The 55802-nt window shown below is 62.3% G+C and carries 58 protein-coding genes (2 of these 58 running past the window's edge); 19 read left to right on the forward strand and 39 right to left on the reverse strand.

Features of this window, described 5'->3' with window-relative positions:
* The 3 genes from smc to EN885_RS02065 form a co-directional block, all read right to left on the reverse strand.
* Nucleotides 1-80, reverse strand: the start of a protein-coding gene (smc, locus tag EN885_RS02055) for a chromosome segregation protein SMC (protein ID WP_128242458.1). The gene continues 3379 nt to the left of window position 1, outside the view; 80 of the gene's 3459 nt are visible here — the first part of the coding sequence; its start codon is at nt 78-80; its stop codon lies beyond the left edge, outside the window.
* A 117-nt stretch (nt 81-197) separates the two neighbouring features.
* A complete protein-coding gene (locus EN885_RS02060; RefSeq protein ID WP_128242459.1) occupies nt 198-935 on the reverse strand; it encodes a DsbA family protein in 738 nt (245 codons plus the stop codon).
* A gap of 130 nt (nt 936-1065) precedes the next feature.
* Nucleotides 1066-1566, reverse strand: a complete 501-nt coding sequence (locus EN885_RS02065; protein WP_095486155.1) for a DUF721 domain-containing protein — start codon at nt 1564-1566, stop codon at nt 1066-1068.
* A 55-nt stretch (nt 1567-1621) separates the two neighbouring features.
* Between EN885_RS02065 and mutY the strand changes: the two genes are divergently transcribed.
* Both mutY and EN885_RS02075 read left to right on the forward strand, forming a co-directional pair.
* On the forward strand, nt 1622-2782 hold the full coding sequence (mutY, locus tag EN885_RS02070; RefSeq protein ID WP_128242460.1) for an A/G-specific adenine glycosylase: 1161 nt from the start codon (nt 1622-1624) through the stop codon (nt 2780-2782).
* A 21-nt stretch (nt 2783-2803) separates the two neighbouring features.
* The gene (locus tag EN885_RS02075; protein ID WP_128242461.1) at nt 2804-3415 is read left to right on the forward strand and encodes an HAD family phosphatase; all 612 of its coding nucleotides are present in this window, start codon (nt 2804-2806) and stop codon (nt 3413-3415) included.
* 65 nt (nt 3416-3480) lie between these two features.
* Here the strand turns inward: EN885_RS02075 and EN885_RS02080 are convergent, their stop codons facing one another.
* Nucleotides 3481-4614 carry a site-specific DNA-methyltransferase gene (locus tag EN885_RS02080; RefSeq protein ID WP_127206239.1) on the reverse strand — a complete coding sequence of 378 codons (1134 nt, stop codon included), beginning with the start codon at nt 4612-4614 and terminating at the stop codon, nt 3481-3483.
* 175 nt (nt 4615-4789) lie between these two features.
* On the opposite strand from EN885_RS02080, the gene EN885_RS02085 reads away from it, so the two are divergent.
* Nucleotides 4790-5476: an HAD family phosphatase gene (locus EN885_RS02085; protein ID WP_095486159.1), complete on the forward strand. Its 687-nt coding sequence runs from the start codon at nt 4790-4792 to the stop codon at nt 5474-5476.
* A gap of 39 nt (nt 5477-5515) precedes the next feature.
* Here the strand turns inward: EN885_RS02085 and EN885_RS02090 are convergent, their stop codons facing one another.
* Nucleotides 5516-6190: a hypothetical protein gene (locus tag EN885_RS02090; RefSeq protein WP_128242462.1), complete on the reverse strand. Its 675-nt coding sequence runs from the start codon at nt 6188-6190 to the stop codon at nt 5516-5518.
* A 128-nt stretch (nt 6191-6318) separates the two neighbouring features.
* Between EN885_RS02090 and thrC the strand changes: the two genes are divergently transcribed.
* Genes thrC through EN885_RS02110 form a run of 4 tightly spaced genes read left to right on the forward strand, consistent with a single transcriptional unit; the run spans nt 6319 to nt 12527 of the window.
* A complete protein-coding gene (gene thrC, locus EN885_RS02095; protein WP_128242463.1) occupies nt 6319-7716 on the forward strand; it encodes a threonine synthase in 1398 nt (465 codons plus the stop codon).
* 14 nt (nt 7717-7730) lie between these two features.
* A complete protein-coding gene (locus tag EN885_RS02100) occupies nt 7731-9023 on the forward strand; it encodes a pitrilysin family protein (RefSeq protein WP_095486161.1) in 1293 nt (430 codons plus the stop codon).
* 15 nt (nt 9024-9038) lie between these two features.
* Entirely contained in the window at nt 9039-9635 is a 597-nt protein-coding gene (locus tag EN885_RS02105) for a GNAT family protein (protein WP_095486162.1), read from the forward strand.
* Nucleotides 9636-9638: 3 nt separating this feature from the next.
* Complete coding sequence (locus EN885_RS02110) at nt 9639-12527, forward strand: EAL domain-containing protein (protein WP_095486163.1); 2889 nt, start codon at nt 9639-9641, stop codon at nt 12525-12527.
* A 216-nt stretch (nt 12528-12743) separates the two neighbouring features.
* Here the strand turns inward: EN885_RS02110 and EN885_RS02115 are convergent, their stop codons facing one another.
* Both EN885_RS02115 and EN885_RS02120 read right to left on the reverse strand, forming a co-directional pair.
* Nucleotides 12744-13670, reverse strand: a complete 927-nt coding sequence (locus tag EN885_RS02115; RefSeq protein WP_206616795.1) for an oxygenase MpaB family protein — start codon at nt 13668-13670, stop codon at nt 12744-12746.
* 172 nt (nt 13671-13842) lie between these two features.
* Complete coding sequence (locus tag EN885_RS02120; protein ID WP_095486164.1) at nt 13843-14106, reverse strand: DUF4242 domain-containing protein; 264 nt, start codon at nt 14104-14106, stop codon at nt 13843-13845.
* Between the two features lie 150 nt (nt 14107-14256).
* Between EN885_RS02120 and EN885_RS02125 the strand changes: the two genes are divergently transcribed.
* The 3 genes from EN885_RS02125 to EN885_RS02135 all read left to right on the forward strand — a co-directional run bounded on the left by EN885_RS02125 (nt 14257) and on the right by EN885_RS02135 (nt 17424).
* Nucleotides 14257-15135 carry a LysR family transcriptional regulator gene (locus EN885_RS02125; RefSeq protein WP_158302605.1) on the forward strand — a complete coding sequence of 293 codons (879 nt, stop codon included), beginning with the start codon at nt 14257-14259 and terminating at the stop codon, nt 15133-15135.
* Nucleotides 15136-15288: 153 nt separating this feature from the next.
* Nucleotides 15289-16098, forward strand: a complete 810-nt coding sequence (locus EN885_RS02130) for a methyltransferase domain-containing protein (protein ID WP_095486166.1) — start codon at nt 15289-15291, stop codon at nt 16096-16098.
* Between the two features lie 519 nt (nt 16099-16617).
* Nucleotides 16618-17424, forward strand: a complete 807-nt coding sequence (locus tag EN885_RS02135) for a transglycosylase SLT domain-containing protein (RefSeq protein ID WP_164897761.1) — start codon at nt 16618-16620, stop codon at nt 17422-17424.
* On the opposite strand, the gene EN885_RS02140 is transcribed toward EN885_RS02135, so the two are convergent.
* Nucleotides 17421-18029, reverse strand: coding sequence for a YqgE/AlgH family protein (locus EN885_RS02140; RefSeq protein ID WP_095486169.1), 609 nt, complete (start codon nt 18027-18029; stop codon nt 17421-17423). The two genes, EN885_RS02135 and EN885_RS02140, sit on opposite strands and share 4 nt — an antisense overlap.
* 148 nt (nt 18030-18177) lie before the next feature.
* Here EN885_RS02140 and EN885_RS02145 point away from each other — a divergent pair, with 148 nt between their 5' ends.
* The 3 genes from EN885_RS02145 (at nt 18178) to EN885_RS02155 (ending at nt 20243) form a co-directional block, all read left to right on the forward strand.
* Nucleotides 18178-18984, forward strand: coding sequence for a protein-disulfide reductase DsbD domain-containing protein (locus EN885_RS02145; RefSeq protein WP_095486170.1), 807 nt, complete (start codon nt 18178-18180; stop codon nt 18982-18984).
* Between the two features lie 121 nt (nt 18985-19105).
* Entirely contained in the window at nt 19106-19606 is a 501-nt protein-coding gene (locus EN885_RS02150; protein ID WP_095486225.1) for a peroxiredoxin, read from the forward strand.
* Between the two features lie 157 nt (nt 19607-19763).
* On the forward strand, nt 19764-20243 hold the full coding sequence (locus tag EN885_RS02155; RefSeq protein ID WP_095486226.1) for a DUF2938 domain-containing protein: 480 nt from the start codon (nt 19764-19766) through the stop codon (nt 20241-20243).
* A 20-nt stretch (nt 20244-20263) separates the two neighbouring features.
* Here the strand turns inward: EN885_RS02155 and rnhA are convergent, their stop codons facing one another.
* The 11 genes from rnhA to coxB form a co-directional block, all read right to left on the reverse strand.
* Nucleotides 20264-20797, reverse strand: a complete 534-nt coding sequence (gene rnhA, locus EN885_RS02160; RefSeq protein ID WP_095486171.1) for a ribonuclease HI — start codon at nt 20795-20797, stop codon at nt 20264-20266.
* Entirely contained in the window at nt 20794-21756 is a 963-nt protein-coding gene (locus EN885_RS02165) for a homoserine kinase (protein WP_095486172.1), read from the reverse strand. Before EN885_RS02165 ends, rnhA begins: the two co-directional genes overlap by 4 nt.
* 5 nt (nt 21757-21761) lie before the next feature.
* The gene (ispH, locus tag EN885_RS02170) at nt 21762-22772 is read right to left on the reverse strand and encodes a 4-hydroxy-3-methylbut-2-enyl diphosphate reductase (protein WP_128242465.1); all 1011 of its coding nucleotides are present in this window, start codon (nt 22770-22772) and stop codon (nt 21762-21764) included.
* A gap of 94 nt (nt 22773-22866) precedes the next feature.
* Nucleotides 22867-23622, reverse strand: a complete 756-nt coding sequence (locus EN885_RS02175) for an SURF1 family protein (RefSeq protein ID WP_164547028.1) — start codon at nt 23620-23622, stop codon at nt 22867-22869.
* Entirely contained in the window at nt 23619-24005 is a 387-nt protein-coding gene (locus EN885_RS02180) for a DUF983 domain-containing protein (RefSeq protein WP_126103235.1), read from the reverse strand. Before EN885_RS02180 ends, EN885_RS02175 begins: the two co-directional genes overlap by 4 nt.
* 82 nt (nt 24006-24087) lie before the next feature.
* Complete coding sequence (locus EN885_RS02185) at nt 24088-24969, reverse strand: cytochrome c oxidase subunit 3 (RefSeq protein WP_126103236.1); 882 nt, start codon at nt 24967-24969, stop codon at nt 24088-24090.
* A gap of 1 nt (nt 24970) precedes the next feature.
* Entirely contained in the window at nt 24971-25612 is a 642-nt protein-coding gene (locus EN885_RS02190; RefSeq protein WP_126103237.1) for a cytochrome c oxidase assembly protein, read from the reverse strand.
* Between the two features lie 8 nt (nt 25613-25620).
* Entirely contained in the window at nt 25621-25782 is a 162-nt protein-coding gene (locus tag EN885_RS02195) for a hypothetical protein (RefSeq protein ID WP_077381685.1), read from the reverse strand.
* A 2-nt stretch (nt 25783-25784) separates the two neighbouring features.
* Nucleotides 25785-26729, reverse strand: coding sequence for a heme o synthase (locus tag EN885_RS02200; RefSeq protein WP_128242466.1), 945 nt, complete (start codon nt 26727-26729; stop codon nt 25785-25787).
* 76 nt (nt 26730-26805) lie between these two features.
* Nucleotides 26806-28458: a cytochrome c oxidase subunit I gene (gene ctaD / locus EN885_RS02205; RefSeq protein WP_095486177.1), complete on the reverse strand. Its 1653-nt coding sequence runs from the start codon at nt 28456-28458 to the stop codon at nt 26806-26808.
* A 37-nt stretch (nt 28459-28495) separates the two neighbouring features.
* Nucleotides 28496-29377, reverse strand: a complete 882-nt coding sequence (gene coxB, locus EN885_RS02210; protein ID WP_126103239.1) for a cytochrome c oxidase subunit II — start codon at nt 29375-29377, stop codon at nt 28496-28498.
* Between the two features lie 364 nt (nt 29378-29741).
* Between coxB and EN885_RS02215 the strand changes: the two genes are divergently transcribed.
* Together EN885_RS02215 and tldD are read left to right on the forward strand one after the other, a co-directional pair.
* Entirely contained in the window at nt 29742-30296 is a 555-nt protein-coding gene (locus EN885_RS02215; protein WP_095486179.1) for an invasion associated locus B family protein, read from the forward strand.
* A gap of 238 nt (nt 30297-30534) precedes the next feature.
* Nucleotides 30535-31947: a metalloprotease TldD gene (gene tldD / locus EN885_RS02220; RefSeq protein ID WP_127288621.1), complete on the forward strand. Its 1413-nt coding sequence runs from the start codon at nt 30535-30537 to the stop codon at nt 31945-31947.
* A gap of 39 nt (nt 31948-31986) precedes the next feature.
* Here the strand turns inward: tldD and EN885_RS02225 are convergent, their stop codons facing one another.
* The 10 genes from EN885_RS02225 to EN885_RS02270 form a co-directional block, all read right to left on the reverse strand.
* A complete protein-coding gene (locus EN885_RS02225; RefSeq protein WP_128242467.1) occupies nt 31987-32493 on the reverse strand; it encodes an RES domain-containing protein in 507 nt (168 codons plus the stop codon).
* Complete coding sequence (locus EN885_RS02230) at nt 32486-32854, reverse strand: antitoxin Xre/MbcA/ParS toxin-binding domain-containing protein (protein WP_126103242.1); 369 nt, start codon at nt 32852-32854, stop codon at nt 32486-32488. The genes EN885_RS02225 and EN885_RS02230 overlap by 8 nt, the downstream gene beginning before the upstream one ends.
* Before the next feature lie 97 nt (nt 32855-32951).
* On the reverse strand, nt 32952-34193 hold the full coding sequence (locus EN885_RS02235) for a class I SAM-dependent RNA methyltransferase (protein ID WP_128242468.1): 1242 nt from the start codon (nt 34191-34193) through the stop codon (nt 32952-32954).
* Nucleotides 34190-34984, reverse strand: coding sequence for a TlyA family RNA methyltransferase (locus tag EN885_RS02240; protein WP_127288618.1), 795 nt, complete (start codon nt 34982-34984; stop codon nt 34190-34192). Before EN885_RS02240 ends, EN885_RS02235 begins: the two co-directional genes overlap by 4 nt.
* 261 nt (nt 34985-35245) lie before the next feature.
* Complete coding sequence (gene dxs, locus EN885_RS02245; RefSeq protein WP_206616796.1) at nt 35246-37186, reverse strand: 1-deoxy-D-xylulose-5-phosphate synthase; 1941 nt, start codon at nt 37184-37186, stop codon at nt 35246-35248.
* A 106-nt stretch (nt 37187-37292) separates the two neighbouring features.
* Nucleotides 37293-38213, reverse strand: a complete 921-nt coding sequence (locus EN885_RS02250; protein ID WP_095486186.1) for a pirin family protein — start codon at nt 38211-38213, stop codon at nt 37293-37295.
* Nucleotides 38214-38222: 9 nt separating this feature from the next.
* Nucleotides 38223-38489, reverse strand: a complete 267-nt coding sequence (locus EN885_RS02255) for a DUF2277 domain-containing protein (RefSeq protein ID WP_128242470.1) — start codon at nt 38487-38489, stop codon at nt 38223-38225.
* 110 nt (nt 38490-38599) lie between these two features.
* Nucleotides 38600-38851 carry an exodeoxyribonuclease VII small subunit gene (locus EN885_RS02260; protein WP_128242471.1) on the reverse strand — a complete coding sequence of 84 codons (252 nt, stop codon included), beginning with the start codon at nt 38849-38851 and terminating at the stop codon, nt 38600-38602.
* Between the two features lie 3 nt (nt 38852-38854).
* Complete coding sequence (locus EN885_RS02265) at nt 38855-39781, reverse strand: histone deacetylase family protein (protein ID WP_128242472.1); 927 nt, start codon at nt 39779-39781, stop codon at nt 38855-38857.
* A gap of 131 nt (nt 39782-39912) precedes the next feature.
* Complete coding sequence (locus EN885_RS02270) at nt 39913-40560, reverse strand: TetR/AcrR family transcriptional regulator (protein ID WP_128242473.1); 648 nt, start codon at nt 40558-40560, stop codon at nt 39913-39915.
* A 119-nt stretch (nt 40561-40679) separates the two neighbouring features.
* On the opposite strand from EN885_RS02270, the gene EN885_RS02275 reads away from it, so the two are divergent.
* Nucleotides 40680-41903, forward strand: coding sequence for an MFS transporter (locus EN885_RS02275; RefSeq protein ID WP_095486191.1), 1224 nt, complete (start codon nt 40680-40682; stop codon nt 41901-41903).
* A gap of 101 nt (nt 41904-42004) precedes the next feature.
* Here EN885_RS02275 and EN885_RS02280 read toward each other — a convergent pair whose 3' ends face one another.
* The 6 genes from EN885_RS02280 to aroC form a co-directional block, all read right to left on the reverse strand.
* Entirely contained in the window at nt 42005-43225 is a 1221-nt protein-coding gene (locus EN885_RS02280; RefSeq protein ID WP_128242475.1) for a carboxymuconolactone decarboxylase family protein, read from the reverse strand.
* Between the two features lie 149 nt (nt 43226-43374).
* Nucleotides 43375-45570, reverse strand: coding sequence for an aldehyde oxidoreductase molybdenum-binding subunit PaoC (paoC, locus tag EN885_RS02285; RefSeq protein ID WP_128335156.1), 2196 nt, complete (start codon nt 45568-45570; stop codon nt 43375-43377).
* A gap of 3 nt (nt 45571-45573) precedes the next feature.
* Nucleotides 45574-46521 (reverse strand): xanthine dehydrogenase family protein subunit M, encoded by a 948-nt coding sequence (locus tag EN885_RS02290; protein WP_128242477.1) that lies wholly within the window; start codon nt 46519-46521, stop codon nt 45574-45576.
* Nucleotides 46518-47171: an aldehyde dehydrogenase iron-sulfur subunit PaoA gene (gene paoA, locus EN885_RS02295; protein WP_128242478.1), complete on the reverse strand. Its 654-nt coding sequence runs from the start codon at nt 47169-47171 to the stop codon at nt 46518-46520. Before paoA ends, EN885_RS02290 begins: the two co-directional genes overlap by 4 nt.
* Before the next feature lie 494 nt (nt 47172-47665).
* A complete protein-coding gene (gene ribB / locus EN885_RS02300; protein WP_126103254.1) occupies nt 47666-48766 on the reverse strand; it encodes a 3,4-dihydroxy-2-butanone-4-phosphate synthase in 1101 nt (366 codons plus the stop codon).
* Nucleotides 48767-48889: 123 nt separating this feature from the next.
* Entirely contained in the window at nt 48890-49990 is a 1101-nt protein-coding gene (aroC, locus tag EN885_RS02305) for a chorismate synthase (protein ID WP_128242479.1), read from the reverse strand.
* Between the two features lie 282 nt (nt 49991-50272).
* Here aroC and EN885_RS02310 point away from each other — a divergent pair, with 282 nt between their 5' ends.
* Both EN885_RS02310 and EN885_RS02315 read left to right on the forward strand, forming a co-directional pair.
* A complete protein-coding gene (locus tag EN885_RS02310) occupies nt 50273-50536 on the forward strand; it encodes a DUF1344 domain-containing protein (protein ID WP_128242504.1) in 264 nt (87 codons plus the stop codon).
* A 525-nt stretch (nt 50537-51061) separates the two neighbouring features.
* Complete coding sequence (locus EN885_RS02315) at nt 51062-52051, forward strand: MBL fold metallo-hydrolase (protein WP_128242480.1); 990 nt, start codon at nt 51062-51064, stop codon at nt 52049-52051.
* Nucleotides 52052-52088: 37 nt separating this feature from the next.
* On the opposite strand, the gene EN885_RS02320 is transcribed toward EN885_RS02315, so the two are convergent.
* From EN885_RS02320 to EN885_RS02325, 3 genes are all read right to left on the reverse strand, one after another.
* The gene (locus EN885_RS02320; protein WP_245492984.1) at nt 52089-53009 is read right to left on the reverse strand and encodes a LysR family transcriptional regulator; all 921 of its coding nucleotides are present in this window, start codon (nt 53007-53009) and stop codon (nt 52089-52091) included.
* A gap of 117 nt (nt 53010-53126) precedes the next feature.
* Entirely contained in the window at nt 53127-53261 is a 135-nt protein-coding gene (locus EN885_RS34630) for a hypothetical protein (RefSeq protein WP_281033155.1), read from the reverse strand.
* Nucleotides 53262-53365: 104 nt separating this feature from the next.
* Complete coding sequence (locus tag EN885_RS02325; protein WP_128242481.1) at nt 53366-54472, reverse strand: helix-turn-helix transcriptional regulator; 1107 nt, start codon at nt 54470-54472, stop codon at nt 53366-53368.
* A gap of 205 nt (nt 54473-54677) precedes the next feature.
* On the opposite strand from EN885_RS02325, the gene EN885_RS02330 reads away from it, so the two are divergent.
* The gene (locus EN885_RS02330; RefSeq protein ID WP_164897762.1) at nt 54678-55592 is read left to right on the forward strand and encodes a DUF1194 domain-containing protein; all 915 of its coding nucleotides are present in this window, start codon (nt 54678-54680) and stop codon (nt 55590-55592) included.
* A gap of 208 nt (nt 55593-55800) precedes the next feature.
* Here EN885_RS02330 and EN885_RS02335 read toward each other — a convergent pair whose 3' ends face one another.
* Nucleotides 55801-55802, reverse strand: a 2-nt sliver of a protein-coding gene (locus EN885_RS02335) for a histidine phosphatase family protein (RefSeq protein ID WP_128242483.1). 586 nt of this gene lie beyond the right edge of the window; just 2 of its 588 coding nucleotides fall inside the window; the start codon falls outside the window, past its right edge; its stop codon straddles the right edge of the window (only 2 of its three bases are visible, at nt 55801-55802).

Raw genomic sequence — 55802 nt, forward strand, 5'->3', positions numbered from 1 at the left:
GTCAGGCCGCGTTCGATGACGAACTCACCGGGTTCGACGAAGGACTTGAACCCGAGCAGGCGAAGGCGCGAGAACTTCATTCGCGCCGTCCCATAGCCAAGTTCCGCAAAAGTGTTCCGCGGTTTTGCGAAGAGAACCCGCGGCGCAGCAAAAAGCCGCGCACGCCGAAGCGCGGCCGCTTCAGCGCTGCCGAAACGTCAGAGCAGAGGGTCGATGATGGCCGATATTTCCTCAATCGACAGCGCCCCCTTGTAGGTCTTTCCGTTGATAAAGAAGGTCGGCGTCGAGTCGACCTTGAATTCATCGGCGCCGCGCTTCTGGACCGACCTCACATCGTCCAGAAGTTTCTGGTCCGTCAAGCAGGCCTCGAAGGACTCCTGTGTAAAACCGGCCATCTTGGAGATTTGCAGCAGGGCATCCTTGGTATTGGCAACACCTGCCCAGTTCGCCTGCTGCTTGAACAGAACGTCTACCATCGGGAAATAATTGTCCTTGGAGCAGCGCGCCAGCATGAAACCGGCCTCGGCGCTGGGGTCGAACGGAAATTCGCGCAAGATAAGGCGGGCCTTGCCGGTGTCGATATATTTCGTCTTCAGCTCCGGGAGGGTGGTTTCGTGGAAATGCGCGCAGTGCGGGCAGGTCATCGAGGCATATTCGACGATGGTGACCTTCGCGTCGTCCTTGCCCAATTGCGCGTCGGGCAGCGCGCCTGGCTTCAGCAAGGCTGCCATGTCCACCGTGCCCTGGGCCTCAGGCGCCTTGACCGCGGCCGGGGTTGCCGGCTTCGCCGGATCGGCCGGCTTCATCGCATCGGCGGGAGCCGCATCCTGCGCCACGGCCTTCTCGCCCGAGTCGCTGCAGGCGGCGAGCAGAGCCACCGCCGGAATGGCGACCAGCGACGACAGGAGGTTTCTGCGGGACAAAGGACGGGTCATACGAATCACCTGACAATGGTTGGATTTTGCAATGCAAAGGCTAGAAAAGGCGAGAGTTGGCGCGAATTAAGGCATCGCCGTCCCCATTCCAATCGCCAAATCTCGTGTACACGATCACGAAAGCGCGAGATTATACCTTCTTTTGACCGAGAATGGTGGCGCCGAGCCGCTCCAGCGAAGCGCGCAGCCCGTCATCCTCGATCATTCCGACGGTGCCCGACAACTTCACCTTCTCGGCCGCAGTCAGCGGCCGGAAGCTTGGTTTAGGCCGTCCTTTGTCCGCCGTCACCGGCTTTTGCACGATTCTGATCCGGCCGATAGCGTTGAAGCCGAGGAAGGCGTTGACCCTGTTGATGATCTCGCCGGTTTCGTGCTGCAGATGGAGCGCGGCCATCCCTTCGCAGGCGATGACCAGCACTGCCGGCTCGAACGGATCATCTTCATGCATGCGGCGCGGCCACTGGATCTTTTCAGGGCGCGAACGGCTGGCGAGCCGCGGCCCGGCAATCTCCTCCCATGACTGGACGAGGCCGATCGACATGCCGGCCCGCTTGCGCAACACAGGATCGAGTATCTGGGTTGCGAGATCACTCACCGGAACGGGATTGCCGAAGGGCCTTTTCCCTGCCATGTGCGTTCTCCAGTCACGACCTTCACCACGTATCGGTTAGGCCAGCCCTCGATCAATGGCACTGCACGACCAGACCCGCAAGACCGTATCCGGAGATACCAGCAAAGCTGGATCCGGAGATAGCGGCAAAGCCGCATCTGGAGACAGCGGCGAGATCGCGTCCCGCTTGCTCGCCTGGTACGACGCGCATCACCGCGACTTGCCGTGGCGCATTGCGCCGCGCGAGCTGGCGCGCGGGGTGCGGCCCGATCCCTACCGCGTCTGGCTCTCCGAAGTCATGCTGCAGCAGACCACGGTCGAAGCGGTAAAATCCTATTTCCAGGCCTTTGTCCAGAAATGGCCTGATGTCGAGGCGTTGGCCGCTTCACCGACCGAAGATGTCATGAAGGCCTGGGCCGGGCTCGGCTATTATTCCCGCGCGCGCAATCTCAAGGCCTGCGCCGATCTCGTCGCACGGCAAGGCGGCAGGTTTCCGGATACGCAAGCTGCCTTGAGAGAGCTGCCCGGCATCGGCGCCTACACGGCGGCGGCGATCGCGGCGATCGCCTTCGACCAGCCAGCCGCGGTCGTCGACGGCAATGTCGAGCGTGTGGTTTCCCGGCTGTTCTCGATCGCCACGACGCTAAGCGAAGCCAAGGGAGACATACGCGCCTATGTCGAGCGCATGGTTCCAGCGACCAGACCGGGCGATTTCGCCCAGGCGATGATGGATCTGGGCGCGACGATCTGCACGCCACGCCGGCCGCGCTGTATGCTGTGCCCGCTGCGAGACGATTGCAGCGCCACTGTCTCGGGCGACCCCGAGCATTTTCCGGTGCGCCTGCCGAAGGCGGAAAAGCCATTGCGGCGTGGCGCCGCCTTTGTCGCCGTCAGGGCCGACGGCGCCATTCTTTTGCGAAAACGTGCGGAAAAAGGCCTGCTCGGCGGTATGACCGAGGTGCCGACGACCGGCTGGACAGCACGGGTTGACGGCGCCACCACGGATGCGGCAGCCCCCTTTCCCGGCGACTGGCGGCCCGCCGGGCGGATTGGCCACGTCTTTACCCATTTCGGGCTTGAACTCGACGTGTTCAAATCGGTGGCGGAAGGCGCTGCTCCGGCGGGGCATTTCTGGTCACTGGCCCATGAAATTTCGGGGGAAGCCTTACCCACTGTCATGAAAAAGGTAATCGAAGCGGCGATACCGGGCGCGACCAAAAAGCAGCGCCCGCATTGAATTGCATTGAATGAGGACAGAATGACTGAAATCCGCCACATCGTTTTCGACATCGGCAGAGTGCTGATCCACTACGACCCGAACCTGCCTTTCAGCCGCATCATTCCCGATGCCGAGGAGAGAAAGTGGTTCTTCGACAATGTCTGCACGCATGACTGGAACATCGAGCAGGATCGCGGGCGGAAATGGGAAGAAGCCGAGGCCCTGCTGATCGCCGAGCATCCCGACCATGCCGAAAACATCCGCAATTTCCGCCGCCACTGGCATGAGATGGTGCCTCATGCCTATGAGGACAGCGTCGCCATTATGGTCGGTCTGATCGAAAGCGGCCACGATGTCACCATGCTGACCAACTTCGCCTCCGATACGCTCGCCGAAGCCCGGCAGCGTTTCGACTTCCTCAACCGTCCGCGCGGGGTGACCATTTCGGGCGAGATCGGCCTGATCAAGCCGGATCGCGGCATCTACGATCATCACGTCGCCGCCTTCGGCCTGGAGCCGGCGGCCACGCTGTTCATCGACGACAGCCAGAAGAATGTCGAAGGTGCCAAGGCGGCTGGCTGGCAGTCGGTGCTGTTCACCGACGCTAAGACGCTCGAGGCGGACCTTAGAGGGTTGGGGATCAGAGTGTGATTTGAATCACTTCGACAGGCCGATTGATAATCCGCTTTAACATGACGGATCCATAGAATCCGTCGTCAGGCCCCTGCCCGCTCCATGCCGAGACGGGCGATGCGGCGAAGCTCGTCGATCGGGGTCAGGCCGCCGCTGCGCTCATAGTGCCAGAAGGTCCAGCCGTTGCAGGCGTCCAGCCCCTGCACTTCCGCCCCGATCTTGTGGATCGATCCGGCGCTGTCGCCAATCGCCACCGTGCCGTCGGCGCGTACCCTGGCCGCCCAGCGCTTCTTGGCGTCATAGAGCGTGGCACCCGGCAACATCAGCCCGGTGTCGATGAGGCTGACGAAGGCAACCCGCGGCTCGGCGCGCTTGCCGGTAAGCACGGTAAGATCGGCGCCGCTCAGCGGCCGGACTGCATCGATGCGCTCGTTGGCGGCGTCGATATAGGCCTGCTCGCGCTCGATGCCGACGAAATGGCGGCCGAGGCGCTTGGCTACCGCGCCGGTGGTGCCGGAGCCAAAGAAGGGATCGAGGACGATATCGCCGGGCTTCGTCGAGGCCATCATGATGCGGGCGAGCAGCGCTTCGGGCTTCTGCGTCGGATGCAGCTTGTCGCCATTTTCGTTCTTCAGGCGCTCGCCGCCGGTGCAGATCGGAAACAGCCAGTCGGAGCGCATCTGGATGTCGTCATTCGACGCCTTCAGCGCTTCGTAGTTGAAGGTATAACCCTTGCCCTTCTGATCGCGCGAGGCCCAGATCATCGTCTCATGGGCGTTCTGGAAGCGACGGCCGCGGAAATTCGGCATCGGATTGGTCTTGCGCCACACGACATCGTTGAGGATCCAGAACCCCAGATCCTGCATCTTGGCGCCGACCCTGAAAATATTGTGGTAGGAGCCGATGACCCAAATGGTGCCGTTCGGTTTCAGCACGCGGCGCGCCGCCAGCAGCCAGGCGCGGGTGAAGGCGTCGTAGACCTCAAAACTCGCGAACTGATCCCAGTCATCGTCGACCGCATCGACCTTGGACTGGTCGGGCCGGTGCAGATCGCCATCGAGCTGCAGATTGTAGGGCGGATCGGCAAAGATCACGTCGATGGACTTTTCGGGCAGCCGGTCGAGCGCGGCGACGCAATCGCCCTTCAGGATCGTATCCAGCCATTCGGATTGCTGGGGAGCATGGGAAAGGTCGTCTAGAAGACGCACGGCAGACATTGTGACACCCAAAGCACGCGTTACTGTTTACTCCCTGTTATGGTTACCGATCAGCGTAAATATTCGGTGAAGGCTGAGGGTTCGGACCACAGGTAATTTGCGAAGGCCCGCCTGTTGGTGTATGCCGCGCCGCCTGAGCGTCTCAGCCTCCTCCCTCCCGCTTTCCGGATCGCCAATGCCCCAGCCAGACCTTGTCATCTTCGATTGCGACGGCGTGCTCGTCGATTCCGAAATCATCGCCGCGCGCATCGAAGCCGAGCTTTTGACATCGGCCGGTTACGAGATATCGGCCGAGGAGATTTCCGAAACCTATGCCGGGCTGACCTTCAAGGACATCATGATGCGGGTCGAGGAGAAGTCCCGCATCCCGTTCCAGGCCTCGCTGATCGATCGTGCCGAAGACCTGGTCGACCGCAGGCTGCGCAGCGATGTGCGCGCCATCGACGGGGTGCACGAGGCGGTCGCCGCGGTGACGGCGCCGCGCTGCATCTGCTCGAATTCTCGCTCCGAGCGGATCGAATTCATGCTGGAGAAGGTGCATCTGCTGCCGTTTTTCAACGGCCGGATTTTTTCCTCTCTGGAAACACCGAGCGGAAAGTCCAAGCCTGCCCCAGACGTGTTTCTCTTTGCCGCGGCAAAGCTCAAGGCCGATCCGGCCAACACCTTCGTCATCGAGGATTCCGTGCATGGCGTGACCGGCGCCAGGGCAGCCGGCATGCGCGTTATCGGCTTTACCGGCGCGGCGCACAGCTATCCCGGGCATGCCGACGCGCTGACCGAGGCCGGCGCCGAAACGGTCATCCGCCGCTGGGCGGAACTGAAAAGCGTGATCGCCGCCCTGTCGGAATGGTCGGATGCGTGATGCATACGCCTCCGACCGGAGGCGGCCCCAATGCCGCCGCTATTCGGCTGCGGCAATCTTCTTGTCGGTCTTCTTCGCCGGGCCTTCGTCATAGCCGGCGAACGCCTGATAGTCCTGCGCAGTGGGCTCGGGAACGACGACGTTCGAATCGGTGAAGACGAACTGGGTGGCACTCGAGGGATTGGTAACCTGGACCTGATGTTGATGAAGCTGCGAGTAAAGCACCTCGGTGCCATGCATCACTGCGATACGGATCGGCATTGTGATCGTGCCCGGGCTGAACATCGGTCCCGGAACGACCTTGCCGGCGACGGCGATCTTCATCGTCAGCGAGCCGTTGGCACGGTTGCAGTCGCGGGTCACATCGGTGATCGAGGCCTGATAGATGACCTTCGCCGAATCGTCCTGCTGATCGCTGCTCGCGTCGAGCGCAGCAGCCTCGGCGTCCTGAGCGGCGGCTTTTTTCTTGGGCTTCTGGTTGCCCTTGGCATAGGTGTTGAAGAAAGCGGTGCCGTCGCGCAGCGTCACTTTCGGACAATAGGCCAGCAGTTGGCTGGAAAGAACCTTCGGGTCCGGAGGTGGTGGCGGTGTCGTGTCCTTTTTTCCGAAGCCCAGAATGCTACTGCCGCCTGATTGGCAGCCGGCGGCGGTAAGCATAAAGCCAGCGAGGGCCAGACCCGCGACAAAACGACCGTTGAATGAATGAAACGCCATGAACTGCACTTCCCTCTCGCAAAGCGGGTGACGTATATCAACCGCGCGGCAAAAATGCGACTGAGCAAGCGCGGAAATTAACCACTTTGGCGCGGATGAAGCCGCCCGGCAGCAATGGACATGTAACGATGCAATATGTGAGTACCCGCGGGGAAGCGCCCGTGCTTGGATTTTCCGACGCGGTGCTGTTGGGTCTGGCACGCGATGGCGGACTTTATGTGCCTGATGCCTGGCCGCAGTTTTCGGCGGCAGAGATCCGCGCCATGCGCGGCCTTGCCTATCCCGACCTCGCCATCCGCGTGCTGTCGCCGTTTCTCGGCGACGAGATCGCGATGCCGGTGTTCGAACGCCTGGTGCGTGAAGCCTATGCGACCTTTCGCCACGAGGCGGTCTGCCCGCTGGTGCAAACCGGCTCGAACATGTTCGTTCTGGAACTCTTCCACGGCCCGACACTTGCCTTCAAGGACGTCGCCATGCAGCTTCTCGCCCGGCTGATGGACCATGTGCTTGCCGAACGCGACCAGCGCGCCACCATTGTCGGCGCCACATCAGGCGACACCGGCGGGGCTGCCATCGATGCCTTCGCCGGGCGCAATCGGACCGACATCTTCGTTCTTTTCCCGCACGGCCGGGTCTCGCCGGTGCAGCAGCGGCAGATGACGACGTCCACCGCGGCAAATGTCCATGCACTGGCGGTCGAAGGCAATTTCGACGACTGCCAAGGCCTGGTGAAGGACATGTTCAACGATCACGGTTTTCGCGACCAGGTGTCGCTGTCGGGCGTCAATTCGATCAACTGGGCCCGCATCATGGCCCAGATCGTCTATTATTTCTCATCGGCGCTGTCGCTCGGCGCGCCCGACCGGCCGGTTTCCTTCACGGTGCCGACCGGCAATTTCGGCGACATCTTCGCCGGCTACGCCGCCAAGAAGATGGGGCTGCCGATCGAGCGGCTTATCATCGCGACCAATGACAACGACATTCTGGCGCGCACGCTGTCGAGCGGCGAGTACCGCACGAAAGGCGTCTTTTCGACCACGTCGCCGTCGATGGACATCCAGGTCTCGTCGAATTTCGAGCGCCTGCTGTTCGAGGCGGCCGGTCGCGATGCCTCGACCGTGCGGCGCTACATGAGCGGCCTCAAGCAGTCCGGCGCCTTCGCCATCGAAGCGGGCGAGATCGCCAGGATCCGCTCCGAATTCGATGCTGGCCGTTCGACGATGGACGAAGTCGCCGCCACGATCCGCTCGACGCTCGACGCCAGTGATTATTTGCTCGACCCGCACACGGCCGCGGCCATGCATGTTGCGGGTGCGAAGGCCACCAAGGCCGTGCCCATGGTGGTGCTCGGCACCGCCCATCCGGCAAAATTCCCGGCTGCCGTCGAAGCCGCCAGCGGCGTGTCGCCTGCCCTGCCCGCGTGGCTAGGCGGGTTGATGACATCAGAGGAAAAATACACGGTACTTCCATCCGACCTGAAAATGGTGGAAGATTATGTTAGCCGTCACACGCGGGCGGCAAGTTAGGGAGTATTAGCTATATGGGTGTTGAGGTAAGCCGTCTGTCGAACGGCCTGACAGTCGCCACCGAAACCCTTCCAAGCCTCGAATCCGTCGCTCTTGGTGCCTGGGTCAAATCAGGCGCCCGCAACGAGCGTAACGAAGAGCACGGAATGGCCCACCTGCTTGAACACATGGCGTTCAAGGGAACCAGAAGGCGCAGCGCCTTCGAGATCGCCTCGGAAATCGAGGATGTCGGCGGCGAGATCAATGCCGCCACCAGTGTCGAGACCACATCCTATTATGCCAGGGTGCTGAGCGACGACGTGCCCCTGGCCGTCGATATCCTCTCCGATATCCTGCAGGAATCCGAGTTCGACCCGCAGGAGCTAGAGCGCGAGCAGCATGTGATCCTGCAAGAGATCGGCGCCGCTCACGACACGCCCGACGACATCGTCTTCGACCGTTTCACCGAGACGGCCTTCCGCCACCAGACGATCGGCCGTTCCATCCTCGGCACGCCGGAAACCGTCAAATCGTTCACCTCGAAGCAACTGCACAAATTCATCGAACGGCAATATGGCGCCGAACGCATGGTGGTCGTCGCCGCCGGCGACATCAAGCACGACAATTTCGTGCGTGAGGTCGAGAAGCACCTCGGCGGTTTCCGCAGCAAGTCCGACAACACGATGCCGGAATATGCGCAATATGTCGGCGGCGATTTCCGCGAGGACCGCGACCTGATGGACGCGCAGATCGTGCTGGGGTTCGAGGGCCGCGCCTATCATGTGCGCGATTTCTACGCCTCGCAGGTCCTGTCGATGATCCTTGGCGGCGGCATGTCGTCGCGCCTTTTCCAGGAGGTCCGCGAAAAACGCGGGCTGTGCTATTCGGTCTATGCCTTCCACTGGGGGTTTTCCGACACCGGCATATTCGGCGTCCATGCCGCGACCGGGCAGAGCGACATCGCCGAATTGGTGCCGGTGGTCATCGACGAGTTGCAGAAGGCCGGCGAGAACATCCTGCAGGAGGAACTCGACCGGGCACGCGCCCAGTATCGCGCAGGCCTGATCATGTCCGCCGAAAGCCCGGCCAGCCGCGCCTCGCAGATCGCCCGGCAAATGCTTCTGTTCGGCCGGCCGATCGCCAAGGAAGAGCTGATGGAACGGCTGTCGGCGCTGACGGTCGAGCGGCTGACGGACCTGTCGTCACGGCTGTTTTCAACCAAGCCGACGCTGACTGCCGTCGGACCGGTGGGCACGCTCGCTCCCTATGAGGCGGTCCTTGAGTCGCTTTCGGGCACGCAGACCACGGCCCGAAAGCTCGCCGGCTAAGTCCATCAAAGCGTCATGTTCGCGCTTCCTTTCTTTCGCCGTGACCTGCCGGCACTGAAGGGCGATCGCGTCACGCTGCGCGTGCCGCTGACCAACGACTATCGCGAATGGTCGGTGCTGCGCGGGGAAAGCCGCCGCTTCCTGGAGCCGTGGGAGCCGCGGTGGAACCCCGACGAGCTCGACCGCACGGCCTGGCGGCATCGCCTCAGCCGTTACCGCGAAGATTACGCGCAGGGAACGGCCATAGCCTTCTTCATCTTCGACAAAAGCAGCGGCAAGCTTGTCGGCGGAATCACCCTCGGCAATATCCGCCACGGCGTCGCGCAAAGCGGCCATATCGGCTACTGGATCGGCGAGCGCTACAGCGGCCACGGCCTGATGACCGACGCGGTCAAGGTGGTGACGCGCTTCGCCTTCGATACGCTGAGGTTGCACCGGATCGAAGCTGCCTGTATTCCCGACAACGCCCGGTCGATCCGCGTGCTTGAAAAAGCCGGATTCCGGCGCGAAGGACTTCTGCGATCCTATCTCAGGATCAATGGCATCTGGCAGGACCATTACCTCTACGCCCGGATCGAGGACGATCTGCCCGGCGCGGGAACGAAGGACTGATTTTTGACGAATTTCCTGCGAATCGGGTCGCTGTTCGCCTTTGTCCTGACGGCAATCGTCACGCTCTGCGCGGCGTCCTCGGCCTTCGCCGTCGAACCGATCAAGATCGCCCGCGACGACGTGGCGCTCGACCTTTCGGGCGCGGTCGAAATCTACCGCAACCAGGGCGAGAACTTCCAGGTGTCGACCGCGCCGGGACCGGACGGCATCGTGCGGCGCATCGAGGTCGAGGCCAATGATGCGCGCTCGACCGGCGACTGGGCGGTGTTCGCGCTAGCCAACACCACCGACCAGCAGCTCGACAGGCTGATCGTCGCACCGCATTTCCGGCTGGTGAATTCCGGCATCTTCTGGCCGGATCTCGGCTCGACCCGCATTGCCGCGATCACGCCCAGCGAGGGCTTCGCGCTCGACCGCCAGACCAGCCCCGACGCCGATGTGTTCCGGGTGACGCTGAATCCCGGAACGGTGATCACCTTCATTGCCGAACTTGCCTCGCCCAAACTGCCGCAGGTCTATCTGTGGGATCCGGAATCCTACAAGGACTCGGTCAATTCCTACACGCTGTTTCGCGGCATCGTCATCGGCATCGCCGGCCTTCTGGCGTTGTTCCTGACCATCCTTTTCGTCGTCAAGGGAACCTCGATGTTCCCGGCTACCGCCGCACTCGCCTGGGCGGTGCTCGCCTATATCTGCATCGATTTCGGCTTTCTCAACAAGGTCCTGGAAATATCGCCCGGCAACGAGCAGATGTGGCGAGCCGGAACGGAGGTGGCGCTTGCGGCGACCTTCGTGGTGTTCCTGTTCGCCTATCTCAACCTCAACCGATGGCACGGCCATTTCAGCTACGGCGCGCTGGTCTGGATTCTTGGGCTGGTGCTGATCGCGGGTGTGGCCATCGTCGATCCGGCGGTCGCCGCCGGCATCGCCAGGCTGTCCTTCGCCGCCACCGCCCTGACCGGCCTCGGCCTGATCATTTTCCTCGGCATACGCGGCTACGACCGTGCCATCATGCTGGTGCCCAGTTGGGTCATGGTCTTGTTGTGGCTATGCGGGTCGTGGATGGCGATCACCGGCATGCTCGACAACGACATTGCCCAGCCGGCGCTGGGCGGCGGGCTGATCCTCATCATCCTGCTGATCGGCTTCACCGTCATGCAGCACGCCTTTGCCGGTGGCGCGCTGCATCAGGGTCTGTTCTCCGATCTCGAACGGCAGGCGCTGGCCGTCGCCGGATCGGGCGACACGGTTTGGGACTGGGACGTGATGCGCGACCGCGTCGTCACCAAGCCGGATGTCAGCATCCAGCTTGGCCTTGCGCCCGACAGTCTGGGCGGGGCCGCCCGCAACTGGCTGCCGGTGCTGCATGCCGACGATCGCGACACGTTCCGCACGACGCTCGACGTGGTGCTCGAACACCGGCGCGGCCGCGTGTCGCAGAACTTCCGCCTGCGCGGCGCCGACGGGCACTATCACTGGTTTTCGCTGCGCGCTCGGCCGGTGATCGGATCGGACGGCGAGGTCATCCGCTGCGTCGGCACCATGGTCGACGTGACGGAGCAGAAAAAGTCAGAGGAGAGGCTGCTGCACGATGCCGTGCATGACAATCTCACCGGCCTGCCGAACCGGGAATTGCTGATGAACCGGCTGGAGGCGATCATCTCGATCGCGCGCACGGAAGAGAAGGTGCGTCCGACCGTCTTCGTCATCGACATCGACCGGTTTAAGCAGGTCAATGACGGGCTCGGCATCTCGGCCGGCGATACCATCCTGCTGACCATTGCGCGCCGCCTGCACCGGCTGCTCAAGCCGAAGGATTCGCTGTCGCGCTTTGCCGGCGACCAGTTCGCGCTGATGCTGCTTTCTGAACAGGACCCGGCCCGCATCGCGGCGGTCGCGGACGCCATCAAGCATGCGATCAACAATCCGATCACCTTTGCCAAACGCGAGATTGTGCTGACCGCCTCGATCGGACTGGTCACCTGGACCTCGGCGCAGAGCTCAGCCGAGGACATGGTCAAGGACGCCGAGCTTGCCATGCACCAGGCCAAGCGTTTCGGCGGCGACAGGATCGAGCCGTTCCGCCCCGCCTTCCGGACCGTCGGCACCGACCGGCTGCAGTTCGAGTCCGACCTGCGCCGCGCCATCGAACGGCGCGAATTCACACTAGCCTACCAGCCCATCGTGCGGCTCGAAGACGGCAGCGTTGCCGGCTTCGAGGCGCTTTTGCGCTGGGACCATCCGCGCCGCGGCATGATCCCGCCGGGCGATTTCATCCCGGTCGCCGAGAGCTGCGGCCTGATCGTGCAGCTTGGCCTTTTTGCCATGCAACAGGCCGCCGAAGATCTGGCGGGCTGGCAAAAGCAGATCGGCGATGCGCCGTTGTCGGTTTCGGTCAACTTGTCCAGCCGTCAGCTCATCCGCCGCGATCTGGTCAGCGACGTCCGCTCGGTGATCGCGCGAGCCAATCTAAAGCCGCGCTGCTTCCGGCTCGAACTCACCGAATCGTTGGTGATGGACAATCCCGAGCAGACAGCCCATGTGCTGAACAAGCTGAAGAAGCTTGGTATCGGCCTGTCGCTGGACGATTTCGGCACCGGCTACTCATCGCTAGCCTATCTGACGCGCTTCCCCTTCGACACGATCAAAATCGACAAGAGCTTTGTCGACGACTCGACACCGAAGCGCGCGGTGCTGCTCAAATCCATGGTCAATATGGCGCATGAGCTCGGCCTTTCGGTCGTGGCCGAAGGCATTTCGGACGAAAGCGATGCGCTCGAACTGCGCCAGATGGGCTGCGAATATGTGCAGAGCTTCATGTTCGGCGCACCGATGCCCGGCGATCAGGTGCTGAAGACGCTGAAGGAACAGTATCCGCTGACTCAGGCTTGATTTTTGCGCATGTCGTTGTCCCAAATCCGCTGAGCATTTTTTGGGCGACATGCGTACCCGCTTGGAATGGCAGAGAACGACCCTTCCTAACCAGAGCGGCCTTATGCCGGCCGCTTCCCGGCGCTCGGAGGTTGCAAGTCAACCCTTCTGGTCCGCAGTATCGAAAACTTTAACTCCCGACCCGTGGCGTGGCTCTACCAATGTTGGAAGCCTGAATTAACGGCGGCGATAGAGATAGCTCTCGGAAAGACCGAGGCGACGGCATGACTGGACGGCTGGTGATGAGGGGAGCACGATGCTCTCGCAGATTGCAGCCGTCATCTTCACAAAAGCACGCTCCCACGGCTTCAGGGTCCAGCGGTCGCCGAGCGCCAACCGCTCGCGGACCCAGCGGGGTAGGATCTCGACTGCCGCCTTCAGAAATGGCCGCTGAAGCGGTCGAGCCACTCCCGGCAAGGCGGGAACTTCTTCCATGATCTCCAGGAATTCCAAGATGATCGGCGACGCGACTAGTCTTTGCCTCATCACGTCGAACAGCGCGTAAAGCTCGGCCTGAGACGTGGGCGCGTCAACCGCACCATAGAGAAGCGCGACGGGGCGAGCCTCAGCAAACATCGCGTCCCGTTCGAAAAAATGCAGACGATGCACATAGACGTGATACGCCTCCATGAAACCAAACTCGGCCGTCGCTTGCACCCAGTCCAGCAACTCCGGGTCGGTGGCGTGGTATGGCTCACCTTCGCTGGTTCGACCTGAAACGCGGCCATGCATCCTGACTACACCTTCGATCATGGCCTTAGCCTTGGTTTGGGGGCCATAGACAGTGACCAAGGCAGCGAGGCCAGTGCGCTGTAATCGTTGGAGCGCATGGGAGCGGAATGTGCTGTGCTGCCAAATGGCGTCGCGAACCCGCGGCTCCGCCAATTCGAGCAGCACCGCAGTAACCCCACCGACGAACAGCGCAACAGGGTTCTTGAAAATACGCCAGGACACCGAGCTGGGCGGCAACAGCGCCGGCTCGCTTTGCGGGATCGAGAAATCCATCTGAGATCCGAGCCGCTGGCGCATAAACGACTGCGCAAGAGTGTCCACACGACGCTCAAGCGGGCCAGGCAGAAGAATGATGCCCGAGTTCCCAAACATGGACGCCTCCGACTTCGGGAACAACAAGCGTTGAACCTGTCGCTAGCGAATGCAGTTATGCACGAACGTCGTTGGTCTTCCCGCCGTTCCAAATGATTAGCCTCGCGCGCTGCGCAAGACTTCTCCAGAACACCGGGCCCGGATGGTCATCACGAGCCCGGTCGTGATGGCCTTATGGGGTCAGATCGAGCGCCGGCACGATTCTGTGATAGGGCAGTCCTGCATCGTCGTTTAGACGCTTCACGTCGGTATTGGAGACAGCGTCAAACAGGCACATGCAGCGCCCGTCCTCCGGTGCGAAGGTCGAGCGCAGATAGCTGATGTCGGTGCCGTTGGACGTCATCTCAGCGGCCTTGCTGATCGCCGCCTTCTGTGCATCTCCCAGAGCTTCCATGCTGATGCCCTTGAGGTCGCGTTCCACCATATAGACGGTCATTTCCAGATCTCCTCCTAGTTCAGTGACTACAGGAGTTGAATGCAATGGCGGGCGAAAGAAAACGACATTTTTTCTATCGATCGATAGCCGACAGTTATCGATGAAGGGGCTATAATGTCGTTTCGTGGAACCGCCTCGGGAGGGCTCGCCATGGAGATGTTTCAGGTCCGCTACGTGCTTGCGGCCGCGAAAATACTGAATTTCACCAAGGCCGCCACCGATTGCAATGTGTCTCAGCCGGCGCTCACCAAAGCGGTCAAGACGCTCGAGGATGAGCTTGGCGCGCCCTTGTTCCACCGCGAGGGAAAGCGCGTCCTCCTGAGTGAGTTCGGGCGCTCCATTCTGCCGCATCTTCAGCAGATCATGCAGGAGGCCCACGCAACCAGGACGCTTGCCGATAATTTTAGGCTACTCAATCAGGTGCCGATCCGCCTCGGCGTGATGTCGACCATCGGCCATGTGAAGCTCGCCCGGTTCCTCGCAAAGTTCCAGCGCGACTATCATGGCGTCGAGCTTGAAGTTAGCGAAGCGAGCGTTCAGGAACTGAAAAACAGGCTTGAGCATGGCGATCTCGATCTGGCCGTTCTCAATCCGCTGGAGGGATTGGGAGCGGCTTTCCGCGTCCATGATCTCTACAGTGAGCGTTACGTCGTCGTATTCGCGCCGGATCACCGGCTTGCGACCCTCGATGCAATCAAGTTGGTCGACCTCTCTCAAGAACCCTATGTCGATCGTCTGTCCTGCGAAATGCGGGACCTTGTGATGGGGGTGTGCCGGGAAAGAAACGTTAGCCTTTATGCCCGCTTTCGTTCCGAGCGCGAGGATTGGGTCCAATCAATGGTGCTGGCGCGGATCGGCTTCGCCTTCATGCCTGAATATTCGGTGACATCGCCTGAACTTCTGCAGCGCCCGCTGATCGAACCCGCGGTGGCACGCACGGTGTCCCTGGCTAGCGTTCCGGGCCGGCCCTATAGCCCGGCGACGGCGGCAATGGTCCGAGCTGCCCAAAGTTTCGATTGGCCAGGCTAGGCGTTATTGCTGAAGCTTGAGCTGCTGCTGGTTTGAGATGCTTCTCTCTTTCTCCTAAACGGCTGCAACTTTCTCTTGGTTGGAATCGTACGCGGCCAAGGAACAGCGGAGAAGACTCGCGATGGCCGGATGGAAATCTGAGGGAGGACAATTATGACCTTGCCCAGTTACGCAATGAACCAGGCAAGTTTCCCGGAAATGTACGAGCGGTGGCTCGTCGGCCCTCTCTTCCGTCCATGGGCCGAGTTGGCTCTTGACGAGCTGGAATTGTCTTCGGGCGATCGCGTACTCGATATCGCTTGCGGAACAGGAATAGTGGCGCGCGTTGCAAGAGAGCGGCTCGGTGAAGCCGGATACATCGTCGGCGTCGACATCAGCCTGGACATGCTTGCCGTGGCGCGGGCTGTAGAACCAGCCATTGACTGGCGTCGGGGCAATGCCGGCGAGCTGCCTCTGCGTAACGGTGAGACGTTCGACGTGGTCGTCTGCCAGCAAGGACTGCAGTTCTTTCCCGACAAACCCGCGGCGGCGGCGCAGATGCGTCGCGCGCTGGCGAAGGGTGGTAGGCTGGCGCTTGCCACGTGGCGCCCGGATGACGAAATCCCGTTCTTTCGCGAACTGCGCCGCGTGGCGGAGCGCCACCTGGGCGCCATCGCCGATCAACGGTACAGCTTCGGGGAAGCGGCGCCACTTGAGGCGCTGCTGCGAGACGCCGGCTTCCACGAGGTCCGATCAAGGACTATTTCGCGCACCATCCATTTCGGGGAAGGCGCACCCTTCCTGCATTTGAATACGATGGCGCTGGTCGGGATGAGTTCTTTAGCCAAGGAAATGGACGATCAGGAACGCAAGCGCGTCGTGGAGGAGATCGTGAGCGAGAGTGCGCCCGTGCTGCAGCCGTACACCAACGGGTCGAAACTAGCCTTCGAGCTCAGCACCAATCTGGCGACAGCCAAAGGGTAAATGATCTCTCTTCACAAGCAACGCATTGCCTACGCAACGCTCGGTAAAAATCAACCCATTGTACATTACGAATTATTTCGCCGCACTGCGGCCATTGTACCGCCATTATCCATGACTAGCTAGCGGAGGCACTGACCGTTCTTCTTGTCTTTTCGACGTTGACGGCTCAACGTTGGAAATAGATCTTCCCAAAATACCTGGGACAGACAAGGAACGGAGGAGGACTTGGCGTCACTCCAAAGAACACGTGAATTCTTTGCTTGCGGAGGCGTCATTCTTTCGGGCGTGCGGCCTTTGTCGAAAAGGATCGCGGGGCTTGGCTTGGCGGCGACACTGGCAGCCATGCCATGGCCGGTCTATTCGGGAGCCTTGGTCAACGGAGCGACCGAAGCCGCGGTTGCCACTGCTGTTCCGTCCTCCGCTCTGGGTTTCCTCTCGGCCGCGCCCGAGTTCGACATCATCGATCCGGGGACCATATCGACCTCCCGACGCAAGGGAGAAGGCACCTTGGCCGATGCATTGAAGGGCACCGTCTCCATCCTTTCCAAAGGCGCGGAACAGATCGTCGTAGGCATGTCGGTGCACGAGTTCGGCGAATACAAGGTGTCCCAGTACATTGCCAGCGAGATTCTGCGTGCAGCCAAGGACACCCAATTTCCTGCCGACACCCTTTTCGCGATCGCCGAGAAGGAATCCTCCTTCGACATCAACAACCGCCCGCCTAAAGGGTCGGCGCTTGGTCTTATGCAGTTCCTCGACCAGACATGGCTCGAGGCCGTGAAGGACTACGGTGCAGAGTTCGGCCTGGGCGACGAAGCGGAACTGATCCGGATCCGCCTCGAGGGCAAGCGCGAACACCATTTCGTCGACGACAAGGCCGAAGAAGAGCGCATCCTTCAATTCAGGCGCGATCCCTATCTGTCGGCAGCACTTGCGGCCAAGAACCTTCTTGCGGCCAGGGAACGCATCGAAGCCCGTCTCGAGAAGGCCATGGACGAACGGGATCTTTACCTCCCCCATTTCCTTGGCACCAACGGCGCAGCAAACCTCCTGTCGAACGCCGACGAAACGCCCAATGCCAAAGCCAGCAAAATCTTCCCCGAGGCGGCGCGGTTCAATACCGCGATGTTCAGGGTCAAGGGAGAACAGCTCACCGTCGGCCAGTTTCACCAGCGCATGCGCTCCTTCTTGGAAGCCCGCATCGGCAAATACAGCGATGTCGAAACCCGCGTGAAAGAGGCTGACCTGTCCTGGACAGCCGGTATCGAGAATATCGTCTACGATTTGGGCAAACGGCTGGCGATGGTGTCAGGTTTTCAGCACTAGGCGTGACCGGCAGCGACGCTGAGATGCGCGAGGTCGATACCGATCGAAGCGAGAATCCGGTCGTATTTGCGCTCGATGTCGGTATCGAACAGAAGCTCCGCAGTTGCCGGGCAGGTCAGCCAGCCGTTCTCGGCGATTTCGCTTTCCAGCTGGCCGGCGCCCCAGCCCGAATAGCCGAGCGCCATCAGCGCGTGCCGAGGTCCGCGGCCCGACGAAATGGCGCGCAATATGTCGACGGTCGCGGTCAGGCAGATCTCGTCGGAGACGGTCAGCGACGATTCCACCCGGTAGTCGCCCGAATGCAGGACGAAGCCGCGGCTGCGGTCGACCGGTCCGCCGTTGCGCACGACGAAGTCACGGGCCTGCGCGGGCAAGCGGATCGCCTCCTGTTCGTTCATGATGCCGAGCTGGACGAGAAGATCCGGAAACAGCATCTGCTGCGTCTGGTTGATGATCAGGCCCATCGCGCCTTCGTCGCTGTGCGCGCAGATGTAGATGACGGAGCGCGTGAAGCGGTCGTCCTTCATGCCGGGCATGGCAATCAGGAACTGGTCGTCGAGAAAGCCGCGTCCTGCGACCATCTTCTTGTGGCGCAACAAGTCCATGACAGGCAGCGTAACGCGTTTTGGAAGCGCCGAAAAGATGTGCCGCGCGCGATTTGGTCTCGGCTTTGCATCTAAGGTCACGCAAATATGATAACAGCGAAGCCATGAAATCATTGCGCAGCCATGAACGGACGCTCAAATCACCGCCATGCAAAGCTTGAAAGTCCTGCTGCTCAGCGCCGCTGTTGGATGTGGAACCGGCCTTCCCGCTGCAGCCTCCTCGTCGATCTGGTACAACACCGAAGGCGGCAAAGTGCGGCTTGTGACCACCGGCAAGCCCGACGAAGCCGGGCGCATCCATGGCGTCCTCGATATTGCGCTCAAGCCTGGCTGGAAAACCTACTGGCGCGATCCGGGCGACGCGGGCGTGCCGCCGCAAATCGATGTCTCGGCCAGCACCAACATTGCTAACGCGATTTTTTCGTTTCCGCCGCCCCAGCGCCACGACGACGGCTACGGCAAATGGGCCGGCTATGACCATCCGGTTTCGCTGCCGGTGACGTTCACGTTGTCGGCGCCGAACGAGCCGGCCGTCATCGATGCCGATATCTTTCTCGGCATTTGCGAGACGATCTGCATCCCGGTGCAGACGAGGCTGACCGTCGATCCGGGCTCCGATCCGGACAATGTCGAAGACGCCGCTTTGGTGAAGGCGGCCCTCGCAACCCTGCCTGCCCCCGCAAGGCCCGATTTCGGCATCAATATGCTACCAGGCGACCACGAGACACTGATTGTCGAGGCGAGCTTTCCGGGCAATCCGAAGGCGGCGGATTTCTTCGTCGCGGGTGAGCGGGATTACATGTTCGGCGTGCCGGCTCGCAGCGAAAAGGACGGCAAGCTGGTGTTTACCGTGCCGATCCTCGACAGGCCGACGACGACGCCGACGGATGGCGGACTTTACTACACGCTGACAACTGCGGTCGGCGCGGTCGAGGGACAGCTGCCTTTCCCTTGATCCCGAGCAAAGGATGTTCAGGTCGAACATCCTTTTGCTCCAGGCTCCCCAAACGGTTGCGGGAAAAGTCTGAGTTCGTTATCGCAAGGATACTCCCTTTATTTGTCAAATGAGGACCATCATGATGATATCCGTTGGCGACAAGCTGCCCCAAGCGACCTTCAAGACGATGACTGCCGACGGGGCAAAACCGATCACGACGGCCGAGATTTTCTCGGGAAAGAAGGTTGTGCTGTTTGCCGTTCCCGGCGCTTTCACGCCGACCTGCAGCAACAACCATCTGCCCGGCTATCTGGATAATTTCGATGCCATCCTGGCGCGTGGCGTCGACACCATCGCCGTAGTCGCCGTCAACGATGTTCACGTCATGGGCGCTTGGGCCCGCTTCAGCGGCGGGGAAGGCAAGATCCTTTACCTTGCCGACGGCAATGGCGACTTCGCCAAGTCGATCGGCCTCGACGCCGACCTCTCCGGCGGTGGCATGGGACTGCGTTCGAAGCGGTTCTCGATGATCGTCGACGACGGCAAGGTCATCGCGCTCAATGTCGAGACAAAGCCTGGCGTTGATGAATCCGGTGCGGCTCACATTCTCGGACAGCTTTCCGTTTTGGCGACAGCATAGGCCGGGAATTGCCGCAGCCGCCTTTTAGAACGTCGCGCGTCCAAAGGACGCTTCAAGACTTTCGAATCGGCCGCATGAAACTTTGCGAAAGCCCATTCCGGTTTTCGGGATCGTGCGCTGGCTCTTCGGGACTGCCTGCTTTTGGGGGACCTCAATGATGTTTGACATCTTCTGGCGCGCTGTGGCGATCGGCATCGGCGCCACGGCGCTCATGGACTTCTGGGCGATTTTCCTGAACACGGTGTTTGCTCAGCCGCGGCCGAACTGGGGGCTGGTCGGTCGCTGGGTCTGGCATCTGAGGGACGGCAAGGTTTTCCACGACGACATCGGCGAGGCAGCACCCTACGCGCATGAATCGGCGTTGGGCTGGGCATTCCATTATTTTGTCGGCATCGTCTACGGCATCATCCTTGCCGTTTTGGCGGGCGCAGCGTGGCTGGCGGCGCCGACCTTCCTGCCGGCCTTCATCCTCGGCATCGTCACCGTGGGCGCCGGCTGGTTCCTGCTGGCACCCGGCATGGGCGCCGGCTGGGCCGCATCAAAGCGCCCCAACCCCATGCAGATCCGCGCCCTCAACCTGGTGTCGCATACGGTGTTCGCGCTCGGGCTTTTCGGCACGGCGCTGCTGATCCGCTGAATACGGGGGACCAGACTGGTTTAGTAGCTCTGGGTCGAGCGCCCCATTTTCTTGGCTGCCGGCTGCTTGGCTTGGGTGCTTTCCTTGGCCGAAAGGAGCGCGGGCCTGGCCGACTTGTTCTTGAACGGCGCCATGCCGAGCCGCGCCAACTCGTCGGCACGCTCGTTCTCCGGATGGCCGGCATGGCCCTTGACCCAGTGCCAGACGACCTGATGACGGCTGCGCGCCTCGTCGAGTGCCTGCCACAGTTCGGCATTCTTCACCGGTTGCCTGGCGGCCGTCTTCCAGCCGTTGCGCTTCCAGCCATCGATCCAGCTGAAAATGCCGTCCTTGACATAGTTGCTGTCGGTATAAAGATCGACGGCGCAGGGTTCTTTTAGCGCATTGAGCGCCGAGATGGCGGCCAAAAGTTCCATGCGGTTGTTGGTGGTAGCAGCCTCGCCGCCCGACAGTTCTTTCGTGACGCCGTTGAAGCGCAGGACCGCCCCCCAGCCGCCCGGCCCCGGATTGCCCGAACAGGCACCATCGGTGAAGATTTCAACGCGCTTGGTCATGTCAGTCCGTATTCGGAAGGGGATTTGATCGCCCGGTGGAAGCGCATCCTGCGGATGTACTCGGTCGGGTCGCGTTTTATGACCAGCCCGCCGTTGGCAACAGTCAGCCAGTCGTAAAGTCGGGTCAGCATGAAGCGCAGCGCCGAGCCGCGCGCCAGCATCGGCAGCGCGGCTTTCTCGTCGCCGCTCAAGGGTCGCACGCTCTGGTAGCCGGCAAGCAGCGCCGTGCCCTTGGTCAGGTTGAAAGAAAAATCTTTCTCGAAGCACCAGGCGTTGAGGCAGGTGGCGACATCATAGGCGTAGAGATCATTGCAGGCGAAATAGAAGTCGATCAGCCCGGACAGTTTTTCGCCGAGGAAGAAGACATTGTCCGGGAAAAGATCGGCATGGATGATGCCTTTCGGCAGGCCTTTGGGCCAGTTCCGCTCGAAATCGGCGAAGTCGGCGTCGACTTCCGCCGCCAATCCCGGCTCGACCTCGTCGGCGCGCGCGTGGGACGCGTTCCACAGCTTACGCCAGCCATCGATGGCAAGGGCGTTCGGGCGGGTCATGGGAAAGTCCTGACCCGCGAGATGGAGTTGCGCCAGCGCCTTGCCGACCTCACCGCAATGCGCTGCCGTCGGTCGCCGCAGCGACAGGCCTTCGAGGAAGGTGATGATGACCGCCGGCCGGCCGGCAAGCGCGCCGATGACGGTGCCGTCGTGCGCGGTGACCGGAAGCGGGCACGAAATGCCTTTTCTCGCGAGATGGCCCATGAGGCCGAGGAAGAACGGCAGGTCGGCCTTGTCGACGCGCTTTTCGTAGAGCGTCAGGATGTAGGAGCCGCTGGTGGTGTGCAGCAGGAAATTCGAATTCTCGGTGCCTTCTGCGATGCCCTTGTAGGACAGGAGATCGCCGACCGGGTAGGGCTTCAGGAACGCGCCGAGCTCACTTTCATTGACGTCGGTGTAGACCGCCATGGACCTTACGCGGCCCCATTGACGAAGGCCATGTCGGCCGCCGTCAGTTCGACGTCGCGCAGGACCCGCATCACCGGAAAATCCTCCGTTTCAGTGGCCGTCACCGCCAGCTCGATCGTCACATTGAAGCGCTGCCGGAAGGCGTCGATGATCTCGTCGACGATGATTTCCGGCGCCGAAGCGCCTGCCGACAGGCCGAGCGTCGAGATGCCGGCAATGTCAGTCCACGGAATTTCGGAGGCGCGCTGCACGAGGAGTGACATCGAGGCGCCGGCGCGTTCGGCCACTTCGACAAGACGCCGTGAATTGGAGGAGTTGGGGGCGCCGACGATCAGGAAGAGATCGGCGCCCGCGGCGGTCTCCTTGACCGCTTCCTGGCGGTTGGTGGTGGCATAGCAGATCGATTCCGCGGCCGCCGCATGTAAATCGGAAAAACGATCCTTAAGCACGCGGATGATGCCGGCGGTATCCTCGACCGAGAGCGTCGTCTGGGTGACGAAACCGAGTGCCTGCGGGTCGGCGGGCACCAATTTCGCGGCGTCAGCTTCGGTCTCGATCAAGGTGACGGCGCCGTCCGGCAATTGCCCCATCGTGCCGATCACTTCAGGATGGCCGGCATGGCCGATCAGAAGCACGTGGCGGCCAAGCCGCTGATGGCGCATCGCCTGCTTGTGGACCTTCGACACCAGCGGGCAGGTGGCGTCGAGATAGAAGAGGCTACGCGCCTGGGCATCCGCCGGCACCGACTTCGGCACGCCATGCGCCGAAAAGACGACCGGGCTCTGGCGATGCTCCGCCGGTATCTCGGAGAGTTCCTCGATAAACACCGCACCCAGGCTTTGCAGCCCCTCGACGACGTAGCGATTGTGCACGATCTCGTGGCGGACATAGACCGGCGCGCCGTATTTCTTCAGCGCCAGAACGACGATCTGGATGGCGCGGTCGACGCCGGCGCAGAAGCCTCGCGGCTGGCAGAGCCTTATCGTCAGCGGTGGCTTTGTGGTCGTGTGAAGCATGATTCCCGGCCGGTTGGTCGTATCGTGAACCCAGGTGAGCTCAAGGCGCGAAATGAGGTGCGCACCCCTGCCCTGTCAAGGGCGCCAGCGGCGATCATTTCTCTTTCGCCGGGCGGCGAAGCCTGAAGATGAGGACGCCGGCAAGGGCAGCGGCAAGGCCATACCAGGTTACGGCGTATTGCAAATGGCTGTTCGGCAGGTTGATAACGGTAACACCGCCGACCGGCAGCCCACCCGGGTTCGGGGTGGCGTCCGCGTCGATGAAGAATGGCACCAGCCCCGCGCCGGCCGGCAGACCCGCGCTCGCCGCCATGGCATCGCGATCCTTCCAGTAGAAGATGTTCTTCTGCGGATCATTGTCGGGAAGCATCATCGAGGGCTTCGCCGGCAGCGGGTTGCGGGCGAGCCCCGTCACCGTCACTTGGCCCGCACCCTGGCTTTGCGGGCGCTTGGCCGCATCCTTGAGATCGTAGGGCACGAAGCCGCGATTGATCAGGACGAAGCGGCCGTCCTCCAGATGCAAGGGTGTGAAGACATTGAAACCGGACTGGCCTTCCCAGGTCGCGAAGAAATGCCGCTCGCCTTGATGCAGGAAAGTGCCTGATGCCGTCACCGGCGTGTAGTCGACATCGCTGGTGGCGGCGAACCTTTTTTCGACCTCGGCCAACGGCACGGGCGCCGAGTGCGTGCGCTGGTCGATTGTCTGGAGAAGACCCTCTTTCCAGTACAGGCGCTGGACCTGCCAGGTGCCGAGCGCCAGCAAGATGAAGAACAGCACGAGGCCGAAGCCAAGCAGCAATGCCGTCTTCGGCCGCGAACGGCCTGCGACCGAACCGGATGTCGTGCTCATTCGCCGAGGTCCAGCCTGCCCTCGGCCGCCTTGTTGCGGTACTGCAGCGTCAAAAGCACGCCTTTGATCAGCCTAAGCGCCCCAAGGCATAGCACCAGCGTCAGCGGTATCCACAGCATGAGATGCAGCCAAAGCGGCGGACTAAGCGTCACCTCCATCCACAGCGCCAGCCCGACGACGATGAAGCCGATGATCAGGATGACGAACACCGCCGGACCGTCGCCGGCATCGGCGTAGGAATAGTCGAGGCCGCAATTGGCGCAGCGTTTGCCGACGGTGAGAAAACCGGAGAACAGCCGCCCCTCGCCGCAGCGCGGGCAGCGGCCGTGCAGGCCGGCCGAAATCGGATCGATTGGTGGCCAGATCGCCTTGTCGTCGCTCATTGCAATATCTTAGTGCCGTTCGCCCCAAAAGATAAGGCGGCCACGTCGCCGCAGCCGCCTCGTCACATTCCCTTAAAAGATTTCAGTGACCTTCGATCACCGCGCCGCTCGATGCCCACACATAAATCGACGCAAACAGGAACAGCCAGACCACGTCGACGAAGTGCCAGTACCAGGCGGCCGCCTCGAAGCCGAAATGCTGCTTTGGGGTGAAATCGCCCTTCATCGCGCGAACCAGGCAGACCAGCAGGAAGATGGTGCCGATGATGACATGGAAGCCGTGGAAGCCGGTCGCCATGAAGAAGGTGGCGCCGTAGATCGAATCCCTGAAGCCGAACGGCGCGTGCATGTACTCGTAAGCCTGCACCATGGTGAACAGCATGCCGAGACCGACGGTCAGCACCAGGCCGTTGATCAGCCCCTTGCGGTCGCCATGAATAAGCGAGTGGTGCGCCCAGGTCACCGTGGTGCCCGACAAAAGCAGGATGACGGTGTTGTAGAGCGGCAGGTGGAAGGGGTCGAGAACCTCGAGGCCCTTCGGCGGCCAGACACCGCCGGTGAAGGCGGCGCGGGCGTATTGCTGTGCCTCGCCGGGAAACAGGCTGGCGTCGAAGAATGCCCAGAACCAGGCGACGAAGAACATCACCTCGGAAGCGATGAACATGATCATGCCGTAGCGCAGATGCAGCGACACTACACGCGTATGGTGGCCTTCATGCGCTTCCTTGATGGTGTCCGACCACCAGGCGTACATGGTGTAGATGACGATCAAGAGGCCGATGTAGAACAGCCACGGATTGGCGATGTTGAAGCCGAAAATCGGGAAATCGCCGCCCTTGAGGTACTGCATGTAACAGACGCCGCCGATCGCAGTGACCAGCGCGCCGACCGAGCCTAGGAACGGCCACGGGCTCGGGTCGACGAGATGGTAGTCATGTTGTGGTTTTGCGTGCGCGTCTGCCATATCAACCCCCGAGGCTTCGTTCGGTGTGTGAAACTTTGTTGCTTGTGCCTTCGGCCGGCGCCGACGACGCGACCGGTTTGTTCTTCTCGTTCTTCTCGACCGGGAACATCGTGTAGGACAGGGTAATCGTCTTCAAGTCCTTCAGCTCCGGCGCATTGACGATGTCGGGATCTACATAGAACACGACCGGCATATCCAGCGTCTCGCCAGGCTTCAGCGTCGTGTCGGTGAAGCAGAAACACTCGACCTTGTTGAAGTAGGATCCCGCCAGTTCCGGCTGCACGTTGAAAGTCGCGCGGGCGGTGGTGGCGCGGACGAACTTGTTGGTCGCGCTATAATGCGCCTGCGCCGTCTCGCCTATCTTGATGGTGACCGAGCGGGCGACCGGCTCAAACTGCCATGGCACGCCGGCCGTATTGGCGTCGAAACGGATGGTGATGTCGCGGTCGAGCACGCGGTCGGCATATTGCTGCGTTGCGCGTTTCACGGTGCCGCCGTAACCGGTCGCCTGGCAGAACATCGCGTAGAGCGGCACCGCGGCATAGGCCATGCCGATCATGCCGCCAAAAAAGGCGATGCAGACGCCGGCGACGATGCGGTTGGTGTTCTTCTTTTGGGGATAGGTCACTGTTTGGCGGTTCATCTTGAGCCTCACATCGTTCCGGTGAGGTTGTGACCGAATTTCACCACGGTCGCGATATAGAAGATGACGACAAGCACCGCCAGCGCCAGGCCGATGGCTACCGAGCGGTTGCGCCGAGCCTTCTGCTGGCGCTCCGTCAGCGTGACGAGTTCAAGCTTTTTGTCGGCCATGATCATGCTCCGCCCATGGCCAGCACGCGCCCGACAACGCAGTCGGCAAGGTAGATGGCGAAAATGGCAAAGAGGTAGAGCAGCGAGTAACCGAACAATGCTTTGGCCGGCTTCATCACATGGTCGTCGTCCGCCATCTGCAGCACCTTCCACGCATACCAGACGAAGCCGGCGCCAAGCAGCACCGCAAGGACGCCATAGGCGGGCGTGGTGAAACCGAGCATCCATGGCAGCACGCCAACCGGCGCAAGGATCAGCGCGTAGGCGAAGATCTGGCGTCGGGTCGAAGCCTGGCCGGCGACATTCGGCATCATCGGGATGCCGGCCCTGGCATAGTCCTGCGACTTGAAGAGAGCGAGCGCCCAGAAATGCGGCGGCGTCCACAGGAAGATGATCAGGAACAGGACGACGCTTTCCAGGCTGACCGTTCCGGTCACCGCGGCCCAGCCGATCACCGGCGGAATGGCGCCGGCAGCACCGCCGATGACAATGTTCTGCGGCGTCCAGCGCTTCAGCCACATCGTGTAGACGACGGCATAGAAGAAGATGGTGAAGGCCAGGAGCGTCGCCGACAGCCAGTTGACCAGCACGCCGAGCGTCATCACCGACAGCACCGACAGCACCAGGCCGAAACTCAGCGCCTCGCCGGGCCGGATGCGGCCGGCCGGCACCGGACGGCCGGCGGTCCTGGTCATCACCGCATCGATATCGGCGTCATACCACATGTTGAGCGCGCCGGACGCACCGGCGCCAATGGCAATAGCCAGGATCGCGATCACCGCCAGAAGCGGATTGATGGTCACGGGCGCCGCGACCAGGCCGACAAAAGCGGTGAACACCACCAGCGACATGACGCGCGGCTTCAACAGGGCGAAGAAATCGCCCGCCGTCGCTTCCGACATGCGAAAGCCCGGTTCGTCAGTCAATGTGTCGTCGACAAGGGCCATGCGTACTTAAAGTCCATCATTCCGTTGGCCAAAACCGCCGGGCGGACCGGCGGTTCCGTATTCGCCAGGCAGCCGCCTATTTGATCTTCGGCAGCTGTTCCCACTGGTGGAAGGGCGGCGGCGAAGGCAGCTGCCATTCAAGCGTCGTCGCACCCTCGCCCCATGGGTTGGCGCCGGCCACCCGCTTCTTCTGGAAAGCCTCGAACACGCCATAGAGGAAGATGACCACGCCGACGGCCGAAATATACGAGCCGTAGGACGACACCATGTTCCAGCCGGCAAACGCATCCGGATAGTCGATATAGCGGCGCGGCATGCCGGAGAGGCCGAGGAAATGCTGCGGGAAGAAGACGAGGTTGACGCCGACGAAGGTGACCCAGAAGTGGGTGTTGGCGATGACAGGCGAATACATGTAGCCGGTCATCTTCGGGAACCAGTAGTACCAGCCGGCGAAGATGGCAAAGACCGCGCCCAGCGACAGCACATAGTGGAAATGCGCGACCACGTAGTAGGTGTCGTGCAGCGGGCGGTCGAGACCGGCATTGGCAAGCTGGACGCCGGTAACGCCGCCGACGGTGAACAGGAAGATGAAGCCAATCGCCCACAGCATCGGGGTCTTGAGCGAAATCGATCCGCCCCACATGGTGGCGATCCACGAGAATATCTTCACGCCCGTCGGCACCGCGATAACCATGGTGGCGAAGACGAAATAGCGCTGCGTGTCGAGCGACAGGCCGGTCGTGTACATGTGGTGCGCCCAGACGATGAAGCCGACCGCACCGATCGCGACCATGGCATAAGCCATGCCAAGATAGCCGAAGATGGGCTTCTTCGAGAAGGTCGAGACGATATGGCTGACGATGCCGAAGCCCGGCAGGATCAGGATGTAGACTTCCGGGTGCCCGAAGAACCAGAACAGGTGCTGGAACAGGATCGGGTCGCCGCCGCCGTCCGGCGCGAAGAAGGTGGTGCCGAAGTTGCGATCGGTCAAAAGCATTGTGATGCCGCCGGCCAGAACCGGAAGCGACAACAGCAGCAGGAAAGCGGTGATCAGCACCGACCAGGCGAACAGCGGCATCTTGTGCAATGTCATGCCAGGCGCGCGCATGTTGAAGATGGTGGTGATGAAATTGATGGCGCCGAGAATCGACGATGCGCCGGCGATGTGCAGCGACAGGATCGCAAGGTCCATCGCCGGTCCGGGCTGGCCCGATGTCGATAGCGGCGGATAGATCGTCCAGCCACCGCCGACGCCGTAAGCGCCAGGCGCGCTCGGCACGAAGGCCGAGATGATCAACAGGATGAAAGCCGGCGGCAGCAACCAGAACGAGACGTTGTTCATGCGCGGGAAGGCCATATCGGGCGCGCCGATCATGATCGGCACCATCCAGTTGGCGAAGCCGCCGATCAAAGCCGGCATGACCATGAAGAAGATCATGATCAGCGCATGCGCGGTGGTGAAGGCGTTGTACATGCTCTTGCCACCGTCGAGCGCGGCGTCGGCGTTCAAGCCGTAGACCATCTGCGCCAGGCCGGTGAAAATCTGGATCCCCGGCTCCTGCAGCTCCATGCGCATCACGACAGAAAGGGCACCGCCGACGCAGCCCGCCATGATCGCGAAGATCAGATAGAGCGTGCCGATATCCTTGTGGTTGGTCGAATACACCCACCGGACCCAGCCATGATACGGCTTATGGTCGTGATCGTCGTGAGCTGCAGCGTCTGCCATGTTCGGCTCCGTTCCCTGATCTTTTCTGGTCGCGGCATCAGTTGCCGGCGGCCGCTACCTTATCTTTGCTGTCGACCTCGGCCATCAACGCCTTGTTGGCGCCAGGAAGGTCGGAGCTGGCTGCCGCCAGCCAGGTCTTGTACTGGGCGTCGGAGACGACGCGGATCGCGATCGGCATGAAGGCGTGGTCCTTGCCGCAAAGCTCCGAGCACTGGCCGTAATAGAGGCCTTCCTTTTCCGCCTTGAACCAGACCTCGTTGATGCGGCCCGGAACCGCGTCGGTCTTGATGCCGAAGGACGGCATGGCAAAGGCGTGAATCACGTCTGCCGCCGTCACCAGCACGCGGGTCATGGTATTGACCGGCACCACCATCTCGTTGTCGACGGCGAGCAGGCGCGGATAAACGCCGCGATCTTCCTTACCGGCCGCAGCGCGGTCAGAATCCGCCAAGATCGCCGAATTGAAGGAAAGCGTGTTGTCGGTCTGATATTCGTAATCCCAGTTCCACTGGTTGCCGGTCGCCTTGATGGTCAGTTTGGCTTCTTCCGGCGGCGTGTATTGCGCGGTCAGAAGCTGGAACGACGGGATGGCGAGGCAGAGCAGGACGACGACCGGCCCAACCGTCCAGATCACCTCGATCAGCGTGTTGTGGCTGGTGCGCGAGGGGGTCGGGTTGACGCTGGCGCGGAATTTCACGATGCAATAGGCGATAAGAGCGAGCACGAAGAGGGTGATCGGCACGATGAACCACAGCGTGTAGTGCTCGAACCAGGCGATCTGCCGCATCATCTCGGTGGCGGCAGGCTGGAAGGTCACTTCCCACGGCGCAGGCTGGGCGGCATGGGCCGATGCACCGGTGAACAGTGTGGCAGCCCAAGCGCTTGCTAGGAGTTTGGCGCCTGCTAGGAATTTTCTCATTGCCGTCATTATCTCCCAGTTCCTCGCGATCGGACCGCAAGAATATCGAACAACGCCGGGACGGGAATCCCGGACAGTCCCGAGGCTGGTTCAAACCATACTCTATTTGCCTCTGCAAGAAAGGAGCGGAGGAAACCGTGCGGCATTTTTGCGCGCAAGCGCGGCGGCACATTTTGGCGGCGGCCGCGGCGGTGGAAGCCCGAGCGGCGGAGTGTCCTGGCAAAATGCGCCGGCCGGTCGCAATTCGGGCGAATTTGGCACGGAAAAGCGCACAATTGCCTTGGTCGAAGCAGGCCGGCAGTGGTCTCATCCTTTACTTGCCCTTGGCGCGGCTTAAAGTGCCGTGATTCGCAATGGAGCCGTCATGAACTCTTGGCTTTGGGGACTTGGGCTTTCGAGACTTAGGATTTCGAGGACCTTGGCGAAGGTCATCTTTCTCGTTGGCTTGTCTGGCCTGTCCGTTGTCAGCCAGGTCAATGCCGCGCAGCCAAGCGGCAAGGTGCGGTCGACGCATGGCGCGTGGTCGATTATCTGCGACACGCCGGCCGGCGCCACATCAGAACAATGCGTGATGATGCAGAACGTCGTCGCTGAGGACCGTCCCGAGATGGGGCTTTCGGTCGTTGTGCTGCGCACCGCCGACAACAAGGCCGAAATCCTGCGCGTGCTGGCCCCGCTCGGCGTTCTATTGCCCAACGGGCTTGGCCTCAATGTCGACGGCAAGGACATCGGCCGGGCCTATTTCGTGCGCTGCTTCCAGGACGGCTGCTATGCCGAGGTCATTCTCGAAAAGCCGCTGCTCGACACGCTGAAGACCGGAACGTCGGCCACCTTCATCGTCTTCCAGACGCCGGAGGAAGGCATCGGCATTCCGGTAGAGCTCAAGGGTTTTGCCGACGGTTTCGCCGCCCTGCCTTGAACCGGTCAGACGCCCAAATCCTTACCAATGAAAGAGATTGTGACCGGCCTTTAGCTACAGCGCCGCGCGTCCAGGGACGCGCAAAGGACGCTGTAGCGCTTTGATTTTGCGCATGATCCTTTCCGAAAATCGACTCCGATTTTCGGGGTCATGCGCAGACAATGGTCATTGCCGATTGTCTGGACGCGCCTTCGCGCCTACATCGTGAGGACAATCTCTTTCCACGGACGGACCTGCCATGAACAGCCTGATCGGCCAATTCGACATTTCCGACGATCGCATCAAGCAGATCGTCGCCGAGACCATCAACGGCGCCGACGACGGCGAATTGTTCCTCGAATACAGCGAGAGCGAAGCGCTGATGTTCGACAATGGCCGGCTGAAGACCGCCAATTTCAACACCGACCAGGGTTTTGGGCTACGCGCCGTCGCCGGCGAAGCCAGTGGCTACGCGCATTCCAGCGATCTTTCCGAAGCATCGCTGCTGCGCGCGGCCGACGCGGTCTCAACGGTCAAGGGCGGCTATTCCGGCACGCTTGCCGCGGCGCCTGCCCGCACCAACCGTCATCTCTACGGCGACGAGAACCCGATCCCCTCGCCCTCCTTCGAGGCCAAGGCCAAGCTCCTTCAGGAAATCGATTCGTGGCTGCGAGCCGAGGATCCGCGCGTGCGACAAGTGACGGCTTCGCTCGCCGCCTCCTGGCAACATGTCGAGATCGTGCGCGCCGACGGCCAGGTGGTGCGCGACATCCGCCCGCTGGTCAGGATCAACGTGTCTGTGGTGGTCGGCAATGGCGACCGCCAGGAGAGCGGCTCCTACGGCATGGGCGGGCGCAAGGCGTTTGGCGAATTCCTGGTCGAGGAGAGCTGGAAGCACGCGGCCAAGGAGGCGCTGCGGCAAGCGCTGGTCAACCTCGAGGCCATTCCGGCGCCCGCCGGCACCTTTGACATCGTCCTGTCCAGCGGCTGGCCGGGCGTCATGCTGCACGAGGCCGTCGGCCACGGGCTGGAAGGCGACTTTAACCGCAAGAAGACATCGGCCTTCGCCGGCCTGATGGGCCAACAGGTGGCCGCGAAAGGTGTCACCGTCGTCGACGACGGCACCATGGCCGAGCGGCGCGGCTCTCTGACCGTCGATGACGAAGGAACACCTTCGGCCCGCAACGTGCTGATCGAAGACGGCAAGCTTGTCGGCTATATGCAGGACCGCCAGAACGCCCGGCTGATGGGCATGAACGCCACCGGCAACGGACGGCGCGAAGGCTACGCGCATCAGCCGATGCCGCGCATGACCAACACCTACATGACCTCAGGCGACATGGAGCCGGACGAAATCATCGCCTCGGTCAAGAACGGCATCTATGCCGTCTCCTTCGGCGGCGGCCAGGTCGACATCACCTCGGGCAAGTTCGTGTTCGGATGCACCGAGGCCTACATGATCGAGAACGGCAAGGTGACGCAGCCGATCAAGGGCGCCATGCTGATCGGCAATGGGCCTGACGCCATGCACCGCGTTTCGATGATCGGCAACGACATGAAGCTCGACACCGGCATCGGCATGTGCGGCAAGGCCGGCCAGGGCGTGCCGGTAGGCGTCGGCCAGCCACATCTCAGGATGAACCAGATGACGGTGGGTGGCACCAGGGTTTGAGCGGCCAGCCTGTCGAGGTAGGCCTGTTCGAAACTCCCGTTATAGCCATGACGCCGGTGTTTTAGGTAGGCGATGATCGGGGTCGACGACACCGAGACGCGGGGCGTCCTCCTCGTTCCAGCGCCAGAGCGCAACACATGTGCCGCCGGGCGACATGAAGGATGGATAGATCACGCCATGTAGTCCATCGGCAAGCAAGCGATCTCTTAGCCTGTGCGTCTCTGGCACAAGGTCTCGATCCAGCATGTCGCGCCACTCACACCGATGAATGTCCGTAGTTGCCCCGAGTTCGGTCAGCGTATCGGCGTCGGTCAGGTCGGCCAGCCGCGCGCCTGAAAGCTCGAGTTGGGCGATCAACGCCGGATGCTGGACGAAGCCCTGATTGTATTCGGCCCAGGCAGTGGACAATTCCCGCGCCGCATAGATCGCCGGGGCGCCCACAGGATTCCAGCGGCCGCCAAAGCGGGCAGCACCCTCACCGGAAAGCGGCAGATGCGCCCAGCGGGGCACGAAGGCACGCCATAGGCTCAGCCTGGTTTCAGGCATAGATGCCGGAGCGGACTGCCTCCAGATAGGCAAGCACCTTATCCGTCTTGCCTTCCCGAACCAGATCGTAGGCGGTCTTTCCCGCCCAGCCGGGGATCGGCTGATGCTTGAACCAGATCGCCGCACGCTGCTCATTGCCGGCCATTTCGCCCGCCATCGCCAGAATGCGAACGACGGGACTAAGTGCAGCGTCGACCTTGCGCGCGCCGGCCTTGGCGGCAAGCGTGTTGCGCGCGACACCGATCAGGCCGGCCAGTTCCGTCAGGTTGACGCCGAGCAGTTCGGCGACCCGCCTTGCAGAGAGAAACGGCGTGCGCTCCTCGCCGAAGCGCGATGCTGGAATGTCGAGGGCTACTGCCATGGCGATTTCCTACCGCATTTTGACAACACCTCATCAAAATATGCTCAATCAACGCGCAATTCAAGCTCAACGGATGCCAACCTGCATTCCTGCCAGCCTACCGCCTTCGCCTCGGCTTCTCCAGCAGCGCCACAGCCTCGACATGCGGCGACCAGAGGAACTGGTCGATCGGCGTCACCCTTTTCAGCGCATAGCCGCCGTCGATGAGGATGCGCAGGTCGCGCGCCAGCGTCACCGGATTGCAGGAAACCGCGGCGACCAGCGGCACGTCCGAACGGGCGATCTGCTTCGACTGGTCCTCGGCACCGGCGCGTGGCGGATCGAAGACAAGGCCGTCGAAGGCATTCAGCTCCTTGAAAGTGAGCGGCCGGCGGAACAGATCGCGGCGTTCGCTGGTCACCCGCTTCAGACCGCTGGCGAAACGGAACGCCCTATCGAGCGCCGAAAGCGCTGCCGCATCGCCCTCCACCGCATGGACTTCCGACTTCGCGGCCAGGCGTAGCGCAAAGCTGCCGCAGCCGGCGAAGAGATCGGCGACCTTTTTGGCGCGCGCGAGGTGCCGGCCGACAATATCCGCCATCGCCTGCTCGGCGGCCTCGGTGGCCTGCAGGAAGGCGCCCGGCGGCACCGCGACAGCGATGCTGCCGAACGTGACAACCGGCTTTTTGGGCTCGATGATGATCTCGCCATCGATCGAGAGCCTGGCCAGCCCCTGAGCGATGACGAAGTTGGAGGCGACGCGGCGTTGGTTCTCACCAAGCTTGCCGGACTCGTGAACCGCGACATCGAGGCCGGAAGCGGTCACCGTGACCGTCATGCGGAACGATTTCGTCGTTGCGCAAATCAATTCGGCGAGTGCTTTCAGACGGTCGAGCTTTGCGACGATCTCGGGCAGCGAGATCGGGCATTCCTCGATGGAAATGATTTCCGACGACAGCGCACGAACGAAGCCGAGCTGCATGCCGGCCTCACTCCGTCGGGCGGTGAACACGACGCGCCGACGCGTCTGCGGCGCGCACGGCAGTAGCGCGTCAACGTCGCAAACAATGCCCTTGCTGTTCAGCGCATGCGCAACCTTGTCGTGCTTCCACCGATGATAGGCTTCGGCCTCGAGATGCTGGATGGCGCAGCCGCCGCATTCGGTGAAATGTCGGCAGGCGGGATCGATACGAAGCGGCGACGCTTCCAGCACCGCCATCAGCGTGGCGCGATCCTTTTCGCGCGCGGCGGTGACGGCTTCACCGGGCAACGTGAACGGAATGAAAAGCTCGCCGGTTTCGGTCTCGGCGATACCGTCGCCCTGGGAGCCCAGTCTTGTGATCGTGAAGCGCGCGTTCATCGGCCGCCGATCCCGCCGTTCTTCACTCCGGCGTCCTTGATCCCGGCGAGCAGAAATTCGCGATTGCCGTCGCCGCCCTCGATCGGCGACAGATGCAGTCCCAGCGAGCGCCAGCCGGGGACGCCGTCGAGCCAATCCTGAAGCAGACCGGCAACCCGCGCCGCATCGTATGGGTCTTTCAGCAAGCCGCCCTTGCCGATCGCCTCGCGGCCCGCCTCGAATTGCGGCTTGACCAGAAATATTGCTCTGGCGCCGCTCCTGGCAATGGCGAGCGCCGGCGGCAGCGCCAGTTTCAACGAGATGAAGCTGACATCGGAGACGATGAAATCCGGAATGCGATCGGCAAGATCGGCGACTGAGAGATCGCGGGCGTTCATTCCCTCGATCACCGTCACGCGCGGGTCACCAGCGATATCCGGATGTATCTGGCCATGCCCGACATCGATCGACGTGACATGCGCCGCGCCGCGTTCGAGCAGCACTTGAGTAAAACCGCCGGTCGAGGCGCCGACGTCGAGCGCTTCGCTGCCGGCGGGATCGAGACCGAAATGGTCGAGCCCGGCGATCAGCTTCAGCGCCGCGCGCGAAACATAGCCTTGCGCCGGATCATCGACGGCGATGAGGCAATCAGCCAAGACGGTCTGGCCGGGCTTGCGGGCAATGACGCCGTCGACCGTCACCGTACCGCGCTCGATCGCGTCGCGGGCGCGAGAGCGGCTGGGGAACAGGCCGCGAGCGACGAGCAGTTCGTCGAGCCGCTGGCGTGTGCTGGCTGGCAAAGGGAAGTTCATCGGCCTTCATGGCGAAAGCCGACGATGATGGCAAGGATATTGGGGGGAGACAACGAACATCTTCGGAAAGCAGCGAACGTATCAAGCTGCCACAGCTTGTTCGCACCACGTCCGGCACAATGTCAGAGACGACATGCGTTTTGCTGCCGAACGCGAAGAGGGCTAATGCTGACCGGAATCTGCCATTGTGGCGCAGCCCACTGGACGTTGGAGCGCGATCCCGGCCTGTCGGCAAACTGAGTCAAGCCGTTGAGATTTGATTCAGGCGCTTTGCGCGCTGGCGGTGTGTCCCAGCGCCACGAAGACGGTGCGCACGATGCCGGCGGCGTCCAGCCCGGCATCGGCATACATCTTTTCGGGCTTGGCGTGATCTGTGAATGCGTCCGGCAACACAAGCGGGCGTACCTTCAGGCCGTTTTCCAACAGCCCGTCATGCGCCAGGAATTGCAGCACGTGGCTGGCGAAGCCACCGACCGCGCCTTCTTCCACTGTTACCAGCACTTCGTGCGAGCGCGCCAGACGCCGGATCAGATCTTCGTCGAGCGGCTTGGCGAAACGAGCGTCGGCGACAGTGGTGGAAAGCCCTGCCGCACCGAGCTCCTCGGCCGCAGACAGGCAATCCTGCAACCGCGTGCCGAAGGAGAGCAGCGCAACCTTAGTGCCCTCCCTGACGATACGGCCCTTGCCGATTTCAAGCACCGAGCCACGCTCCGGCATGTCGACACCGACGCCGTTGCCGCGCGGATAGCGGAAAGCAATCGGCCCATCATCATAGCTTGCCGCCGTGCGCACCATGTGGCGCAGTTCCGCCTCGTCTGCCGCGGCCATGACGACAAAACCAGGCAGCGTCGCCAGAAAGGTCGTATCGAAGGCGCCGCAATGGGTCGCCCCGTCGGCGCCGACGAAGCCGGCGCGATCGATCGGAAAGCGCACCGGCAGTTTCTGGATCGCCACGTCATGGACGACCTGATCGTAGGCGCGCTGCAGGAAAGTCGAATAGATTGCGGCAAAAGGCTTGAAGCCTTCCGTGGCAAGGCCGGCGGCAAAGGTCACCGCGTGCTGCTCGGCGATGCCGACGTCGAAGGTTCTCGCCGGGAACGCCTCGCCAAAAAGGTCGAGGCCGGTGCCTTGCGGCATGGCGGCGGTGACGGCGACGATGCGATCATCCTCCCGGCCTTCCTGAATCAGGCTCTCGGCAAAGACCTTCGTGTAGCTCGGCGCGTTGGCCGGCGCCTTGGCCTGCGCGCCGGTGATGACGTCGAACTTGTTGACACCGTGATATTTGTCGGCGGCCGCCTCGGCCGGCCCATAGCCCTTGCCCTTCTGGGTGACGACGTGGATCAGCACCGGGCCGTCGGCATTATCGCGGACGTTCTTCAGCACCGGGATCAGGTGCTCGAGATTGTGACCATCGATCGGGCCGATGTGGTAGAAACCCATTTCCTCGAACAATGTGCCGCCGGTGACGTAGCCGCGCGCATGCTCGACCGCTCGCTTGATGGCGCGATCGGCGCGTTCACCGAGATAGGAAGTCAGTTTCTTGCCGAAATCGCGCAAGCCCAGATAGGCCTTGCCTGACGCAAGGCGGGCCAAATAGGCGCTCATCGCGCCGGTCGGCGGCGCGATCGACATGTCATTGTCGTTGAGGATGACGATCAGCCGGGCGTCGAGTGCGCCGGCATTGTTCATAGCCTCATACGCCATGCCGGCCGACATGGCGCCGTCGCCGATGACGGCGATGACATTGTTGCGGCCACCGGAGAGGTCGCGCGCCATTGCCATGCCGAGGCCGGCGGAAATGGAGGTCGAGGAGTGGGCGGCGCCGAACGGATCGTATTCGCTCTCGGCGCGCTGGGTGAAACCGGACAGGCCGCCCTCTTGTCGCAACGTACGAATACGGTCGCGGCGGCCGGTCAGGATCTTGTGCGGATAGGCCTGGTGACCGACATCCCAGATCAGCCGGTCGTCGGGCGTGTTGAAGACATAATGCAATGCGACCGTCAGTTCGACCACGCCAAGGCCAGCACCGAGATGTCCGCCGGTGTGGGACACAGCGTCGATCAACTCGGTGCGAAGCTCCGCTGCCAACTGCGGCAGATCACCTTCGTCGAGCGTCCTGAGGTCGGCCGGGATGCGGACCTTGTCGAGAAGCGGCGTATGGAGCTTTGCGTTCACTGGTGGTAGGGCCTGCTTTTTATTCATCTGCGAAATAGGCCGCTGGCCGGCGAATGTAAATGCGTGTGAGTGACGCGGCGTAGATTCAAAGTGTTAGGGTTTCCTTTGCGTGTCCAAAAGGGCGCGCGGCGCTCTAATTGTCCGGCAGCGGAATGAACTCTTCTTCATCCCCAGGAACGATATCGAAGCGGCCTGTCTTCCACTCTTCTTTCGCCTGCTCGATGCGTTCCTTCGAAGATGACACGAAATTCCACCAGATGTAGCGCTTGGAGCCGAGCGAGGCACCGCCGAACAGCATAAAATGCGCTCCACCCTCCGAGGACACGACGATCTCGTCGCCGGGCCGGAATACCAGCAGCCGCTCCGCTGGAAAGCGGTCGCCGGTGATCGAAACCTCGCCTTCCAACGTATAGATGGCGCGCTCCTCGGCATCGGCAGGGATTTTCACGCTGGCCCCGGGCGCCAGGCTGAGGTCAGCATAGAGCGTGTCCGAAGCGGTCGCGACCGGAGACCGCAGCCCGGAAAAGGCACCGATGACGACACGCCCGCTGACGCCTTCGGCGTCGATCTCGGGAAGACGCATGGCCGCCGTATTCTCGAAGATCGGATCGACCTCCTCCTTATCGTCGGGCAGCGCCAGCCATGTCTGCAGGCCGGACACCGACATCGGTGCGCCGCGCAGTTCCTGTGGCGTGCGCTCGGAATGGACGATACCGCGGCCGGCGGTCATCAAATTCACGTCGCCGGGCTGGATTACCATTTCGGTGCCAAGCGAATCGCGGTGCCGGATATTGCCGTCGAATAGGTAAGTGACCGTCGACAGGCCGATATGCGGATGCGGACGGACATCGAGCGCCTGGCCGGCCCGCAAGATGGCCGGCCCCATGCGATCGAAGAAGATGAAAGGCCCAACCAGCCGGCGCTTCGCGGTCGGCAAAGCGCGGCGAACCTGGAAGCCGCCAATATCCTTGGCGTTCGGAATGACCATCAATTCGATCTGGTCGCTGGCGAAGGCATCGCCGGCCTGCGGGTCATTTCCGGGGAAGAAACTCATGCGGTCTCCTCAGGCGAAGCGGAGTGCAGATTTGGCTTTCGCCTTGGCCGCCACCTCTTCGCGATTGCGCGGATGCTGCGTCGTCTCGAGGCTGTCGAGCAATTCGCGCGCCAACGCCGCTATGGCCTCGACGGCGTGGTCGAACGCATGCTGGTTCTGCTTCGATGGCCGCGTCGTTCCACTCAGCTTGCGGACAAATTGAAGTGCGGCATCGCGGACCTCGTCATTGGTTGCCGGCGGATCGAAATTGAACAGGGTCTTGATGTTTCTGCACATCTTTCGCAATCTCCTCTCGTCCTGGAGCCATTTCAATCGGGATGAGTTTTGTCCTCAATCAGCATCATGTCCAAAGCCGGTAAGGCGAACTCTTCTTTCAGGGCCGTGCCTTACTCCGCATCCAGCGGCTCTGTCCCCACCGGCTTGCCGTCGCGCGAAAGCCTGATCTTCTCGACCTTGTCCTCGGCCGCCTTGAGCAGCCGATCACAATGGACCTTCAGGGCCTCACCGCGCTCATAGATGCGGATCGACTGGTCGAGCGGCACGTCGCCGCGTTCCAGATCATCGACGATTTCCTCCAGCGCGTCGAGCGCCTGCTCGAAGCTCATCGCCTTGACGTCTTCGTTGGTCTCACCAGCCATCGTCTATCCTTTCATCAGTCGCCCGACATGGGCGGCGACCGAAAATGCCAATCCCTGCAGATCGTAACCGCCCTCAAGCAGGCTGACGAGCCGGTTGTCGCTGTAGCGACCGGCACGCTGCATCAACTGGCCGGTCGCCCAGTCGAAGTCGTCCTCGGTCAGGTTGATCTCGGCCAGCGGATCGCGGTGGTGCGCATCGAAGCCGGCGGAAATCACGATGAGGTCGGGCGCAAAATTGTCGAGCGCCGGCAAAATGCGCGACAGGAAAGCGTCGCGGAAAACCTCGCTGCCGGTCTGCGGCGCCAGCGGCGCGTTGACGATGTTGCCGGCGCCGGTTTCGCTCACGGCCCCGGTCCCTGGGTAAAGCGGCATCTGGTGCGTCGAGCAATAAAGCACCGACGGATCGTCCCAGAAAATGTCCTGCGTGCCGTTGCCGTGGTGCACGTCCCAGTCGACGATAGCGACGCGCTCGGCCTGGTGCTGCCTTTGCGCGTAGCGCGCCGCGATCGCCGCGGTGTTGAACAGGCAGAAGCCCATGGACGTCGTCTTTTCGGCGTGGTGGCCGGGCGGCCGGGCGGCGACAAAGACATTGGTGGCGTTGCCCCGAAAGACATCGTCGACGGCCGCGTTGGCGGCACCGATCGCCGTCACAGCCGCCTGCCAACTTTTCGGGCTGGCGGTGGTGTCGGCGTCGACGCGGGCGATACCGGTATCCGGTATCGCTGCGCGGACCCGATCGACGAATTCCTGCGGATGTGCGTAGAGGATGGTGGCCTCGTCGCCTTCCGGCGCTTCTGCACGGTCAAGGGCCGCAAAGGCCTCGTCGTCGAGCACGCGTTCGATGGCGCGCAGCCGGTCGGGCCGCTCCGGATGACCGGGCGGCGTTATGTGCTCGAGAAAGATCGGGTGGGTATAAAGCCTTGTGACCATGCCCCGATATAGGCGCGCCCGGCGGCTTTGACCATGTTTTGGAGCCACCAAAGGCAGACGTTCAACAGGGTTTAGATGTTGGGCCCCGGTTGGGTCCAGCGCAAGCCGTCCTATATGCCCCGACCTCTCCCTCAAGGACGGCCCTCTTCTCCAATCTCAGCCACCACTTGCGGACGGCCAGTCCTGCGGCCCTGCTTAAGCAGCCCCTCCAAAAGCACGTTGAATGCCTTCACCGCCTTTTTCGACGTCGCTTCGGGATCCTCCGAATTTGCGATCCACTGCGCCGCATGCAGCGAGGCGCCGCTGACCAGCCTTGCCGCGGCTTCGGGATCGACGGCAACGATGGTTCCCTCGTCCCTTAGCTTTTGAAGGTTCTCGCTCATCGAGCGGATGCATTCGTTCTGGCTCGGCCATTGCGAAGGATCGCCGAGCACCGCCGGCCCATCGCGAAGGACAATACGCTGGATTTCCGGCTCCAGCGCCATCTCGATATAGGCGGTGCATTCGTCGACAAAGCCCTGCCAGAGAGTGTCCGCCCTGGCCGAAACGATCTTCAGCCGGGCCAACATTTCCGCGTCGATCTCGGCGATGACCGCTTGGAGAAGGCCCTTCTTGTCGCCGAAGTGGTGATAAAGCGCGCCACGCGTCAGCCCGGCCGATGCGGTGAAGTCGTCCATCGAGGCCTCGGCATAGCCGACAGTGCCAAAGGCATGGCGCGCCGCAGCGACCAGTTTGGCGCGGGTCTCCGCGATCATCTCCTTGCGTGGTTTGTGCGCCATTCGCCCATTCCTTCACATACGTCTCGTATATTAATTGACATACGTCTCGTATGCTATTATCTGATTTGCATACGCCACGTATATAAGTGGCCCGGCCTCAAAAATCCAGGAGTATTCACATGCCCAATCCCTATCGCGAAATCTTCAAGGCAAGGGGAGCCAAGGGCTTCGCCGCAGCCGGCTTCGTTGCCCGGATGCCGATGGCCATGGCTCCGATCGGGATCGTCGCGATGCTGTCGCAGACACATGGCGAGTACTGGCTGGCCGGCGCCGTCTCCGCGACATATGCGCTGGCCAATGCTTTCGCCGCGCCGCAGATATCGCGGCTGGTGGACCGCCTCGGCCAAGCGCGGATTGTGGTGCCCACCACTGTCATTTCCGTGCTCGCTTTCGTGGTGCTGATTGCGGCGGCCAATCAGGACTGGCCGATATGGACGCTATTCGTCTCGGCGCTGCTGGCCGCTGCAATGCCCAGCATCCCGGCAATGGTGCGCGCGCGTTGGACAGAGCTCTTCCGGGATCGCCCCGAGATGAACACCGCGTTTGCGTTCGAGTCGGCGGCCGACGAGCTGGTCTACATCGCCGGGGCATCGCTATCGGTGGGCCTGAGCGTCGCTCTTTTCCCAGAAGCGGGAATGTTGGCGAGCACATTGTTCCTCGCCTTCGGCTCGACAGCCTTCATCCTGCAGCGCTCGACCGAGCCTCGAGTGCGACCGATCGACCAGGGCTCGAGCGGCTCGGCAATCCGCCTGCGGCCGGTCCAAATCATCACCTTGGCCCTGATCTTCATCGGCGCGACCTTCGCAACCACGGAGGTGAGCACAGTGGCGATCACCAAGGAGCTCGGCCAGCCGGGCGCCGCCAGCCTCGTCATCGGCGTCTACGCGCTCGGATCGTTCGTCGTCGGCATCATCATCGGCGCCATGAACCTGAAAACACCGCTGCAAATTCAGCTTGCCATCGCGGTCGCCATCATCGCGCTCACCACGCTGCCGCTGCTCGTGGCCGACACGGTGCCTCTTCTGGCACTGGCCGTCTTCGTTAGCGGCGTGGCGATCTCGCCGACCTTCATCACGGCATTCGGCCTGATCGAGCGGCGCGTGCCGGAGGCAATGCTGACCGAGGGCATCACCTGGGTCATGACCGGCATAGGCATCGGCATGGCGCTTGGCTCCTTCGCCGCCGGATGGGTGGTGGACGCCTTCGGCGCACAGAGCGGGTTCCTGGTATCGGTGGCGGCGGGCACAATCGCGCTGGTCATCGTGCTCGCCGGCCAGCGCAGCCTTGCCACGGCGGATTGCGAAACCTCCGCATGCGACGCAGCCGCGGTTCCTGCCGAATAGTCTCTATGCGTCCGGTCCCGAGCGGGGCCGGACGTCCTCCTCTCCAAGGCGTCTACGGCCGCCCGCCTCTGGTGCGACGGCCTGAGGGGCCGACACGGCAATCAGCCGCGGCACTGATCGGCGGCTTCGGGGCCGCGGGCATACTGGTCGTCCGTCACCTGCTCCATCCAGGTGACGGCACTGCCATTGAGGGACTCCGCCACGGCCACGTGGGTCATGGAGGCCCCCTTCGAAGCGCCATGCCAGTGACGAACATTTGGCGGAATATTCACCACATCCCCAGGCCTCACCTCCTCGATCGGCCCGCCTTCGCTTTGTACCCAGCCACAGCCTGCGGTGACGATCAGCGTCTGGCCAAGCGGATGCGTATGCCAGGCCGTGCGCGCACCCGGCTCGAAGCTCACCGTCGCCCCGCCGACTCGCGCCGGGTCCTCGGCTTGAAACCGCGACTCGACCCGCACGGAGCCGGTGAAGTTTTCAGGTGATCCCGTGGCGGCGGCCTCTGGGTCGTGCTTTTGCACAGAAAGCGCGTCGGCACCGGCTTCCCCTGGCGCAGCAGCTTTGCGAGCCTCAAAAACCCCGCGCAGGACCGGCACAGCCGACATCGCATTGGGCCAGCCAGCATAATAGGCCAGATGCGTCGGAACCTCCGCGACCTCGGTTCGTGTCAGGCCGTTGTCCATCCCGCGACTTAGATGGAAAGGCAGTTGCTCGGCTTTGCCCGTTGCGATGAGACCGGCGATGGTGACAAGGCTACGGTCGCGCGCCGAGAGCTGCGGCCGCCGCCAGAGATCGCCGAAGAGCACGCGGTTGGTGTATTCCGCAAGCGCCGGAACGACCGGGCCGGTCGACGTGTCCACGCTCGCCGCCCTTGCCGCCTCGGAAGCTGGATCGAGTTCTAGTGGCTGCTGCCCCGCCTCGGCCGCAACCGGCTCGATGCCGCGCTTATCGAAGATCTCCTTCGTCGCGTTGACGGCGGAAATGGCGTTCGGCCAGCCGGAGTAAAAGGCGAGATGGGTGATGATCTCGCCGATCTCGCTTGGGGTGACGCCGTTGTCGAGCGCGCGACCGACATGCCCGCCAACCTGCGCAATCCGCCCCGACGCAATCAGGGCCGAGACGGTGACGATGCTGCGATCACGAGGCTTGAGCTCGTCGCGCAGCCAGACGTCGCCGAACAGCAGGTCGTCCGTGTACTCTCCAAGACCAGGCGCCACGACATAGACGTCCGGCGGCGCGATCCGGCCTGCGGGCCGCTCCTGCGCCTCGCCGACGGAGGTGGCGAGCGACGAGATCACCAGGGAAGCCGCGAGTTTCTTCATGAGGAATTCTCCATTCCAGATAGAGACTTGTCATTCGAAGGCGGGCGCTTGGGGCGACCGCTCGTAGTCGGTGGCGCTTGGCAGCGCCCAGCGAAAGTGAGGCATTGCGAGGAACAGAATCTCGCGAGGCGTGGCCGCGGGGAGGACAGTCATATCTCGGGCAAACCCGAAAGCAGCTTGTCGAGTGTGACCGGATAGTCGCGCACGCGCACGCCGCTAGCGTTGTAGACCGCGTTGGCGATGGCCGCGCCGACCCCGCAGAGGCCGAGCTCGCCGACGCCCTTGGCCTTCATCGGCGACGAAATCGGATCAGTCTCGTCGAGAAAGATCACCTCCTGGCGCGGGATGTCGGCATGGACCGGCACCTCATAGCCGGCGAGATCATGGTTGACGAAGAAGCCGTGGCGCTTGTCGACTGCAAGCTCCTCCATCAGCGCCGCGCCGACGCCCATGGTCATGGCGCCGATGACCTGGCTGCGCGCCGATTTGGGATTGAGGATACGACCGGCCGCACAGACCGCTAGCATCCGCCTCACGCGGATCTCCCCGGTTGCGGCGTCGACACCGACTTCAACGAAGTGAGCAGCAAAGGTCGATTGCTGGTATTGTTTGGCGAGGTTGCCATATTCTATCGCGTCCTCGGCGACGAGGCCTGCTTCACCTGCGGCCTCGGCGAGCGAAGCGCTGCGACTGCCCAAGCGGACATTGCCATCCTCAAAGAGGGCCTCGGCAGAGTTGAATCCAAGCTTTTGCGTCACCGCCTCGCGTAGCTTGATGCACGCGGCGTAAACGCCTGATGTCGAGTTGTTGGCGCCCCATTGACCACCTGAGCCGGCCGAAACCGGGAAGCTCGAGTCGCCAAGCCGCACCACCACCTTGTCGAGCGGCACGCCCATCATCTCCGCCGCCGTCTGGGCGATGATCGTGTAGCTGCCGGTGCCGATGTCGGTCATGTCGGTCTCGACCGTGACGACGCCACGATGATCGAGCCGGACGCGCGCGGCAGACGTCGTCAAGAGGTTGTTGCGAAAACCCGCGGCGACACCCACACCAATCAGCCAGCGCCCCTCGCGGACCCGGCCGGTCTTGACGTTGCGCGTCTTCCAGCCGAAGCGGTCGGCGCCGATGCGCAGGCACTCGACCAATTGGCGCTGCGAGAACCGGCGATCCGGGTTCTCAGGATCGACCTGGGTGTCGTTGAGGATGCGGAATTCGACCGGATCGATGTCGAGCTTTTCCGCCATCTCGTCCATCGCGATCTCCAGCGCCATCAAGCCCGGCGCTTCGCCTGGCGCACGCATCGCATTGCCTTCGGGCAGATCGAGCACAGCAAGCCGTGTGGCGGTCATGCGATTGGCGCCGGCATAGAGCAGGCGGGTCTGCTGGACTGCATTTTCTGGGCCGCCGCCGGGCAGGTCGCCAGACCAGCTTTCATGGCCGATCGCGGTGATCTTGCCATCCCGGGTCGCGCCGATACGGATGCGCTGGATCGTTGCCGGCCGGTGCGTGGTGTTGTTGAACATGAAAGGCCGCGCAAGCGCCACCTTAACCGGCCGCCGGGCGGCGCGTGCGCCAAGAGCTGCAAGCACCGCATCGGATCGCACGAACAGCTTGCCGCCAAAGCCACCGCCGATGAACGGCGAGATAAGGCGAATATTCTCCTTGGGGATGCCCAGCGTCTTGGCCATGTCCCCCGTGCTCCAGGCGATCATCTGGTTCGAGGTCCAAAGCGTGAGCTTATCCCCGTCCCAGGCGGCGATCGAGGCATGCGGCTCTATCATCGCGTGCCCTTGATCGGGCGTCGTGTAGGTCGCATCAAGCTCGACCGGCGCACTGGCAAAGGCGCTGGCGAAGTCGCCGACCGCGGTATCAGGCGTGGCCCCATCCGGCACGACCGCGGAACCCTTGGCGCTCTCGAGGTCGAACGCGCCCTGGGCTCGGATATAGTCGACGCGGACCAGCTGTGCCGCGGCGCGCGCCTGTTCGAACGTCTCGGCGACGACGAGCGCGATCGCCTGATGATAATGCTGGATGTCGGGACCGCCGAGCAGCTTGGCTGTGTTCCAGTCACCTTTGCCGAGTTTGCCGGCGTTTTCAGCCGTGACGATGGCCAGCACGCCTGGCGCGGCCCTGGCTTTGGTCAAATCGATCGAGGCGATCCGGCCCTTGGCGATGGCCGAGCCGACCACGTAGCCATAGGCCTGGTTGGGTACGACATCGTTCCACTCATAGGCATAGGGCGCAGTGCCTGTGGTCTTGAGCGGACCGTCGATCCGATCGGTAGGCTTGCCGACGATCTTGAGCTGATCGATCGGATTGGTCGTGGCGGGGGGATCGAATCTCATCGGTCAGGTCCTTGCTTCCGCCAGAACCGCGGCGAGCGTGCGCTCGACCAGCGGCAGCTTGAATGCATTCTCTTGCGTCGGCTTGGCGTCGGCCAGCAGCTGCTCCGCTACGGCCTTGGCGCCGCGCGGCAACTCGGCCTCGGCCGCCTCGACACGCCACGGCTTGTGCGCCACGCCGCCGAGAGCGATGTGCCCGGTGCCGTCGCGCTGCACGATTGCACCGACCGAGACCAGCGCGAAGGCATAGGAAGCCCGGTCGCGCACCTTGTGATAGATATGCGTTCCGCCCACCGGTCTGGGCAGCGTGACTGCGGTGATCAGCTCGCCAGGTATGAGTGCGTTCTCGACATGCGGCGTGTCGCCGGGCAGCCGGTGGAATTCGGCGATGGGTATGTTCCGCGCCGTGCCGTCGGGGCGCACCGTCTCCACTGTTGCGTCGAGCGCCCGCATCGCCACGGCCATGTCGCTCGGATGGGTTGCGATGCACATCTCGCTTGCGCCGATCACGGCATGCTGACGGCTGAACCCGCCGATCGCGGCACAGCCGCTGCCGGGCTGGCGTTTGTTGCATGGCTGGTTGGTGTCGTAGAAATAGGGGCAGCGCGTGCGCTGCAGCAGGTTGCCCGCGGTGGTCGCCTTGTTGCGCAGCTGGCCCGAGGCACCGGCGAGCAGCGCGCGAGAGAGCAGGCCATAGTCGCGTCGCACGCGCTCATCCGCGGCGAGATCGGTGTTGCGCACCAGGGCGCCGATGCGCAACCCGCCCTCTGGCGTGGTCTCGATCCTATCGAGCGCGAGATCGTTGACGTCGATCAGGTGCGTCGGCGTTTCGATTTCGAGCTTCATCAGATCGAGCAGGTTGGTGCCGCCGGCAATGAACTTGGCGCCTTCGGCACTCGCCGCGGCAGCTGCTTCCGCAGGAGAACTCGCGCGCTCATAGGTGAAGGATCTCATGCCGGCCTCCCGGCGACCTCGGCGATCGCTTCGACGATGTTGGAATAGGCGCCGCAACGGCAGATGTTGCCGCTCATCCGCTCGCGCAGTTCGGCGACTGTGGCTTGCGGCGTTGCGGTCAAATCACCGCTCACGTGGCTCGGGATGCCCGCCCTGATCTCGTCCAGCACCGCCACGGCGGAGCAGATTTGCCCGGGCGTGCAATAGCCACACTGGTAACCGTCATGCTTCACGAAGGCAGCCTGCATCGCGTTCAGGTTCTGAGGCGCGCCGAGCCCTTCGATGGTGGTGATGGTATCGCCTTCGTGCATCACGGCGAGCGTCAGGCATGAATTGATCCGTTGGCCGTCGACCATCACCGTGCAAGCGCCGCACTGGCCGTGATCGCAGCCCTTCTTGGTGCCGGTGAGATGCAGGTGCTCGCGCAACGCATCGAGCAGCGTGGTCCGCGTGTCGAGGTCCAGTTCGCGGGCCTCGCCATTCACAGTGATGGCTACTTTCGACATGGCAGGTTCGCCGACGGCGGAAGGCATATCACCAGTGCCAGCTTGAGCGTTCGCCCCGGATGGCGCCGCGGTCATTACCGCGGAGGCGGCTCCTGCCATCAACAGATCCCGTCTGGTGATACTAAAGTCTGCGGAGGTCGTCATGTCGCTTTTGATCCTCTTCTCTGTCAGAGCGAGCACATCAATGGCCGCTGAAGGCGTGCCGATTTTTCGGCAACGTCCTGTTGGTCGTGGCGATCGGGGACCGAGCTGTCCCAACAGGAAGATAGTTTGAGCAGCGCTCGCGATTAGTGGCTCAATTCCGCATGCTCTTATGCGTGAGCGTCATGAATGCTGGCGCGCGGCTTATCATTCATCTGGCGGAAGTGGCCGTCAGGCAGACGCGTAGAAAGGCGCGGCGTATCCGCGGGCCTGTCAAAGCCGGCAGCGCCGCTCACTGCGTCCAGATCATTGCGCAAATCGGAACTTCATGAATACGACATGAGGAGCTTGCCGGCCTGAGTGGCTTTCTGGCAGGTGCGGAGGAGCGCAGCTTCACGCGCGCTGCGGCGAGTTCGGGACGCCGCAATTTACCCCTGAGCCACACAGCGCTGAGGCCGTCAAGCAGAGGCCAACAGGGAGTGCGGGACGCCCCGCCTCTAGAGAATTTCGGTGTTGGCGATATGGATGCCGAAGCCTTCAAGGCCGACGTAGTGGCGCTCGCGCGAGGCGATCAGGTTGATCGAGGAAATGCCCAGATCCTTCAAGATTTGCGCGCCGAGGCCGATCTCGCGCCATTCGTTTTCGCGGCGGCGCGCTTCTTCATGGTCCTCGCGGTCTTCGGCAGCCGGCCGCTTGCGCTCCTGATGGGCGACGCCGACCGAGCCTTCACGCAAATAGACGATAACGCCGCGTCGGCGCTCGCCCATCGATTTCATGATGCCGTCAAGCCTGTGGCTGGTGCCGAAAACATCCGTCACCACGTCTTCGGAATGCAGCCGCACCGGCACCTCCTCGCCGTCGCGGATGTCGCCAAAGACGATCGCCACATGGTGCATCGAATCCCACGGCAGCGTGTAGGTGAAGACCTGCGCCTTGCCGCCAGGCGTGTCGATGTCCGAACAGGCGACACGCTCGACCAGTGTTTCCTTGCGCTGGCGGTAAGCGATGAGATCGGCGACCGAAATCTGCTTCAATCCGTTCTTTTCGGCGAAGGCCTGCACCTGCGGGCCGCGCATCACGGTGCCGTCATCGTTGACCAGCTCGGAAATGACACCGACCGGCGGCAGGCCGGCGAGCTTGCACAGGTCGACCGCGGCTTCGGTATGGCCCGAACGCATCAGCACGCCGCCTTCGCGCGCGATCAGCGGAAAGATGTGACCGGGGCGGACGAAATCGGAAGCGCCGACATTGCCGTTGGCAAGGTTGCGCACGGTCAATGTGCGGTCGTCGGCCGAAATGCCTGTCGTGGTGCCGTGCTTGAAATCGACGCTGACGGTGAAGGCGGTGGTGTGGGCCGAATCATTGTCGGCGACCATCGGCGACAGGTTGAGGCGCTTGGCTTCCTCGCGCGGCATCGGCGTGCAGACGATGCCGGAGGTGTTGCGGACGATGAACGCCATCTTCTCCGGCGTGCAATGGACGGCGGCAACGATCAGGTCGCCCTCGTTCTCGCGCCCGTCGTCGTCCATGACGACGACGATCTCGCCGCGTTCGAAGGCGCGCAGAGCTTCGACGATTTTCTTCTGGTCGTAAGACATAGGCGCTCGTTTCACTCGCAGGGGAGTAGGGGAATAGGGCAGTACGGCAGTAGGGGAAAGGAAAAAATTGCGGGCTCAGTGACAGCGGGCCCTACTGCCCTACTGCCCTACTGCCCTACTGCCCTACTGCCTTCCCGTCTGTCCCCGATGACGCAGATAGTGATCCGCGATCGCGCAGGCAACCATGGCCTCGCCGATCGGCACGGCGCGGATGCCGACGCACGGATCGTGCCGGCCCTTGGTCATGATCTCGACGTCGTTGCCATCCTTGTCGATCGACTTTCGCGGCGTCAGGATCGAGGAGGTCGGCTTGACGGCGAAGCGCGCGACGATCGCCTGGCCGGTCGAGATGCCGCCGAGGATGCCGCCGGCATTGTTGGACAGGAAGACCGGCTTGCCGTCATTGCCCATGCGCATCTCGTCGGCATTCTCTTCGCCGCTGATGCGGGCGGCCTCGAAGCCGTTGCCGATCTCGACACCCTTGACGGCGTTGATCGACATCAGGCCCGAGGCGATATCCTGGTCGAGCTTTGCGTAGATCGGCGCCCCAAGGCCTGCCGGAACGCCGTCGGCAACGATCTCGATGACCGCACCGACCGAGGAACCCGCCTTGCGGATGCCGTCGAGATACGCGGCGAACACGGCGACTGACGCCGGATCGGGCGTGAAGAACGGGTTTTCGGCATCGCCGACGAAATTCCAGTTCCAGTTTGCGCGGTCTATTCGTTTTTCGCCCATCGACACCAGCGCCCCGCGCACGACCATGCCGGGCACGACCTTGCGGGCCAAGGCTCCGGCCGCCACCCGCGCCGCCGTCTCGCGGGCCGAAGAGCGGCCGCCACCGCGATGATCGCGCAGGCCGTATTTGGTGTCGTAGGTGTAATCGGCATGACCCGGCCGGTACTGGCGGGCGATCTCGCCATAGTCCTTGGAGCGCTGGTCGACATTCTCGATCAGCATCGACACCGGCGTGCCGGTGGTGATCATGGTCTCGCCGTCCTCATCCAGGATGAAGCCGGACAGGATCTTGACCTCGTCGGGTTCGCGACGCTGCGTCACAAAACGCGATTGACCCGGGCGACGCTTGTCGAGTTCGGCCTGGACCTCCGCGCGTGTGAAGCGGATGCCGGGCGGACAGCCGTCGACCACGCAGCCGAGCGCCGCGCCATGGCTTTCGCCCCAGGTGGTGACGCGGAAAAGATGGCCAAACGTATTGTGAGACATGAAAACCAGCCCTGCCGGCGTCGGAGCCGCCTTGCGCATGACCCTGAAAATCGGAGCGACTTTCGGAAAGGATCCTGCGCAAAATCAAAAGTGCCACAGCGTCCTTTGCGCGCCCAAGAGGACGCGCGGCGCTGTAGTCTGCCTTCTATTGGCGTTTTCAGCAGTGGTCAAACTGTGATCCAGCGGATTTAGTTTTGACACATTCGGTTGGTTTCTGGTCAGCTCCATCTGCCCGTTGAACACTCGCCGCCACCGTGCCGGCGCAATGATAAGAGGATGATGATGCGTATCCTGATCGGCGCCGTTGCCGCCACATTGCTGATTTCGACCGCCGCCTTCGCCGGCCAAACCGAAGGCCTGATCAAAGAGGTCGACAAGGACACGTTGACGCTGACACTCGACGACGGCAAATCCTACAAGCTGAATGCCGAAACCGATCTTGAGGCGCTAAAACCCGGCATGGATATCGTGATCGCCTATGACGAGACAAACGGCGAGAACGTCATCACCGACATGCAATTGCCGGACAGCGATTCAACCGAATAGAGCCTTCCCGGCTGCCCCATCCCAAAGGCACGGATGAAGTCCGTTTGACCCACGATCTTGTCCGAACCTCGGTTCGGGATCATGGTCTTGGTCAAAACTCATTCAGCTGGCCGCTTTAAGCCTTTGTTTTTATGCATGTCGTTATCCCAAAGCCGCTGCGCACTTTTGGGCGACATGGACTAGGCCCAGTCAGACCTACGAGCCGAAAGTGCTCATAAAGGTGCGAGTCTGGATGGACACCGCCCTTGCTTCGCCTTGCCTTGTTTGAAGCTCAACCACCGGCGCACCGCACTGCGATGTAGCTGTGCGTGCTCGGACAGACGGTCTGTTCATATAGGAAATTCAGCAATCTCTCCTCAGTGATCGTGCGCCGGCCAGAAGGCATCCACGCGACCGATCTCCCCAGTGCTTCCGCTTCGAGAGGTATAAGGCTCGTCGATAGGTCCGATCCAGCTATCGAATTTCAATCCGAAGCGCACAACCCGTAACCAGGGTCCACCGACAACCACAAGGACCTCAGCAATCATGACCTTCCGTATCCTTCTCGCCTCGACCGCCATAAGCTTGCTGCTCGGCACGGCCGTGCCGGCCTTGTCCGAAAGCGCGGCTCCCAACGCCACTGCCGCTTACTCGCAAACCACTGACACTTACGCGTTTCCGCTGGGCGAGCTCGGCATCGTTGCTTTGTCCGACGGCACCGTTCCGCAGGACCTGCACGCGCTCCTGACAGGGACGTCACCTGCGGAGGTCGACGAGCACCTCAACCACGCGTTCCTGTCCAACCCGGTGGAAGCTTCCATCAACGCCTTCCTGATCCGGGACGTCGAGCGGCTCATCCTTGTCGACACGGGTTCGGGGCAACTCTTCGGGCCAGGCAACGGTGGGAAGCTGCGCGACAGCCTCGCCAGCATCGGTGTTATGCCGCAGGACGTCACGGACATCCTCATCACTCATATCCACACCGACCATACCGGTGGCCTTGTCGCCGACGGCAAGCCTGTCTTCGTCAACGCAACGGTTCACGTCGGAGCACCCGATCTCACCTTCTTCCTGGACGCGTCGAACTCGGAAAGGACAGGCTACGCCCGCCAGTACTTCGACGAAGCCGAAAAGACGATCGGCGTCTATCAGCGGGCGGGCAAGGTCAGGACGTTCTCCGACGACGAAACAATCCTCCCGGGAATCGTGGCGACGCTGCATCCCGGTCACACGCCAGGCAGCGCCTTCTTCACGGTATCAAGCAAGGGGCATTCGATCGCCTTTATCGGCGACGTCATCCACGTCGCGGCCGTGCAGTTTCCCGATCCCGCAGTCACCATCTTATACGACGTCAACCCGGGAGAGGCGGTAGCAGTGCGGCAGAAGACCTTTTCGGCCTTCGCGGACACTCGCCAACTCGTTGCCGCGCCTCATCTCCCGTTTCCCGGCGTCGGGCACATCCGCGCCGAGGGCGGCGGCTCGTTCACTTGGCACCCGGCTGAGTACCGGAACCGTGAAGAAAGCCAAGGGCAGTAGACTAAGGGCCGAGGCGGCAAGCGATCACCAGGCCCGCTTAGCGGCCTTGGGCCCGCGCCGTCTGAAACACCTGTTCACGTAGCCAGCCATGAGCGGGATCGCCGCTCATGCGCTGATGCCAGAAGGCGGACATCTGAAACTTGGCGAGGGCCAGGGGAGGCTCGAAGAGATCGAGCGACGTGGTGAAGCGCTGCAGGAAACGGCGCGGCAGGGTGCAAATGCAGTCGCTGCCCATCAGCACCAAAGGGGCAAGCGCATAGCTCTGGATAGAGACCGAGACCCGGCGCTCACGTCCGAGGGCGGCCAGCGCCTCGTCGATCATGCCGGAGAAGCTGCCTCCGCTGGTCGAGATCAGGAGGTGGTCAAGCGAGCAGAACTCATCCAGATCGAAGGGCTTGCTACCCCTTGGATGATCCTTGCGCTGTGCTGTGACGAACGCCTCGTCGAACAGTGTCCTTCCGATCAGTCCACCCGCTGCGTCCTCGGCCGCGCCGATGAAGAGGTCGATGTCACCCTGCTCTAGGTGAGCGGCGATCCGGGCTTTGTCCGGAAGCACAAAAGCGAGGCGGATGTGAGGTGCCTTCGCCTTCAGGAAAGGGATGAGTTCCGGTGCGAGAATGGCGGCTGGATTGTCCGTTGCGGCGATCCGGAAGACGCGGCGGCTGGTGGCGGGGTCGAAGAACTGCGCTACGTTCGCGAACTCGCGCAATCGCTCGATCAGCTTGGCGAGTTCGGGCTGGAGCGCGGCGGCGTGCGGTGTCGGCACCATCCCGCGGCCGGATGATGCCGGGATCAACAGTTGGTCGCCAAACAACTGCCGCAGCCGAAGCAAACGAGCGGAAAGAGCGGGCTGCGTGATGCCGAGCCGAGCTGCGGCATGGGTGACGTTCAGTTCCTTCAGAAGAGCATCGAGGGTTAGGAGCAGCCCCCCGTCGATCTCTAGCATACGTTCGCGCAATTGGGCTCGTCCCTCAGGTTAAAGCAGCATGGACCCACTGCAGAGGCCCCTCGTATCGCACTGTTGGCTCACAGGCAAAGCGCTGCCCTCCTCTGCTTTGGCCGGCTTGCGAGTTCGTTAGCCCCGGTAAGCGCGCTCGAGGTCCGCGATGATGATCTTCGTCATCTCGTACATCGCCTGAAGAACCCGCCTGGCTTTGTCCCTGTCGGGATCGCCCAGCATTTGCAGCAATGCCTTGGGCGCGACCTTCATATCGTTTCTCCTTCAATACTCGGAGCGATCGGCGTCGCCCGGCAATCGCTGCCTGCAGATGATTGACCCGTCCCGGCCTTTGGGTACAGGCCCGTGTTTTCTGGTCAATCAGCTTGAGCGGTGCTGGCTATTTTCGCGAGCAACGCGACCAGTTCCGGCTGGCGATGGGTCTCGGTTTTGGCGAAGACGGCTTTCAGTTGATTCCTGGCGGTTTCGTAGGAGACTCCCAGGTCATCCGCGACGGCCTTCAACTCTGCGCCCGATGAAATCCGGCGAGCCAGTCTCGCCTCGGCAGGGGTCAGCCCGAAGCAAGTCCGCAAGGCAACCTCCGACGGCTGAGGATGAATGTCCGGATCGACAAAGCAGACAACTATCTGACAGGATGCAAAGGCATTCGTGGTAATTCTTGGCAGGCGCATGAGGTAGGCTAGCAGAGGTCTGCCTCCGAGGCGGGGCAGCGAGACAGGGTTCGCCATTGCTGGCGGGGTCGGATTTCGCAGCAGCACATGAAATGCGCGCTTGAGGGCATCGGTGGCGTTCTTGTCGGCACAAGCCAAATGGCGGCCGGTCACCCAAAGGTCTCGACCGAACAGTCTCTCTGCAGGTTCGTTCACCAGGATCACGGTGGCGTTCCGGTCAAGCATCACCGCAGGCGTGCCGCTTGCGCTGAATGCATCCATCGCGCCTTCGGCCCGCGCGAAGCTCAGCATTCTCGCGAACGCGGCCGCGGAACCCAACTGTCTTGAGAAGTCGGCAAAGCTCTGCATCTCTGATGGCGAAAAAGGGCCTTGCTGGATCGACCTCTGGATCGACAGGCACCAGAGGTCATCGCCTGCCGCAACCTTCACACCCGCAAACCACCGCAGACCGAATGGCGCGAGAAATTCCTGATAGTAGGGATGCCTGGCGATTTCCTCGGGCGTCAGGACGTCAAGCTCGCTGACGGCTCCTCTGCGAACCAACAGAGGCAACAGCTTGTATCGGTCGTCCCGGTCGATCCAGCCATCCTTGATGTATGTCTCGAGCGATGGACCCATTCGGCGACTTTTCGGTATGCCGGGGAGATGCCCTTTCGCGTCGAATAGCATTGCGCCAAAGCTTCCAGTGGCGTCCGCAGCCACGTCCATTGCAGCATCCCAGCGCGTCGGGTCGGCCGCCGCTTCCGCTATGGCATTGCCCACTGCGTCGAGATCGAACGCGCCCATCTCCATCCCGCATCCGAGAAGAAATCGGACCTTATATTAGCTAACTTGAAACTTCCAGTCGTCCGCGGCCGAGGGGCACCTGATACGCAGGACTAGTACCTCGTCTGACCCTGTTGGGGCATGCGCAGAATTTGGATTTCTATAAGAACAGCCTTTGGGAGCCGGGCGAACGTCGCTGGGTCGAAAAGTGTCTTTGGGAATGGGGGGATCGGTGGCTGAAATTGCAACGCACGGCGGACGCACCATCCACATCAATGGCGTCATTGCCCCTAACAACGGAACTCTCCACGCCCCTATGGCGAGCCCCGCAGTCGCACCAAAACACTTGGGCGCATTCGTGCGCACCCTCATCATCTGCACGAGCTTCTTTATCCCAGCTGCATCCGTCCACGCGCAGAAGGCCGACGCTGCGGTTGACGTGTGCCTCGTCCTGGCCGCTGATATATCGGCCAGCATCGCTGATGGCACAGCCCATATGCAGCGTGAGGGTCACGCCCAAGCGTTGAGCCACCCTGACGTTGTGTCCGCCATAGCCGTGACCCGCACGGGGCGGATCGCTGTTACCTATGTCGAGTGGTCTAGCCATCGTGCCGCCCACACCATATTGCCTTGGCGCATCATAGAGAATGCGCGCGGCGCACGAGAGGCAGCTGACGTTATTCGAGATATACGCAACCGGCCCGGTCAGGACCGCCTTGGCCACACCAGCCTCAGCTGGGCCATTTCCTATGCCTCTCAGAGCCTGGCCCACTGCCCCGCCACACCCGACCGCACGATTATCGACATCTCAGCGAATGGACCCAATAATGATGGTCCTGCCCCAGAGGCCGCGCGGGACCATGCCTTGGCCATGGGCCACATCATCAATGCGCTTGCCATCCCCGCGCCGGTGCTACCACTTAGGGACCTAGCCGTCAGCCTCGACCCAGACGAAGGAGCGTGGCAGCACCCAACCGATTATCTCTACAGCCACGTTGCCGGGGGTCCCAACAGCTTCGCGACTACAGCTCGTACGATAGACGACTATTTTCCTGTCCTCCGCCGCAAGATCGTCACGGAGATTGCCGGTTTGTCGCACAATCGGCTTGAGCACGTGCAGGATGTCAAGTTTGCCTGGGGGCCTTGATTTGAGACATAGCAGAGCGGGACCGCATCCCCCTTTGCAAAGGCCGTACCAACCGCCGCCGGCGGTTTCCCCAGAATGGCGGCATTTGAGACGGCATTCTGGCTTGGCAATGGGCTGCTTCGGGTCAACTTTCCGTCGTCCCCGACTTGGCATCAATGTCCGAGAAGAAGCAGAACCCCGGTCGTTCCGAATGATTGGATTTCGCCCCTT

Source organism: Mesorhizobium sp. M6A.T.Cr.TU.014.01.1.1 (assembly GCF_004022765.1).
Taxonomy (GTDB): domain Bacteria; phylum Pseudomonadota; class Alphaproteobacteria; order Rhizobiales; family Rhizobiaceae; genus Mesorhizobium; species Mesorhizobium mediterraneum.

Coding starts and splice junctions, on each gene's coding strand:
- EN885_RS02155 (WP_095486226.1), top strand. CDS start 19,764: ATGTTTGACATCTTCTGGCGCGCTGTGGCGATCGGCATCGGCGCCACG.
- EN885_RS02250 (WP_095486186.1), bottom strand. CDS start 38,213: ATGAGTTTCTTCCCCGGAAATGACCCGCAGGCCGGCGATGCCTTCGCC.
- EN885_RS02125 (WP_158302605.1), top strand. CDS start 14,257: ATGGAGATGTTTCAGGTCCGCTACGTGCTTGCGGCCGCGAAAATACTG.
- EN885_RS02165 (WP_095486172.1), bottom strand. CDS start 21,756: ATGGCGGTCTACACCGACGTCAATGAAAGTGAGCTCGGCGCGTTCCTG.
- EN885_RS02325 (WP_128242481.1), bottom strand. CDS start 54,472: ATGGAGATGGGCGCGTTCGATCTCGACGCAGTGGGCAATGCCATAGCG.
- EN885_RS02100 (WP_095486161.1), top strand. CDS start 7,731: ATGGGTGTTGAGGTAAGCCGTCTGTCGAACGGCCTGACAGTCGCCACC.
- EN885_RS02080 (WP_127206239.1), bottom strand. CDS start 4,614: ATGTCTGCCGTGCGTCTTCTAGACGACCTTTCCCATGCTCCCCAGCAA.
- thrC (WP_128242463.1), top strand. CDS start 6,319: ATGCAATATGTGAGTACCCGCGGGGAAGCGCCCGTGCTTGGATTTTCC.
- EN885_RS02290 (WP_128242477.1), bottom strand. CDS start 46,521: ATGAGATCCTTCACCTATGAGCGCGCGAGTTCTCCTGCGGAAGCAGCT.
- EN885_RS02280 (WP_128242475.1), bottom strand. CDS start 43,225: ATGAAGAAACTCGCGGCTTCCCTGGTGATCTCGTCGCTCGCCACCTCC.
- EN885_RS02085 (WP_095486159.1), top strand. CDS start 4,790: ATGCCCCAGCCAGACCTTGTCATCTTCGATTGCGACGGCGTGCTCGTC.
- EN885_RS02190 (WP_126103237.1), bottom strand. CDS start 25,612: ATGAACCGCCAAACAGTGACCTATCCCCAAAAGAAGAACACCAACCGC.
- EN885_RS02120 (WP_095486164.1), bottom strand. CDS start 14,106: ATGACCGTCTATATGGTGGAACGCGACCTCAAGGGCATCAGCATGGAA.
- EN885_RS02315 (WP_128242480.1), top strand. CDS start 51,062: ATGACCTTCCGTATCCTTCTCGCCTCGACCGCCATAAGCTTGCTGCTC.
- EN885_RS02105 (WP_095486162.1), top strand. CDS start 9,039: ATGTTCGCGCTTCCTTTCTTTCGCCGTGACCTGCCGGCACTGAAGGGC.
- EN885_RS02240 (WP_127288618.1), bottom strand. CDS start 34,984: ATGAACTTCCCTTTGCCAGCCAGCACACGCCAGCGGCTCGACGAACTG.
- EN885_RS02075 (WP_128242461.1), top strand. CDS start 2,804: ATGACTGAAATCCGCCACATCGTTTTCGACATCGGCAGAGTGCTGATC.
- mutY (WP_128242460.1), top strand. CDS start 1,622: ATGGCACTGCACGACCAGACCCGCAAGACCGTATCCGGAGATACCAGC.
- EN885_RS02195 (WP_077381685.1), bottom strand. CDS start 25,782: ATGGCCGACAAAAAGCTTGAACTCGTCACGCTGACGGAGCGCCAGCAG.
- paoA (WP_128242478.1), bottom strand. CDS start 47,171: ATGACGACCTCCGCAGACTTTAGTATCACCAGACGGGATCTGTTGATG.
- EN885_RS02060 (WP_128242459.1), bottom strand. CDS start 935: ATGACCCGTCCTTTGTCCCGCAGAAACCTCCTGTCGTCGCTGGTCGCC.
- EN885_RS02130 (WP_095486166.1), top strand. CDS start 15,289: ATGACCTTGCCCAGTTACGCAATGAACCAGGCAAGTTTCCCGGAAATG.
- EN885_RS02310 (WP_128242504.1), top strand. CDS start 50,273: ATGCGTATCCTGATCGGCGCCGTTGCCGCCACATTGCTGATTTCGACC.
- EN885_RS02175 (WP_164547028.1), bottom strand. CDS start 23,622: ATGAGCACGACATCCGGTTCGGTCGCAGGCCGTTCGCGGCCGAAGACG.
- paoC (WP_128335156.1), bottom strand. CDS start 45,570: ATGAGATTCGATCCCCCCGCCACGACCAATCCGATCGATCAGCTCAAG.
- dxs (WP_206616796.1), bottom strand. CDS start 37,186: ATGAATAAAAAGCAGGCCCTACCACCAGTGAACGCAAAGCTCCATACG.
- EN885_RS02215 (WP_095486179.1), top strand. CDS start 29,742: ATGAACTCTTGGCTTTGGGGACTTGGGCTTTCGAGACTTAGGATTTCG.
- EN885_RS02140 (WP_095486169.1), bottom strand. CDS start 18,029: ATGGACTTGTTGCGCCACAAGAAGATGGTCGCAGGACGCGGCTTTCTC.
- EN885_RS02065 (WP_095486155.1), bottom strand. CDS start 1,566: ATGGCAGGGAAAAGGCCCTTCGGCAATCCCGTTCCGGTGAGTGATCTC.
- ctaD (WP_095486177.1), bottom strand. CDS start 28,458: ATGGCAGACGCTGCAGCTCACGACGATCACGACCATAAGCCGTATCAT.
- EN885_RS02265 (WP_128242472.1), bottom strand. CDS start 39,781: ATGGTCACAAGGCTTTATACCCACCCGATCTTTCTCGAGCACATAACG.
- EN885_RS02180 (WP_126103235.1), bottom strand. CDS start 24,005: ATGAGCGACGACAAGGCGATCTGGCCACCAATCGATCCGATTTCGGCC.
- rnhA (WP_095486171.1), bottom strand. CDS start 20,797: ATGACCAAGCGCGTTGAAATCTTCACCGATGGTGCCTGTTCGGGCAAT.
- ribB (WP_126103254.1), bottom strand. CDS start 48,766: ATGTCTTACGACCAGAAGAAAATCGTCGAAGCTCTGCGCGCCTTCGAA.
- EN885_RS02270 (WP_128242473.1), bottom strand. CDS start 40,560: ATGGCGCACAAACCACGCAAGGAGATGATCGCGGAGACCCGCGCCAAA.
- aroC (WP_128242479.1), bottom strand. CDS start 49,990: ATGTCTCACAATACGTTTGGCCATCTTTTCCGCGTCACCACCTGGGGC.
- coxB (WP_126103239.1), bottom strand. CDS start 29,377: ATGAGAAAATTCCTAGCAGGCGCCAAACTCCTAGCAAGCGCTTGGGCT.
- EN885_RS02145 (WP_095486170.1), top strand. CDS start 18,178: ATGCAAAGCTTGAAAGTCCTGCTGCTCAGCGCCGCTGTTGGATGTGGA.
- EN885_RS02255 (WP_128242470.1), bottom strand. CDS start 38,489: ATGTGCAGAAACATCAAGACCCTGTTCAATTTCGATCCGCCGGCAACC.
- EN885_RS02090 (WP_128242462.1), bottom strand. CDS start 6,190: ATGGCGTTTCATTCATTCAACGGTCGTTTTGTCGCGGGTCTGGCCCTC.
- EN885_RS02275 (WP_095486191.1), top strand. CDS start 40,680: ATGCCCAATCCCTATCGCGAAATCTTCAAGGCAAGGGGAGCCAAGGGC.
- EN885_RS02185 (WP_126103236.1), bottom strand. CDS start 24,969: ATGGCAGACGCGCACGCAAAACCACAACATGACTACCATCTCGTCGAC.
- EN885_RS02235 (WP_128242468.1), bottom strand. CDS start 34,193: ATGAACGCGCGCTTCACGATCACAAGACTGGGCTCCCAGGGCGACGGT.
- EN885_RS02115 (WP_206616795.1), bottom strand. CDS start 13,670: ATGTTTGGGAACTCGGGCATCATTCTTCTGCCTGGCCCGCTTGAGCGT.
- EN885_RS02260 (WP_128242471.1), bottom strand. CDS start 38,851: ATGGCTGGTGAGACCAACGAAGACGTCAAGGCGATGAGCTTCGAGCAG.
- EN885_RS02230 (WP_126103242.1), bottom strand. CDS start 32,854: ATGGCAGTAGCCCTCGACATTCCAGCATCGCGCTTCGGCGAGGAGCGC.
- EN885_RS34630 (WP_281033155.1), bottom strand. CDS start 53,261: ATGAAGGTCGCGCCCAAGGCATTGCTGCAAATGCTGGGCGATCCCGAC.
- EN885_RS02225 (WP_128242467.1), bottom strand. CDS start 32,493: ATGCCTGAAACCAGGCTGAGCCTATGGCGTGCCTTCGTGCCCCGCTGG.
- tldD (WP_127288621.1), top strand. CDS start 30,535: ATGAACAGCCTGATCGGCCAATTCGACATTTCCGACGATCGCATCAAG.
- EN885_RS02150 (WP_095486225.1), top strand. CDS start 19,106: ATGATGATATCCGTTGGCGACAAGCTGCCCCAAGCGACCTTCAAGACG.
- EN885_RS02200 (WP_128242466.1), bottom strand. CDS start 26,729: ATGGCCCTTGTCGACGACACATTGACTGACGAACCGGGCTTTCGCATG.
- ispH (WP_128242465.1), bottom strand. CDS start 22,772: ATGCTTCACACGACCACAAAGCCACCGCTGACGATAAGGCTCTGCCAG.